We start from the raw sequence: 56,567 nt of genomic DNA, 5'->3' as shown, positions 1-56,567 counted from the left end.
CCGGTCGGTACCGTCTTGAAGCCTGCCGCCTCGGCGCGCCGGATGGTTTCCTCGGGCACCGTGGTGGTGGCGATGTCGATGTCGGCGACCGGCTGGCCGATGAGCGCGTTGCGCACCGCACCGCCGGCGATACGCGCCTCCTCGCCGCCATCAGTCAGAGCGGCGAGCAGGCGCTGCAGGTGGTGTTCGCCGAGCCACCCGGCCTTGCCCGCGATCGATACTGGATCGCTCACGAATAGAGCCTTTCATAAAGCGTACGGATGATGCCCGCGGTGACGCCCCAGATGCGCTGGCCGCCATAGGGCATCTCGTAATAGAACCATTCGAGGTCGTTCCACATGCGACTGTCTCTGGTGTGGTTGGCGGGGTCCATCAGAAAGCCCAGCGGCACCTCGAAGACGGCATCGACTTCGTCGGAATTCAGCGTCAGGCTGAAACCGGGCCGTACAATCCCGAGCACCGGGGCGATGCGATAGCCGCTGCCGGAAACGTAGTCCGGCAGACGGCCGATGATCTCGATGTAATCACTATCGAGACCGATCTCCTCGGATGTCTCGCGCAACGCCGCCGTTTCCGGGCTCGCATCGGTTGGATCGATGGTACCACCGGGGAAAGCCACCTGCCCCGAATGGTTGCGCAGCTTTTCCGCCCGCCTGGTCAAAAGGACCGTGGCTTCATGGCCATGATCGACCACCGGGATGAGCACGGCGGCATCGCGCAGCGCCTTGGCCAGCTTCAGCCTGGGATGGCCCGGATTGAAGCGGTGGTCGCCAAAATCGTCGCCGGCATGCGCCAGCGGCTGTGCCGCGACGCGCTGGCGAAACCCGGCAGCGGAAAACGGCAACGGCATCACCTGATCCATCATAGGCGGTCCATCATGCGCTCAGCCGTTTCAGTTTCTCAGCCGGCATGATTGGATAGACCTCGCCTTTGGAACGGACGGCAAACATCGTCTTGCCACCGATGTCGATCTCTTCGCCGTGCTCGACCAATTCGTACATCACCGGCCGTGCCACCAGCGCCTCCAGCCGCCCGCGCACCAGCACATAAGGCTTCAGGCCACCTGTCTCGTCCTCATCGACGAAGCGCAGCGGGTGTCCCGCCCCAGCCTCTACCACGTCGCCGACATTGGTGCGAAAGGTGACGATTTGTCCGTCGCCGGCGCCCGACACGTCCATCTCGACGGCAATGAAGGGCGCGTCGGCGACGCGGATGCCGACCTTTTCCACCGGCGTCACCAGGTAGGTTCTACCGTCCGCGTCCTTGCGCAGCACTGAGGAAAAAAGCTGCACCAGCGGCATCCGGCCGATCGGCGTTCCCAGATAGAACCAGGTGCCGTCCTGCTTGATTTCCATGTCGAGATCGCCGCAAAATGCCGGATTCCAGCGTTCCACCGGCGCCGGCCCCTTGCCAGCGCGCGTCGCGCGCGAGACCAGCGCCTCCAGCCCGCGCGCCTCGGTCGCGGCCGTCAGCCTCTCTTCACGATGGTCGGCGGCTTCCGTCATGGTCACGAAATAGTCACTGTTGTTCCGCTTGTCAGCCTAAGTCTGTGATTTAAGTTCATTGCAGGCGCCATGCGAGGCCGAATCGCGGCATTCTCTGCGGCACCAAGGTGCCAAGCGGAATTTCCAACCAGAAGGATCGATGCTGCATGAGCGTTATGATCAAGGAAAGCCCGATCAGCGAAAAGGACATGGTGGCGCAGGCCGAGAAAGCGCTGGCCGACATTTCGAGGGTCCGTGACGGCGTCGGCCGGGTCATTTTCGGCCAGGAAAGCGTCGTCGAGCGCACGCTCGTCGCATTGCTGGCCGGCGGCCATGCACTGCTGGTCGGCGTGCCCGGCCTCGCCAAGACCAAGCTGGTCGAAACGCTGGGCATCGTGCTCGGCCTCGATTCGCGCCGCATCCAGTTCACGCCCGACCTGATGCCATCGGACATTCTCGGCTCCGAGGTGATGGAGCAGGATGAATTCGGCAAGCGCTCCTTCCGCTTCATTTCCGGGCCGATCTTTGCGCAACTGCTGATGGCCGACGAGATCAACCGCGCCTCGCCACGCACCCAGTCGGCGCTGCTGCAGTCGATGCAGGAATACCACGTCACCATTGCCGGCGTGCGCCATGATCTGCCGTCACCGTTCCACGTCCTGGCGACGCAGAACCCGCTGGAGCAGGAAGGCACCTATCCGCTGCCGGAAGCGCAGCTCGACCGCTTCCTGATACAGGTCGATATCCTCTACCCCGAGATCGAGGCGGAGCGCCGCATCCTGCTGGAAACCACCGGTATCGAGGATGCCAAGGCTGAAAACGTGCTGCAGCCGGCGCGGCTGAAGGACATCCAGACGCTCATCCGCCGTATGCCGGTGCCGGAAAGCGTCGTCGAGGCGATCCTCAAGCTGGTGCGCTCAGCGCGCCCCGGCCAGGGCAACGCCGATACCGACAAGTACGTCGCCTGGGGCCCAGGCCCGCGCGCCAGCCAGGCGCTGACGCTGTGCACCCGCGCCCGCGCCCTCTATGACGGCCGGCTGGCGCCGTCGGTCGACGACGTCCGCGCGCTCGCCGAGCCGGTGCTGCAGCACCGCATGGCGCTGACCTTCGCCGCCCGCGCCGAGGGCACCACGGTTCGCGATGTTGTGGCGAAGCTCGCGAAAGGGATTTGATGGCGCGCATCGGTGAAGCGCAGGCACCGGCAGCGACGCGCGATGCGCTCGCCAGAGGCCGGTTGCGGGCTTCGTTGGTGCCGGACCTGCTGGTCGAGGCGCGCCGCATCGTCAACACGGTAATTGCCGGCTGGCATGGCCGCCGCAAGCGCGGTATCGGCGAGAATTTCTGGCAGTTCCGGCCCTATGTCGAAGGCGATTCCTCGCGCATTGACTGGCGCCGTTCCGCCCGCGACGATCACACCTATGTCCGCGACCGTGAATGGGAGGCCGCCCACACGGTGTGGCTTTGGGCCGATCCCTCGCCTTCCATGCTCTACAAATCGACCGGAGCCAGCGTTTCCAAGGAATCGCGCGCCCTGGTGCTGGCGCTGGCCATGGCCGAGCTTTTGTCGCGCAGCGGCGAGCGCATTGCCTGGCCGGGCCTGACCGACCCGTTCACCGCCCGCAATGGCGCCGAGCGCATCGCGGCGCAACTGATGCACGCCGCCGACCTGCCGGCAAAGCCCGACCTATCCGGCATTCGCCGGTTCTGCGACATCGTCCTCGTCAGCGATTTCCTCGACCCGGTCGAGGACACCATGGCGTGGCTGGACGTGCTCGCCCGCCACGGCGTGCGCGCCCATCTGGTCGAGGTCGCCGATCCGGCCGAGGAAAGCTTCCCCTATGCCGGGCGCACCGAATTCACCGATCCTGAGACAGGCGACAAGCTGACCGCCGGCCGCGCCGAAATGCTGGGCGAGGAATATCGCCTGCTTTATGCCGCCCGCCGCCAGGAACTGGCCGCCTGGTGCAAACGGCTTGGCTGGAGCTTTACCGTCAATCATACCGATCGCCTTGCCTCCGAGGCGCTGGTGCGCATCCACATGGCGATGACCGCCGAGGGCAGCTTTGCCGGGAGGGCCCGCGCATGAGTTGGCTGCCGCTCTCCTTCGGGGCGCCGATGGTGCTGTGGGGCCTGCTGGCGCTGCCGGTGATCTGGTGGCTTCTGCGGCTGACCCCGCCCAGGCCGCAAGCCGAGGTGTTTCCGCCGCTCAGGATTCTCGCCCGCGTGCTGAGGCGCGAAGAAACGCCGCAGCAGAGCCCTTGGTGGCTGACGCTGCTTAGGCTGCTGATGGCCGCGCTTGTCGTGGCAGCACTTGCCGAACCGGTCTTCAATCCGCGCGAAAAGCTGCCGGCCGAGGGCGCTGCCCTGGCGCTGGTGATCGACAATGACTGGGCAAGTGCCGCCGACTGGGGCAAGCGCGTCGCCACCGCCGAGCGGCTGATCGCCGATGCCAATTCGAACGGCGTGCCGGTGCTCATCGCTTTCACCGCCGAGAAGCCGAATGCCGAGATCGGTCCCTTCGATGCCGCTGCCGCGCTCGACCGGCTGCGCGCGGCAAAGCCGCGGCCGATCCCGACCGACCGCCCCGCCGTCTATGCCCGCGTCGCTTCAGCCTTGGAGTCGCTGCCTGGCGCCAGCGTCGCGGTGCTCGCCGATGGTCTGGCGGCGCAAGGCGACGAAGCCGCGTTCAACACGCTGTTGTCGAAGAACGCAGCACGCGTTGTCTGGGCCGTCTCCGACCGGCTGTCGCTGACCGGCCTGACCGGCGCCGACAACCAGGTCGACGGCTTCGCCCTGACCGCCATCCGCGCACCGGGCGATCCGGCACCTGCACAGGTGACGGCCGGCGCCTTCGACGACAAGGGCCGCCGCATTGCCGACGCGACGCTGACCTTTGCCCCGGGCGGATCCACCGCCACCGGCACGATGGCCGTGCCGTTCGAACTGCGCAACGACTTCGCCCACGTCGCGCTCGATGGCGAGCGCCAGGCCGGTGCCGTCCGCGTGCTCGATGAGAGCTCAAAACGCCGCCGCGTCGGGCTGTTGTCGCAGGCCGAGGCCGACCAGGCGCAACCGCTGCTGTCGCCGCTCTACTACATCCGCCGCGCCCTGCAGCCGTTCGCCGATCTGGTCGAGCCGTCGAGCGTCGATCTCGCCGACGCGATCCCGCAACTGCTCGACCAGAAGCCGGCGATGATCGTCATGGCCGATGTCGGCACCATTCCGGAACAAGCGCGGCAAAGGCTGGTTGACTGGGTCGACAAGGGCGGCACGCTGGTGCGTTTTGCCGGTTCGCGGCTGGCCGCTGCCGGCAATGACGACGACCTGCTGCCAGTTCGGCTGCGCACGGGCGAACGATCGCTTGGCGGCGCGCTGTCATGGACGGCGCCGCAGCCGGTCACCGAATTCCCGAAAACCGGTCCCTTCGCCGACCTCGCGCCGCCCACCGAGGTCACCGTCACCAGGCAGGTCCTAGCCGAACCGACGCCCGACATCGTCGAGCGCACCTGGGCTACGCTTGCCGACGGTACGCCGCTGGTGACCGGGATGAAGAAGGACAAGGGTACCCTCGTGCTGTTCCACGTCACCCCCGAGGCGACGTGGTCCAACCTGCCGATCTCCGGCAGCTTCGTCGAGATGCTGCGGCGCATCGTGCAATTGTCGCGCAACCAGGGCGCGGCTGTCGCCAATGCCGAGGCCGCCGCCACGTCGCTGGCACCCTATCGCATGATCGCCGCCGACGGCACGCTGGTGCCGCCGACGCCGGATGCCAGGCCGCTGGTGCCCGGCGCCGGCCCGCTGCCGGTGACGCTGGAAAACCCGCCCGGCCTCTACGGCTCGGAAACGGGAGTGTTCGCTCACAATCTGCTCGGTGGCGACAGCGCGTTCACGCCGCTGGCCCGGCCTGATATCACGGTGCCGGTCACCACCATCCAGTATGCCTTCGACGAACAGCGCAACCTCAAAGGTCCGCTTGTCACGGCCGCCCTGGTGCTGATGGTGCTCGACACGCTTGCCGTATTCTGGATGGGCGGCCTGTTGTCGCGCCGGCCGCGCCGTGCCGGCGCTGCGGCGACGGCAGCCGTCCTGCTGATTGCGCTCGGCGCCTTGATTGGCCACGCGGACGTCGCGCGTGCCGACGACGCCAAGCCGGGAGATACGGAGGCGATCGGGGACATTTCAAAGACCCGGATCGCCTATGTGCTGACCGGCGAGCCGGGTGTCGATTCGATCAGCCGCGCCGGGCTCGAAGGCCTGACCCGCTTTCTTATCGAAAAAACCGCGCTCGAACCCGGAGCACCGGCCGGCGTCGACATCTCGAAGGACGAACTTTCCTTCTATCCGCTGATCTACTGGCCGATCGATCCCTCGGCCCCGATGCCCAGCGAGGCCGCCATCGCCCGCATCGACGCCTACATGCAGCAGGGCGGAACGGTCTTGTTCGACACCCGCGACCAGTTCGCCAATGGCATTGGTGCGGATTCGACCAGCCCGGCGACGGAGCGGCTGCGCGACATCCTCGGCAACCTCAACGTGCCACCGCTTGAACCGGTGCCGTCGGACCACGTGCTGACCAAATCCTTCTACATCCTTCCGGAGTTTCCTGGCCGTTTTGCCGGCAGCCCGCTTTGGGTCGAGGCATCGCTCGAAGCCAGCAACACCGAGAACCGCCCGGTGCGCACCGGCGACGGCGTTTCGCCGATCATGATCACCGCCAATGATTTCGCCGGCGCCTGGGCGGTCGACGAGAATGGCGACCCGCTATTGCCGACGGTGCCGTCGGATCCGATGCAGCGCATCTATGCGCTGCGCGCCGGCGTCAACATCATGATGTATATGCTGACCGGCAACTACAAATCCGACCAGGTGCACGTCCCGGTGCTGCTCGAACGGCTGGGGCAATAGACCATGAACTGGTCGCTCGCCTTCGAACCGCTCATCACCTGGCCGCTGCTCGCCGTGGTTCTGGTGCCGCTGCTGCTGCTGGCGCTGGCCGGCCTTTGGTTTCGCCAGCGCGGCGCGGTCTTCCGCCTGACAGCCCTGATTGCGCTGGCTGCGGCGTTGCTCAATCCGGTGTTTCTCAACGAAGAGCGCGAGCCGCTGAAAAGCATCGTCGCGGTCGTCGTCGATCGCAGCCAGAGCCAGGATATCGGCGACCGCACCAAACAGACCGATGAGGCGTTGGCCGGGCTTCAGCAGCGTCTCGGCCGCTTCAAGCAGTTCGACGTCCGTGTCGTCGAGGCCGGCAAGTCCGAAGCCGCCGACGAGCGCACCGAGACGCGGTTGTTTTCCTCACTCGAAAATGCTTTCCGCGACGTGCCGCCGTCGCGCATCGGCGGCGCCATCATGATCACCGATGGCGAGGTGCATGACGCGCCGCCCGGCGCACCCGACTTCAATGCCCCGCTGCACGCGCTGATTACCGGCAACGAGCATGAGAAGGACCGCCGCATCCGCTTCGAGAATGCGCCGCGCTTCGGCCTCGTTGGCAAGCCGCTCGACATGACGTATCGTGTCATCGCCACCAACAACGAGACCGGCCCGGTCGATGTCCGCGTATCGGTCAACGGCGAGCAGGTATCGGTCGAGCACGCCAACATCGGCCAGGCGATGCCGCTGCAGGTGACCATTCCCAGCGCCGGGCGCAACATCGTCGAACTCGCCATCAACCACGAGCCGGGCGAACTCACCGACACCAACAACCGCGCCATCGCGCTGATCGACGGCATCCGCGAAAATCTGCGCGTGCTGCTTGTTTCCGGCGAACCGCATGCCGGCGAGCGCACCTGGCGCAATTTGCTGAAATCCGACGCTTCGGTCGACCTCGTGCACTTCACCATCCTGCGCCCGCCGGAAAAGCAGGATGGCACGCCGATCAACGAATTGTCGCTGATCGCCTTCCCGACGCGCGAGCTGTTCGTCGAGAAGATCAAGGATTTCGACCTGATCATCTTCGACCGCTATCAGCACCGCGACGTGCTGCCGATCCTCTATTACGACTACATCTCCGAGTATGTCGAAAAGGGCGGCGCGCTACTGATCGCGGCAGGCCCCGAATATGCCGGCGAAAGCTCGATCGCCCGCACGCCGCTGATGTCGGCACTGCCGGCAATGCCGACCGGCGAGGTCATCGACAAGGCCTTCTACCCACGTCTCACCGATACCGGCCAGCGTCATCCGGTAACGCGTGGGCTCGACGGCTCCGCGACCGAGCCGCCGCACTGGAGCCGCTGGTTCCGCACCATCGGCGTCGAGAACCCCGAGGGCGAGGTGGTGATGAAGGGTGCCGACAACCGGCCGCTGCTACTGCTCGATCGCAAGGGCGAAGGCCGCGTCGGCATGCTTTTGTCCGATCAGGGCTGGCTGTGGGCGCGCGGATTCGAGGGCGGCGGCCCGCACGTCCAGCTCTACCGGCGCATCGCCCACTGGCTGATGAAGGAGCCCGAACTCGAGGAAGAGCGGCTGACCGCCGACGGCCGCGGCATGGTGCTGGAAATCCGCCGCCAGACGATGAGCGACGATCCCGGCCCGGCGCAAGTCATCACGCCGTCCGGCAAGGCACTGATCGTCAGGCTCGAGAAATCCGAGCCAGGCGTCTTCCTCGGCAGCGTCGAGACCAGCGAAATCGGTCTCTATCAGGTCGGCAATGGCGACCTGACGGCATTGGCCCATGTCGGGCCGGTCAACGCCCCGGAATTCACCGACGTCGTCTCCACCGAGAACCGGCTGAAACCACCGGCTGAGGCAACCGGCGGCAGCGTTCGCCGGCTGGCGCCGGCATCGGCCATTGGCAACCTGACCAGCACCGTCACGCTGCCATCCGTAGTCCCGGTCCGTTCCTCGGGCGCGGCTTCCGGCAATGACTGGATCGGCCTGCGCACCACCGACGACAGCGTGCTCAAGGCCGTCTCGCGCGTGCCGCTGTTCGGCGGCTTCCTCGGCCTCGGCCTGCTGCTTCTGGCGATGGGCTCGATGTGGTACCGCGAAGGGCGGTAACGCGGTTTATCCTTCTCCCCTTGTGGGAGAAGGTGGATTGGCGCGCAGCGCCAAGACGGTTGAGGGGTGCTGGACGGAGTGCCGTCCTTGCCAAGCTGGAACACCCCTCATCCGACCGAGCTTCGCTCGGCCACCTTCTCCCACAAGGGGAGAAGGAAGAAAGCGAACCGCCCTACTCCTCCGGCTCCGTCGTGAACATCAGCGGGTAGCCCTTGGCCTTGCCGGCATCGGTTGCCCGCGCCGCCTTAGTCTCGGCGACATCCCTGGTGAAGACGGCGACAACGCAGACGCCGCGCCGGTGCGCGGTGATCATTATCCTATGCGCCTGGTCTTCGCTGAGCTTGAACTCGGCCTTCAGCACCGTCACGACAAACTCGCGCGGAGTGAAATCGTCATTGACCAGGATGACCTTGTAGAGCTTCGGCCGTTCGACCTTCGGCTTCGTGCTGGTACGGGGTTTTGTCGTGATTTCAGGCATTGGACCGGCAATTGCGTACGACAGCTTTGCGGTCATTTTGACATGGGCAAAAGCGGTCGTCCATTCAACCGCGCGCGATCGGCTTCCCGGCAGGCGCAGTTCAAAAGTCCGTGCCTATGTGGGAACTGCCGTCTGGCGTTCAACGGGGGGTGTGGGCCGGGACTGGCCCTACTGTCTGCACGCAACAAAAAAGACGACCGCTCCAGGCAAATCGCAACTGGAGCGGTCTTCTCATAGGGTAGAAAGATGTCGCTTGATCAGGCCTTCGGAGTTGCCTTGACCGCGTGCTTCTTGTGCTTCTTGACGGTCTTCTTGGCAGCGACCTTCTTCACGGCCTTGGCCGGCGCAGCGGTCGTCGTTGTCGTCGCAGCCGGGGTGGTGGTCGCGGCATTGGCGCTGCTGGCGCCGAGAACCGGCATCGAGACGGCCAGCGCGATGGCGAGACCGAGGGCGGAGAGGAGGGACTTTTTCATGGCTTCACTTCCTTTTTGTGCAGATCGGATTGTGTCACTGAACGGGATCGATCGGTGTCACTCCAAGCAGCTTCAAAGCATTCGCGAGCATCCGGATTCCCTGTGCCTGTTTCTTGTTGGCGCAGAACCGGTTTCCCTTTCTTTGAAGTGCTTTCGCAGCGGTGACCTGCGTTGCCGCGGCATGGGTTTCGAGGGCTTCGTCAAACTGGCGGTTCAGATCGATGCAACGCTCGCTGCGGGTGGTCGCCACCTTTGCATCGGCCGCCTTTGCATTGGCCACCTTCGCATCGGCCAGTTTTGCATCGGCATGTTCGACCGCGGCCGTGACGAGCGAAATGGAAAGCAACGCACCCATCAGACTGATCGAGAACCTTTGCATTGGTCTGTCCGTAATCCCGTAACGCGTGTCGCAGCCGATGACCTGACCGCCACGGCACCACTTATGCCTTTGATTTTTTTCGGCAGTTTTTCCGGATTGTAGAATTTTGTTTCTGGATTGTTTCTGGGCAGCCCGGATCGAGCCGCCGATCTTCACTGGCCAACTTATGGCCTGAATTCTATCGTCTGGCTGACGGCCGAAGCAGCGCTTGGGCGATCCACAAATGACAGGTTCCCGGTGAAATCCGACCCCCACATACTGATCGTCGACGACGACAAGGGCATTCGCGACCTGCTTCAGGAATTTTTCCAGAAGCGAGGGCTGCATACATCGATCGCCGCCGACGGCACCGAGATGGAGACCATCCTGCGCCGCGCCCAGGTCGACCTGATCGTCCTGGACGTCATGCTGCCCGGCAAGAGCGGGCTGGAGCTCTGCCGCGAGTTGCGCGCCAATTATTCGACGCCGATCATCATGCTGACCGCGGTTACCGAAACTACCGACCGCGTGGTTGGGCTGGAGATGGGCGCCGACGACTACGTGCCGAAACCCTTCGATCCGCGCGAGCTGCTCGCACGCATTCGTGCCGTCTTGAGACGCAATGGCGCCGCCGAACCGCGACGCGCCGCCTCGCGGCAGATCTACCATTTCGCCGGCTGGACGATGGACTGTTCGCGCCGCCGGCTGATGGCGCCCGGCGACGTCAGGATCGAGCTGACGATGGCCGAATTCAATCTCCTGCAGACCTTCGTCAAGAGCGCGCAGCGCGTACTGAGCCGCGAGCAGCTGATCGAGCTGTCCGGCGGCGACAGCGGCTACAGCTTCGACCGCAGCGTCGACATTCTGGTCAGCCGGCTGCGGCGCAAGATGGAGGACGACCCGAAAACGCCGAAGCTGATCCTGACCGTGCGCAGCGGCGGCTACCAGTTCCTGCCTGAGACGACCTCCGAATGAGACGCATCCTGCCGCAAACGCTGCCGGTCTGGGTGCTGCTCATCGTCATCGCCGGCCTGCTGATCAGCCAGATCGCGACCCTTTACATCGTTTCGCGCGACCGTGCCGCCGCCAATGACGTCGTCGATCTCTACCGGCTGAACGACCGCGCCTTCTCGCTGGTGCAGCTGATGCATGATGCTACGCCGGAACAGCGCAAGGCGACGGCCTCCGGCCTGTTCAACGCCACTTATGCGCTCACCGTCTCCGACACGCCCGCCGTTACTTCGTCGATAGCCGGCGACGACGAACTGGCCGAATTGGAAGACATATTGGTCGGTCGGCTATCGAAGTTCGGCATCACCGACGCGCGGGTCCGCCGCGACCCGGCAACGCACGAAGCCGACGCTCCCGGTGGGACGGTCGCCGGTCCCGATATCGGCCAGGTCGAGCGCGACCTGCTGGTGCTGGCGGCCGATTTCGCCCAGAGCGACAAGCTGACCGCTTCGCTTCGCTTTGCCGACGGCCAATGGCTGAACTTCACCGAGCCGAACACACCGGCCGGACCGATACTGAGCTTCGATAGCCTGCCGCTCTATGCCTTGATCGCCGGGCTGGTGGTGGCTTCCTCGATCTGGTCGCTGCGCCGGCTGACGGCGCCCTACCGGATGATGGAGACCGCGGTGAAGCGGATCGGCGAGGACCTGAAAAGCCCGCCGATCGCCGAGAGCGGCAGCCGCGAGGTGCGTACCGCGGCAAAGGCGGTCAATGCCATGCAGGCGAGGCTGCGCGCCTACGTCGAGGACCGCGAGCATCTTGCGGCCGCACTGGCGCACGACCTGCGCACGCCGCTGACCAGGATGCGGCTGCGCCTCGAACTGCTGAGGAATTCGTCCGTGCGCGCCGCACTGGCGCACGACCTCGCCGACATCGAAGGCATTGCCAGCTCGGTCATCGACTTCGCCACTTTCGAGGTGACCGAGGAGAAGAGCGAGAGGATCGATTTCTGGTCGCTGGTAGAATCGATCGCCGACGGCTTCGACGAGGTCTCCTTCGACAATGAGGACGCGCGCTCGCGCGGCCTGATCTGCGTCGCGCGGCCGGTCGCGCTACGGCGCTGTGTCACCAACCTCGTCCAGAACGCGGTGACCTATGGCAAGAGGGCGCATCTCAGCCTGCGTCAATCAGGCAAGACAATCACGCTGGCGATCCATGACGAGGGTCCGGGCATACCGCAAGCCGAGCTCGACGCCGTGTTCGGCTCGTTCGTGCGCCTGGAACAGTCGCGCAACCGTCAGACCGGCGGCCTCGGCCTCGGCTTGACCATCGCCCGCAACATCGCCCGTAGCGCCGGCGGCGAAGTCAGCCTGTCCAACCATCCCGATGGCGGCCTGATGACGGAGCTGCGCCTGCCGCTTGCGGTTTAGCTTGCGGTATCGGGCTAAGCCGGCGTTCCTTCGCGCCCCCTCTGTTCTGCTGGACACCTCCTCCACAGGTGGGAAGATTGGCCGTCGTCGCCGATTTCGCCAATTACAAACGTTGGAATGTGAGAGCCGTCCGCGAAACCGCCGATCTCCCCCAAGTAGGAGAGATGTCCGACAGAACAGAGGGGGGCGCGACAGAACTCGGCGTTTGGTCTTGGTTCTCTCCCCAAGGAGAAAAACTACCTTCTCAACACCGCGCTCAGCACATCCCTGACGCCGATGGCGCCGACAAAGCGCGACTGGTCGTCGAACAGCGCCACCGGTGCCGTCTGCGAGCGATGCATGGCCAGCATCACGGTCTTCAGCGAGGTGCCGGGATTGGCCCAGAACACCTGCGCCGTCTCCTCCGGCTGGGCTTCGACATCGGCGCAGGACACCCATACCGCGGGCTTGCCGTCGCGCTCGGCCGCCGCCACCAGCCCATGCTCGTCGATCTTGAAACGCGTCGTCCTGCGCCGGTCGAGCCACACCCAGCCGTTCTCGCCGTGTTCGAGGTCGCGGCGGTCGCGCATGACGTTCCACGCGGTCAGCACCGAGAGCGGGTTCACATTGGCGATGAAGTCGCGGACATAGTCGTTGGCGGGCCGCAGCACGATGTCTTCCGGCGCGCCGGTTTGCACGATGCGCCCGCCTTCCATGATGGTGATATGGGTGCCGATCTTCAGCGCCTCCTCGAGGTCGTGGCTGACGAAGATGATGGTCTTCTTCAGCTCGGCCTGGAGCTGCAGCAACTCGTCCTGCAGCTTGGTCCGGATCAGCGGATCGAGCGCCGAGAACGGCTCGTCCATGAGCAGGATCGGCGCCTCGGTGGCAAAGGCGCGCGCCAGGCCGACGCGCTGCTGCATGCCGCCGGAAAGCTCATGCGCATATTTCTTCGACCACTGGTCGAGATGAACCAGCTTCAGTTGCCTGTTCACCCGCTCCTTGCGCTCGGCTTCGGGTACGCCGGCGAGCTCGAGGCCAAGGCCGACATTCTCCTCCACCGTGCGCCACGGCAGCAGCCCGAACTGCTGGAACACCATCGCCACCTGCTTCTGCCGCAGCCGCCGAAGCGTCGCCTCGTCGCAGGTGACGACGTCGACCGTACCGTCGCCGTCCTTGACCAGCACCTGGCCGCGCGAGACGACGTTCAGCCGGTTGACGGCTCTGAGCAGCGTCGATTTGCCGGAGCCGGAAAGCCCCATCAGCACCGAGATCTCGCCCTCGTTCACGGTGAGGCTGGCGCCGGCGCAGCCCAGTACGTTGCCGGTCTGTTCGAGGATCTCGGCTCGGGTGGCACCACTGTCGATCAGCGCCAGCGAGCCTGCCTGGTCGGCGCCGAAGACGATGTCGACATTCCTGAAATCGACGGCGACGGTCATTTCTTGCCTCCCACGCCGATGCGCGTCATCCGGTCGAGCACGATGGCGAGCACGACGATCGCCAGCCCTGCCTCAAGCCCGAGGTCGATCCTGCGCGAACCGAGCGCCCGGTTGATTTCCGTACCGAGGCCGCCGGCGCCGATCAGGGCGGCGAACACCACCATCGACAGCGACAGCATGATCGACTGGGTCAGCCCAGCCATGATGGTCGGCAGCGCCGAAGGCAGCTCGACCTTCCACAGCAGCTGGCGCTTGGTGGCGCCGAACGCCTCGCCCGCCTCGACGATCGATTTCGGCACCGAGGTGACGCCGAGATGGGTGAGCCGAACCGAGGTCGGGATGACGAAGATGATGGTGACGATCAGGCCGGGCGCGTTGCCGAGGCCGAACAGGGTCAGCACCGGGATCAGGTAGACGAAGGTCGGCAATGTCTGCATCAGGTCGAGCACCGGCAGCATGACGCGATACACCTTCGGCTTGTGCGCGGCCCAGATGCCGAGCGGCACGCCGATGGCCATCGACACGGCGGCGGCGGCGACCACCAGCACCAGCGTCTCCACCGTCTGCTTCCACAGGTTCTGGTTGAGGATGAACAGCAATCCGATGAATACCGCCAAAGCCAGGCCTTTCGAGCGCTGCAGGAAATAGGCGAGCAGAGCGATCAGCGCGATCAGCAGAACCGGCGGCAGCAACAGCAGCCCGTCGACGATGCCGTCGAGCAGGAAGTTGAGGCTGTTGGAAAAAGCCCTGAAGATGGTGTCGAAATTGTCGGTGAGAAAGCCGAAAAACGCCTTCCCCCATGCCCCAATGGGAATCTTGTAACTGACCAGGAATTTGGAGATCGGATCCATCTAGCCCCTCTTCTACCGGCGCCGTCCTTCGCCGGACGGTCATCTTGTCACAGGATATGAAAAAGGGCAGCCATTTCTACCGTGGCTGCCCCTTGTCTCGTCATGCCAGATGGTCGGGTCAGCTTCCGAGCGCCGTTTTCACCGCAGCCGCCGCATCGCCGCCGTCGAAGGTGGTGACGCCGGCGATCCAGGGAGCGACCGCGTCCGGGTGCTTCTTCAGCCAGTCGGTCGCGACCGTATTGGCGTCGCCGCCCTTCAGGATCGCGTCCATCATCTCGCCTTCCATGTCCAGGTTGAACTTCAGATTGGCGATGAACTTGCCGGCGTTCGGACATTCGCTCATGTAGCCCTTGCGTACATTGGTATGCACGGTGGCAGCACCAAAGCCGCTATCTCCCATCCCCTCGAGATAGGTGATCTTCATGGCGCCCATCACCGGATGCGGCGTCCAGCCGAGGAAGGCGATCCATTCATTGTTCTTCATCGACTGGTCGGCCTGGGTGAGCATGCCGGCCTCGGAAGATTCGACCAGTTCGAAGCCTTCGAGATTGGTCTTCGGATCCTTGATCATGTCGAGGATGATGCGGTTGCCGTCATTGCCGGCCTCGATGCCGTAGATCTTGCCGTCGAACTTGTCCTTGAATTTGCCGAGATCGGTCAGCGTCTTGACACCGGCATCGGCGACATAGGTCGGAACGACGATGCCGTAGCCGGCACCGCTGAGATTTTCACTGACGGTCTCGACCGAGCCTTCGGCGGCATAGTCCTTGATGTCGTTGGTCATCGACGGCATCCAGTTTCCGAGGAACACGTCGAGATCTTTGTTCTTCAGGGACGCATAGGTCACCGGCACCGAAAGCTGGATCACCTGCGGCTCGTAGCCGAGCGCCGTGAGCAGCACCGAGGCGACGCCGGTGGTCGCCTGGATGTCGGTCCAGCCGACATCGGACAGACGCACCGTCTTGCAGCTTTCCGGATCGCCGGCGAAGGCCCCAGTCGTGGATAGAAAAGCCGCCAGGCCGAGGCCGGCGACGAATGAACTCATACGCGACATGAAAATTCTCCCATTTCAGTTCTCGGTGAAGCGAAGCGACGGTTTTATCTCCGCCTTTGTTCCGTCAGCCAAACATCATTCTGCTGCGGTTTCAAGCACTAAGGCAATCACGAACAACGGCGCAGGCTGGCCGATCAGCGACACGCCCGCCGCTTTCCGGATGGAAGTCGCCTTTTCCCGGTGGAATGTAGGCGCTCCCCCTCCCCGCTTTGTTGCAACTCGGCTTAAAAGGACGGCATGGCCAAGCTGTACTTCCATTATGCGACGATGAATGCCGGCAAGACGACGATGCTGTTGCAGGCCTCGTATAATTACCGCGAGCGCGGCATGACGACGATGCTGTTCATCGCCGGCCACTACCGCAAGGGCGATACCGGGCTGATCTCGTCGCGCATCGGCCTGGAGACGGAAGCCGAGATGTTCCGCGACGGCGACGATCTGTTTGCCCGGGTCGCCGAGCATCACGACCACGCCACGGTCCATTGCGTCTTCGTCGATGAGGCGCAGTTCCTCGAAGAGGAGCAGGTCTGGCAACTCGCCCGCATCGCCGACCGGCTGAACATCCCGGTCATGTGCTACGGCCTGCGCACCGATTTCCAAGGCAAGCTGTTTTCCGGATCGCGCACCCTGCTGGCAATCGCCGACGACCTGCGCGAGGTGCGCACCATCTGCCGCTGCGGCCGCAAGGCGACGATGGTGGTGCGCCTCGGCGCCGACGGCAAGGTGGCGAAACAGGGCGAACAGGTGGCGATCGGCAAGGATGTCTACGTCTCGCTCTGCCGCCGCCATTGGGAAGAGGAAATGGGCCGCGCCGTGCCCGACGATTTCATCGGCTTCACCAGAACCTGACCAGCGCTATTGCTTTCATCCGACCTCCCGGCCGACATTCGTTCGCCAATCGCGCCATCGTGCGGCGCTTGTTTAAGGCCTGCTTCCTATTTCAGAACCTCTCAGCCAGAGCCGTCGGGGAGTTCCCATGCTTCGAGCCATTTCGTCTGCCGCTGCTTTCCTCATCGCCGGCGCTCTTTCCGCGCATGCCGACGGCGATGCCGCTCTCGGCAAGAAAGTCTTCAACAGATGCATGGCCTGTCATGAGGCAACGAGCGACCACGACAAGGTCGGCCCGCATCTGCTGGGTGTCGTCGGCCGCACCGCCGGCACCGCGGACAGTTATCTCAGCCGCTACTCGCAGGGGATGAAGGACGCCGGCGCCGCCGGCCTGGTCTGGGACGAAGCAAACCTCGCCGAATACCTGCGCGCGCCGCGGCAGAAGGTCCCCGGCAACAAAATGGCCTTCTCCGGCCTGACCAGCGACGACGACATCGCCAATGTCATCGCCTACCTCAAGGCCGATCCCAAGCCCTGAGCGTCGCTCCCGACCTAAAGTCCAGCCGCGGTTGAAGCGGTGTCTGACCGGACGGCAGTTACACCGTAATCATTGCCTGACTATCCTGCGGTCGGCCTCCTGAAATTCTTTTGTTTTCCTGTAATCCCATGTCTTCCGTCTTTCATTCGCCAAACCCGGCACATATATTCGCGGCGGTTTGCGAAACGAAACCGATGCCGAAGCGGGAGGCCCCAATGGCGACATTGCAGAATTTCGATGCCGAGATTGCCAAGACCAAGCAGGTCGTAGAGGACATGCGCACCAAGATCGAGCAGTCCGGTACTGTGCTCGACACGCTCGCCACCGCCGACAAGAAGATCGGCGACGCCAATTTCGACATCGAGAATGCCCGCATCGAGGACGTGCTGAAGCAGCAGAAGGTGATGGAAGGCAATATCGCCGACCTGATTATCGGCCTGGAGGACGCCACCAACGTCTTCGGCGCCGAATTCGAGAGCATGAAGAACTACACCGGCTGGGAAAATTTCGTCGGTGTCTTCTCCAGCCAGCGCAAGCAGCGCCTGCGCACCGACCGCGTCCGCAACATGTCGCTGGCCGGCAATCTGCAGGAGCTGCTGGCGAAATCCGACACCATCGTCGGCATCCTCAAGGCGCAGAAGCAGGTTCTCGACACGCGCTACAAGACCTCCGAGGCCAGCCTGTCGCAGGTGATCGAGCGCCGCAAGACCACCATGTCCAATCTCGAGACCGTGCAGAAACGCATCGAAGAACTCAACCCGATGCTGCTCGACATCGAGAACAAGATCGCCGCCTCGACCAGCCAGAAGGAGCGCACGCAGCTTGAAGGCGAACGCTCAAAACTGGCCACGGAATACAACGAGAAGCAGGCCAAGGAGCAGGAATTGCTGGCCGAAAGCCAGACGCTGGAGCGCTACACCTCGATGTTCCAGACCTTCGTTGATTCGCTCAACAACCAGATCGCGGCGCAATCGACGCTGATCAACAAGCTGACCATCGATACCGAACAGCGCATCGTTCTGTACAAGGCCCTGGAAGATTCGCTGAAGACCGCCGCCCAACAGGATGTCGCCCACAAGATCAACACGCTGGGCAGCCAGGTCGATAACACCGCCGAAGAGACCATGGCCGGCATTGGTGCCGCCTCGCAAAAGCACATCGGCGATCTGCTTGAAATGCACGAGAAGAACATGGTCGCCACCGCCGACATCCAGCGCCGCAAGAAGCTCGCCGACGATGCCTTCGCCCGCCGCTTCGACGATGTGATGAAGAAGCACAATTCGGCAAATTACGTGCAGTCGTAATTGCTGCACGTGCACTGCTCCCAAGGGCTGGCAGCATGACCCCCGAAAACGAAGCTGCGGCGCGCTATTTCTCGGCGATCGCGGCGGCACTTGGCGGCCTCGAAGTGTTCATGCGCGACGATCGCTCGCCGCTCTACCGGCACGGCATCGTCGCCAAGGTCGTCGCCGAATATATTGCGCGGCTCGACAAGTCGTTCTCGTGCTGGCGCAACCGGCTGGGCTTCACCGAGACGTTCCGCATCTCGCGCGCCGAAAGCGGTTTCCCGGTCTTCCAGAACCTGCTGGAGCTGGAAAACGACCGACTCCAGGCCGATGCGCGCCTCGCCAATCTCCCGCTGGCCGATGAGCTGCGCGAGGAAATGGCGGACTTCATCCTGCGCCACAAGGAATTTCCCGAAGCGCTGCAGAAGTCGATGGCCGAGCGGCTTTACCTCGAGGACGTCAAGAGCGAGACCACCTTCGGCCCGTTCACGCTGGCCCAGACGGTCAAGGTGTCGGTCAATCCGAAGACGTTGCGCCCCTATTATCTGGTCCACTGGGCCTGCTTCGACGGCAGCGCCAACCTGCCGCTTGTGTATATGGTGACGGTCGAGGATTCCTCGGACGACATGATCCGGCAGCTTGTCGACTCCAGTGGCAAACTTAATGAGAGGGTCGACATTCCGCTGCCGGTCGACGGCTTGCTCAATCCCGAGCTTGCCCACCGTTTCGACGATTTCACCGAGAAGAATTCCGCCTACGCGCTGTCGCCGGCGACCATCGCGGTCAACCTCGACAAGGATTTCGAGCCGCTGCATCCCAAGCAACTGCGTCGCGTCGTGCTCGGCCCGTTCTATTCTGCAGGGATTACCGACAACAATTCGACGGTGAGCGAAGTGCTGGCCAAGGTGCGCAAGCCGGAAAACGCCTGGCTGCTGACCTGGACCATCCAGGAGGTCTTTTCCAAGGCCGAAAAGCCAGGCCGCAAGGGGCTGTTTTCGAGCGAAAAGACGACGCAGGAATTCTTCATCAATACCGACGATCTCGAAGCCGCGCGGCAAGGCGTGTCGAGCTATGAGAACCATGCGCTGATTCCGCACGAGGCCTATCAGGCGCTCTATGCCGCCGGCGAGGCGCAGAAGATCTTTTCGGGCTACAAGGTCCACATCCTGTCCAAAGGGCAGGTCATCAGCGACGTATGACCGTCAAATCGCGGAGCATCCTCCATGGACACCGGCCTGACCACCATCCCGGAAGCGGCAATTGAAAAGCACCGTGCCACTGCGCAAAGTTTCATCACTCGCATCGTCGTGCTGGAGGACCCATCGCGCGAGTCCGGCACCGCGCTTGCCGGCACCAACCGCCGCTTCGTCTCTACCGTCTCGGTCGGCTCGGTGCGCCGCTCGCGCGAGGTCGAGCTCGCCAAAACCGTCGCCGCCGTCCATTCCGACGACCAGTTGCTGACCATCCCGCAGCACACGCTGTTGTTTCGCGCCCGGCGCGGCACAGCGATAGCGCTGGCCATATCGGATGTCTTCGCCGAGGGCTCGGACCTCGAAGGTCTGCAGGCGAAAAACGCCCGCGCGCCGCTCGAAGGCGATGAAGCTGCCACCTTCAAGAAGCTGCTGTCGGCCTCTGCCTACATCTCCGCCTTCAGCCTTGCCTCCTATTTGTTCCAGCTGATCGACAGCGACGGCGAGGCGCCGAACGACACGCCCGAGCCGGACTTTCTGTTCGACACGCCACAGGATGCGGTGAAGTCGATCGTGGCCGGGCTCGACAGGGCGATAGCAGGTTCGAAGGACGATGCCGACCTGATGACCCGCGCCCGCGCCTTTGCCCGCGTCGCCATCGACGGGCTGTTGGCGCGAAAGGGCCGCTTCGACGGCATCGGTCCGTTCGAGAACGCGCATATCCGCATCGACATCGACGATTTTACCCTTGACGGCTTCGACGTCGCGCCGGGTAAGCGGGCAAAGCCGCTGGTGATGACCTTCAAAAAACCGGAAGAGGTCGTCGGCAACCACATCGCCAAATACCAGTCGGTCAAGCTTGCCAAGATGCTGATGGCCTATGACTTCGAGCGCGAGCTGAACCCGTTCGTCGAGCTCGGCGGCTTCCTGTTCACTTTTATCGGCGATGGCGCGCCCGGCACCGGCAAGACAACCTTGATCCAGATGATCGCCGGTCTTCTCAATGGTTATTGCCAGGTCGCCGGCTATCCCTTCGCCTACGAGAATTTCGGCGTCGACCAGATCTCCTCCTACCAGGGCAAGTCGGGCCAGAACTGCCGCCAGTTCATCAACAATGTGCTGAACCCGCGCGTCATCGGCTTCGGCACCATCGACGATATCGACCAGGTGGCGGCACGCCGGTCCGACGACCGCGCCTCGGCCGGCCAGCAGGAAATCACCGGCGTCCTGATGGACGCCTTTGGAGGTGCGGCGACCGTGGTGCGCGGCAACTGCTCGTTCGGCATGTTCTCCAACTATCCCGAAAACGTCGACGACGCGCTACGCCAGCGCACCGGCGCGCGCTGGCTGGTCGACGGCCCGCAGAGCCGCGACGACTACATCGACATCTTCGTTCTGCTCGCCGGCAAGAACCACAAGATCCCGCTCGGCGACCACAAGCTCTATGCGGCGCAAGAGATCCAGCGCGCGGTGATGGAAGCTTACGAGGAGCATGAAAAGCCGCAGGAAGACGGGCTGATGAAGGTCTATGAGCACTACATGAAGGAGAATGGCGCGCCAAAGACGATGGCCGACATCGGCACTTATCTGCATATGATCAAGGATGCCGAGCCGCGCTTTACCGGCCGCGCGATCAAGAACGTCACCGACGCGATCAAGATGCGCGCCATGGACATCGAATTGCCCGACGAGTGGTTCGAAAAGCCGGAAGCCTTCATGCACAAGGGTTACGACGACAAGAAAGCGATGATCGAGGAGCTGCGCGGGCCATTCTCGATGGACATGGTCATGCAGGAGATCAACCGCTACGCGGATTCCGAGTTCCGCTATTCCGACAAGTCCGATGATGCGGCGGTGATCAAGATGATCCGCGACACCCGTCTGCGGGAGCGTGCCGTGCGCGAGATCGAGGAGTTGAAGAAAAAGGGGCTGTGGAATGCGTGAGGTTTCTTCTCGCCGGATACCACTGCCCCTGGTGCGCTGCATAAGCTCCCACAGCAACGCTGAAAGACGTGGCTCAAAAGCTGACGCCCCCCTCTCCCCGTTCTTCACGGGGAGAGGGTAAGGGTGAGGGGCAGCGCATGCGTGGACCAGAAATAGACATAACCAAGCGCGCAAGGCGCCTGCGTCAATCCGACAACGATGCAGAAACCGCGCTCTGGATGGAGTTGCGCGACCGCAGACTGAACGGCCATAAATTCGTACGGCAGTTGCCGATAGGCTCTTACTTCGCCGATTTCGCCTGCAGAGACTGCCAGCTGGTCGTCGAAGTCGATGGCAGTCAGCATGTCGGCAGCCAATATGATCGAATCCGGGATCGCTTCATCGTCTCGAATGGCTGGTCCATGCTGCGCTTTTGGAACGTCGACGTATTGAAGGACCGGGAAGCAGTCCTTGAGACAATATTGGCTGCGATCGAAGGACGCCTCGAACGCCATATCGAAACGCATGATCTTCGATTTGTCGCCGCCAAAGGGTATGGAGAGACATGTCCTTGACCGTTCGCGCCGCCCCTCACCCTTACCCTCTCCCCGTGAAGAACGGGGAGAGGGGGGCGTCACCGCTGGAGCTCGATCCTCCAGCGCAAGATCCATTGGTATCGCGCACATGAGCCCCGCTAAGAAACCCGATCTGTTGCGCGACAACGAGCTGATCTACGGCCGGCTGCTGACGATCGACGAGCCGCACCTGATCCAGCGCTACAACAAGGCGATGGTCGCGTTCGGCTTGAAGCCGACCAAGTTGAAAAGCTTCGAGATCGATCGCACTGGCTTCTCGCCGCAGGTCGCCGAGGAATGCGGCGACTACAGCTACCTCGATCCGAACGAGGTCAACCGTCGCTTCATCATCCTGACGCCGTCGCAGATCGACCTGCCGGTGGTGCACACGGCGTTCTCCAACACTTCGCTGCTGATGTACGAGTTCATGTCCAAGAACCAGCGCGCCATCGATGCGCTGACGATCAAGGACGTCATCTACGGCGAGATCGAGGATTCGGTCCCCAAGGTCGACGACATCGAGGACCTGCTGTCGATCAATCAGGTCGAATTCAAGGTGCTGTCGGCCGAGGATGTGCTCGGCAAGGCCGCTGAACTCGGCAAGCTGGTCGACCGGCTGAAGCAGGAACCGGATGCCTGGCGCGACAACGCCATGCTTGCCCACATGGTCGAGCTGGCGAAGATCTGCGGCGACATCCGCGAGAATGCGCTGGTGCCGGACCAGGTGATCTTCCGCCACAATGCCTATTGGACCAGCCATTTCGGCGGACTTTATGTGTTCGTCGATCCCGACGTGACGACGGTGATCAGCGACCCGGCAGCGCCGGGCTTCCGCCGCTCGCGGCCATGGCAGGTGAGCTACCTTTCGATCCACGACGCCGACAAGGTATTCAAGTTCCTCGCCTCGACCGGCCGCCTCGAGTTGCCGCGCGCCTCATGGATCGAAACCTCCGGTTATCTCGAGCATCGCGCCGAAATGGTGGTGCGCGCGCTGATCCGCGACGCCGATCCCGACCGCAATCTGACCGACGTCGACAAGGTCTGGCTGCAGACCTGGATCCACGGCCATACCGATCTGATCACCAGGGACGGCAATTTTCCCTTCCTCAACGCCGCCAAGCGCGAGATCGCCCAGCTCGGCCATCTCAAGATCGAGGACGTGTTCCCGCAGCAGCGCTTCCTGGTCATCCGCGCCAAGCCGGACCATCCCGACGCCTGGCTGACCAACCAGCTGATCTCGGACTTCGTGCCGCAGGACTTCGTTTCGCGTTACGTCTTCAACAAGCCGGGCTTCTACAGGGACTATGAAGGCTTCAGCGACGCCTGGCGATCGCATGTTGTGGACGTTCTGAAAACCACATATCTGAAGGACAAGGTGGCGTTTCGCACACGCCTCTACGGCTTGACTGACTGAGGGGTGACATCGCCATGCTTGATCCGATCGTGAATTTCTTCACCCGGATTTTCCAGTGGATTGGCCGCGGCATCGGCCTGCTCATCGGCGCGATCCTGTGGCCGTTCCTGTGGGCGGGGCGCTGGTACACGCAACGCGGCTGGATCCTGAAGGCGGTGCTCGGCCTGGCTGTGCTCGTGCTGATCGGTCTCTATGTCAACTTCTTCTACGCCACCCAGTGGTGGAACAATTTCGACCCGAATTACGTCGACAAATACACGTTCGAAAAACGCAACAGCTCCGCCGGTGAACAGGTTTCCGCCGGCGCCGGCACCGACACGGCCAAGACCTGCGGAAATTCAGCCATTGCCCAGGTCGCTGCCGACCTGACCGACTTCAACGTCAACCAGAATGCCTGGGTGTCGTCGATGATCCTCTACAAGCTCGGCCTGTTCGGCATCGACTGGGACCACACGCCGTTCATGGACAACAAGGCGTCGTTCCAGCGCGGCATCAACCAGGCGGTGCGGCGCACGGCGACCGAGCTTGCCGACAATCTCGGCCGCGTCCGCACCACCTCGCAGATCGACGCCGACCTGCAGGACGCCCGCGGCAATCTGCAGTTCGATGAGGAAACCTGGTATTTCGGCTTGAACCCGTTCGGGCCCAAGACGCCGACGCCGAGCTACTATCGCGACGCGGTGCGCAAGCTGCGTTCCTTCAACGCCCGCCTCGCAGCCTGCCAGGCGACATTCGATGCCCGCGCCGACAATCTCAAGCAGTATATCGACCGCATTTCGTCCGATATCGGTTCCACCTCGGCGATCCTCAAGGAGCGTGCCGAAAACCACAATAATGGCTGGTTCGACACACGCGCCGACGACCGCTTCTGGTTCGCCTATGGCCAGCTCTATGCCTATTACGGGCTGATGAAGGGCGCACAGGCCGACTTCGAGGACGTCATCAAGGAAAAGCACCTGCAGAACCTGTGGGATACGATGGACGCGCAATTCGTCTCGGCGCTGCGCATCCAGCCCTTCATCATCGCCAATGGCCGCGAGGACGGCTGGCTGTTGCCGACACATCTGACGACGATGGGGTTTTACATACTCAGGGTGCGCTCGAACATGGTCGAGATCAGCAACGTGCTGACGCAGTAGCGGATCGTCCCGCACAGCCGGCGCTGGTGAATTTGCGCCGTTGCTTCTGTCGCTTTTCGCGTATTACGCGGCTGTTTTGAGACGGCGGAACCGCGCCTGCTCTGGCTTCTATACGGCGCGGCAACCGGCGCGAAAAGAACCTGTAGCAGGGCAGCCGGCCGCAGAGGCATTTTCTTCGTAGGAAACATAGTTGCATGAAAGTTGACGCCGCGGCAGCGACAGGGGTAGAACATGCCCGCGCCTGCAATGCCGGGCTATTCTTGCGACCACACTAGTCAAATCCGTCCAATTCAGAGGGAAGTCGTCCATGGCCGAAGTGAAGTCCGACATCGAGATCGCGCGCGGCGCCAGGAAGAAGCAGATCCAGGAGATCGGCCAGAAGATCGGCATTCCGAGCGAACATCTTCTGCCCTACGGCCACGACAAGGCGAAGATCTCGGCCGAGTTCATCAAGTCGGTGAAGGGCAACAAGGATGGCAAGCTGATCCTCGTCACCGCCATCAACCCGACACCGGCCGGCGAAGGCAAGACGACGACGACGGTGGGCTTGGGCGATGGCCTCAACCGCCTCGGCAAGAAGGCCATCGTCTGCATCCGTGAGGCTTCGCTCGGACCGAATTTCGGCGTCAAGGGCGGTGCCGCCGGCGGTGGCTACGCGCAGGTCGTGCCGATGGAGGACATGAACCTCCACTTCACCGGCGATTTCCACGCCATCACCACCGCGCATAATCTGCTGTCGGCGCTGATCGACAACCACATCTATTGGGGCAACGAGCTCGGCATCGACACCCGCCGTGTCGTCTGGCGCCGCGTTATGGACATGAACGACCGGTCGCTGCGCGAGATCATCTGTTCGCTCGGCGGCGTCGCCAACGGTTTCCCGCGCGAGGCCGGTTTCGACATCACAGTCGCCTCGGAAGTCATGGCCATCCTGTGCCTGTCGACCGACCTGAAGGACCTGGAAAAGCGCCTCGGCGACATCATCGTCGCCTATCGTCGCGACAAGTCGGCCGTCTATGCGCGCGACCTCAAGGCCGACGGCGCCATGGCCGTACTCTTGAAGGATGCCATGCAGCCCAATCTCGTGCAGACGCTGGAGAACAACCCGGCGTTCGTGCATGGCGGCCCCTTCGCCAACATCGCGCATGGCTGCAACTCCGTCGTTGCCACGACGACGGCGCTGAAGCTTGCCGACTACGTCGTCACCGAAGCCGGTTTCGGCGCCGATCTCGGTGCCGAAAAGTTCTTCGACATCAAATGCCGCAAGGCCGGCCTGAGGCCCGCCGCGGCGGTCATCGTCGCCACGGTTCGCGCCATGAAGATGAATGGCGGCGTCAAGAAGGAGGACCTCGGCAAGGAGAACGTCGAGGCGGTCAAGAAGGGCTGCGCCAATCTCGGCCGCCACATCGAGAACATCCGTCAGTTCGGTGTGCCGGCTGTGGTCGCCATCAACCATTTCTACTCCGACACAGAGGCCGAGATCCAGGCGATGAAGGACTACGTTGCCTCGATGGGCGAAGAGGCGATCCTGTGCAAGCACTGGGCTCAGGGATCGGCCGGCATCGAGGAACTGGCCAAAAGAGTCGTGGCGTTGGCCGAATCCGGCGCGTCGCAATTCGCCCCGCTCTATCCCGACGCCATGCCGCTGTTCGAGAAGATCAACACCATCGTCCAGCGCATCTATCGCGGTTCCGAAGCGATCGCCGACAAATCGGTGCGCGACCAACTCCACGCCTGGGAGCACGCCGGCTACGGTCATTTGCCGGTCTGCATGGCCAAGACGCAATATTCCTTCTCCACCGATCCGAATCTGCGCGGCGCGCCGACCGGCCACACCGTACCGGTGCGCGAGGTCAGGCTGTCTGCCGGCGCCGGCTTCGTCGTCATCATCTGCGGCGAGGTGATGACCATGCCCGGCCTGCCCAAAGCGCCATCCTCGGAAAAGATTTTCCTGAACGAAATGGGCCAGATCGAAGGCCTGTTTTAGGGATAATCAACGCTTGAACGGCAAAGGGCGCCGCAACGCTGCGGCGCCCTTTTGGCGACTTCGCGACGAGCTCGTCCCTAAGCCGCGCTTCGCGCCAGCGCGCGCTGGTTGGAGGCATAGGGTGTGTCGTGCTGGGGTACCACGCCGGTCTTCAGACAATCGATCCACTCGGCGGTCTTGAGAACGGCCGCGAAGCGCGACTGCAGGACGATCGTCACCACGCGATGGATTTCCTCCCCCGAAGCGTAGCCGGCGCTGTTGGCGTACGGCAATGACCCCGTTGCGTCCGACAGGAACTCGACCTCAAAACCCATATGCACGGCGTGGATGACCGTCGACAGGTCGCAATTATGCGTCATGTAGCCGATGACCGTGATCGTATCGATAGAGTTGGCGCGCAGCCACTCCTCGAGGTCCGTGCCGGTGAAGGCGCTGGGCAAGTTCTTTTCGATGTAGTGGTCACGGTTTCGCCTGGCGATTTCCGGGTGCAACTCGGCGCCATGGCTGCCCTTGGCGAAGACCGGTGAGGTTTCCGGCGCCAACTGTTTGATGACCACCACCTTGACGCCTGCCTCGGTGGCCGCATCCATCGCTCGCGCCACATTGACGACGCTGTCGCGGAAGGGCGGATGCTGGATGGCGAGATTGCCGCCGTCATAGTCGTTTTGAACATCGATGACGATGAGGGCGCGGCGTGGAGCTTTGCCTTTGGCTGGTTGCGACATGGGGTTTCCTTTCCCGTTGGACATTGATGGGTGGACGATAAGCTCGGCACCGGATTGCAAAAAGTGTCCCGATTGACATTATTCGAAAGAATTGGGACAATCGGCCTCACCCGTTGCTGGAGCTCCCATGACCGATCCTGCCGTTGCCGCCATCGCCTTCGATGGCATCAGCCCGTTTCATCTCTCCGTGCCGTGTCTCGTGTTCGGCGCGGATCGCACGGAGCTCGGCCTGCCGCGCTTCGACTTCCGGGTCTGCGCGATTGAGGACGGGCCGATCCGCACCGATGCCAGGCTGACCATCAGCGTCCCGCACGGGCTTTCCGCGCTCGATGACGCCGACATCGTCATCGTGCCAAGCTGGAAAGATCTCGGGAGCTCGCCTCCAGCGGCATTGATCGACGCGTTGCTTGGCGCGCACGAGCGCGGCGCGCTGATCGTCGGACTGTGCTTGGGAACGTTCGCTGTTGCGGCGACCGGACTGCTTTCGGGGCGGCGAGCGGCGACGCACTGGGCCTACGCGGATCAGCTGCAGGAACTCTATCCCGACATTCTCGTCGAACCGGAAGTGCTCTACATCGACAATGGCGATGTCGTGACATCCGCCGGCGTCGCCGCCGGGCTCGACTGCTGCCTGCACGTCGTACGGGCTCGTTACGGCGCGGAGGCGGCACTTCGCCTTGCCCGGCAGATCGTGCTTTCTCCGCACAGGCAGGGCGGGCAGGCGCAATTCATCGAACGTCCCATCGCCAGGACCGGCAATGCGGACCGCTTCACCCAAGCTCTCGAAGCGGTGCGCAAAACCCTGGGTGAGCCGCACAGTCTGGACAGCGTTGCCGGTCACGCCGGCCTCACCCGCCGGACGTTCACGCGCCGTTTCCAGAAAACGATCGGCACCAGTTTCGGCGACTGGCTGACCGACCAGCGCGTCCAGCTGGCGCAACGGCTGCTGGAAGCAACGGAAAAATCGATGGACACGGTTGCCTTCGAGGCCGGCTTCGGCAGCGCTACCTCGCTGCGCCAGCATTTCGCAGCGCGCCTCAGAACCTCGCCGGCGCAGTACCGGCGCGAATTCTCGAAGAGTGCTCAGGAGGAGCGCGTGGCGCACATGCCGAGGTGAAATTCGGCTCGCGCTCGATTCCAGGGCAATCGCTTCAGTGCCGACGTTGGACTGCCATCTGGCCCGAGTAGGCTATCTTTTCTCTCGAAGCGATTGCCCTGCTCTCGATCCTGTCGTGCTTGAAAGGCTCTGCGTCATCTGTCATATATTAAAGCGACAGATGACGCGAAGAGGGCTCGCCGTGGCGATGGCATTGGAAAAGGCTGCGCCAGCAGCAAAAAACAATGAACTTCAGAAGGTGGCGAAATTGCTAGGCGGCAGCCGCATTCTGGCAAGGCGCCTCAGCAGCGCTTTGGATGCCCACGAGTTGCTTCTGCACGGCCTGCCGGCTTCAGCGCTGGACCATCTTATCGGGCAACTCGTCTTCATCCAGAAGACCGATTCGCTGGAGAAGGCCGTCGGCATGAGCCTGCGCACCTACCAGCGCCGCAAGGATGCTCCGTCCAAGCCTCTCAGTCAGGACCAGAGCGGACGCACCTGGAAGTTCGCGGAGATCCTGTCGAAAGCGACCGACGTGTTCGGTTCGCAGGCGGAGGCAGAGCAATGGCTGGAGCGCCCGGCGATTGGGCTCGACCAGCGTCGTCCAATCGACCTTCTGGCGACGCCGGCGGGGATCGAGCTTGTAGAAGACTATCTGGAACGGCTTGAATATGGCGTTTATGCATGACGCCGCTGCCGGCGGCGCTTGGTGGCTCCGACCTCATCGGATGGCGCCTCGATCAAGCCGCGTTTGCGCCTACATGGGACAGTGGCGAGGGCGCATACAGGGTGGGCGGACGCTGGAACAGCAAGGGCGTGCGCGCCGTCTACTGCTCGATCGATCCGTCGACTGCGATCCTCGAGGTTGCGGTTCATAAGGGCTTCAGGGCGCTCGACACGATAGCGCATGTCATGACGGCAGCGATCGTCAGCGATGTCGCGGATGTGCATATCGTCGACCCCGCCGCCGTGCCCAACCCCAACTGGTTGCGCCCGGGCATTCCGAGCTCCGGGCAACAGGCGTTTGGCGACGATCTTCTGCAACGGCACCGGTTCGTGGTGATTCCGAGCGCGGTATCGCAGCGTAGCTGGAACCTGATCTTCGACGCGAGCCTCGCCAGAGGGGCATACGCCATGAAGACCCAGGAGGCGTTTGCGCTCGACACACGGTTGCATCCACCTCCGGCCAAGTGACATAGCCGCCCCCATGTCCATCAGAACGAGGACGTGACCGGCGACAGAAGCACGGTGCTCAGTTGTTGCTGATTACCCGTGCCGGATTGCCGACCACCGTGGTGTTCGCCGCCACGTCGCGCGTCACCACAGCACCGGCGCCGACGATGGCGCCATCGCCGATCCTGACTCCGCCGAGGATGACGGCACTGCCGCCGATCCAGGCATTGTCGCCGATCTCGACCGGCTTGGCGATCTCCAGCCCTGTCCGTCGCCCGGCAGCCTCCTTGTGGTGCTCGGCGCAATAGATCTGCACATTCGGGCCGAGCAGCGTTCCCTTGCCGATGCGCACTGGCGCCGTGTCGAGAATGATGCAGCCGGCATTGAGAAAAACGCGGTCGCCGAGAAAGATGTTGAAGCCATAGGCGCAGTGGAACTGCGCCTCGATCCGGGCGCCCTCGCCCGCAGCGCCGAGCAGCGTCCGCAATCCAGGCCCGATATCGCCACGCTGCCGGGGTGGCAGGCTGTTGTGCTCGAACACCGCGTCTCGCGCCGTGATGCGCAACGCCTCCAGTTCCGGATCGAGGCAGCAATACCACTCGCCCGCCGCCATTTTCATGCGTTCGCTTCCGGCCATGGCTGCAACTCCAGTTTCAACTTTGCCAAAGCACAAGTGGTGAAAAAACGGAAGCGCCGGCGGCGACACCACCTCTGGTCAAATACCGGACCTATGGTAGCTTGCCCTCTCGGACCTGTCCCAAGCCGGCCATCGAGGGGATCAATCATGCTGTACATTTTTGCACTCCTGATTGGCATCGTTGCCGGGCTTCGCGCCATGACCGCGCCCGCCGCCGTCGCCTGGGGCGCCTGGCTTGGCTGGTTGCCGGTCGCGGACACCTGGGCGAGCTTCATGGGCCACTGGATCGCCGTCGGCATCTTCACCATCCTGGCCATCGCCGAACTGGTCACCGACCAGCTGCCCTCGGCGCCGAGCCGCAAGGTGCCGCAGCAATTCGGCACGCGTATCGTCTTGGGCGCTTTCACCGGCGCGGTGATCGGCGCCACCGGTGGCGCCATCATCGGCGGCCTGATCGCCGGCGCCGTTGGCGCGGTGATCGGCACGCTGGGCGGCGCCGAGGCGCGTAAACGCCTGGCCGCCGCCTTCGGCAAGGACCCGCCGGCCGCCTTCATCGAGGACGCTGTGGCGATCGTCGGCGGGCTTCTGATCGTGGCGGCGGTGGCATGACGGCAAAGACATTCGACGCCATTATCGTCGGTGCCGGGCAGGCCGGCCCACCGCTCGCCGGCAGGCTGAATGCGGCCGGCATGAGCGTGGCGCTGATCGAGCGAAAGCTGGTCGGCGGCACTTGCGTCAACACCGGCTGCACGCCGACCAAAACGATGGTGGCAAGCGCTTATGCCGCGCATCTCGCCCGCTCCGCCGCGGATTACGGGGTGACGCTATCCGGTCCCGTCGGCGTAAACTACAAGGCGATCAAGGCGCGCAAGGACAAGGTCTCCAACGACGCCCGCGGCAATCTCGAAGACTGGATTGCCGGCATGGACAAATGCACGCTCTATCGCGGCCATGCGCGCTTCGTAAGCGCCAACACGGTGCGCGTCGGCGACGATCTGCTGAGCGCCGAAAAGATATTCCTCAACACCGGCGGCCGCGCCTCGGTGCCCGACCTGCCCGGCATCGACGGCATTTCTTACCTGACCAATTCCTCGATGATGGATCTCGACGTGCTGCCGCGCCATCTCATCGTTGTCGGCGGCAGCTATGTCTCGCTCGAATTCGCGCAGATGTTCCGCCGCTTCGGTTCCGAAGTCACGGTCATCGAAAAAAGCCCGCGTCTGATCGGTCGCGAGGACGAGGATGTCTCGGATGCCATTTTGTCGATCCTCGAAAACGAAGCCATTGCCGTCCATCTCGGCGCCGACGACATCCGCTTCGCCAGGCGAGGCAACGAAATCGCCGTGACCTTCTCGCCAGGCAAGGCGGCTGCGGTCGGCTCGCATGTGCTGCTGGCGCTCGGCCGCACGCCAAACACCGACGATCTCGGCCTCGACAAAGCCGGCGTCGAGGTCGACAAACGCGGCTTCATCGTCGTCGACGACCAGTTGCGCACCAGCGTGCCCGGCATCTGGGCGATGGGCGACTGCAACGGCAAGGGCGCCTTCACCCACACCTCGTACAACGACTACGAGATCGTCGCCGCCAACCTGCTCGACAACGATCCGCGCAAGGTCAGCGACCGCATCGAGGCCTATGCGCTCTATATCGACCCACCACTCGGCCGCTGCGGCATGACCGAAGCCGCGGTAAGGAAATCCGGCCGACGCGTCTTGGTCGGCCAGCGGCCAATGACCCGCGTCAGCCGTGCAGTCGAAAAAGGTGAGACGCAAGGCTTCATGAAGATCCTGGTCGATGCCGACACCAGGGAGATCCTCGGCTGTTCGGTGCTCGGCCCGGGCGGCGACGAGGCGGTGCACTGCGTGCTCGACCTGATGTATGCCAAGGCGCCGGTCAGCACGCTGGCGCGCGCCGTGCACATCCACCCGAACGTCTCGGAGCTTCTGCCGACCATCGCCCAGGAACTCAAGCCGCTGGTGTGACGGCCGGGTAGAATCGTGCGCCCATGGCGGCGCCGGCTGGACCAATCGACAGCCCAGCGGCAAAAGGGCATGTGTTCCGCCTCTTCTCCCGGAGCCATCCCATGCAGAAGTCCATCGAACGCGTCGCCGGCGACAGCGAAGGCGTTTCCTACGAATTCCCCGTCTTCCGCTTCGCCGGAACGGACAAGACGGCGCCTTCCGCCTATCTGCAGGCGGCACTTCATGCCGGCGAATTGCCGGGCGTCGTCGCCATCGACACGCTGATGCCGATGCTCAGCAAGGCGGAAGCCGAAGGCCGCATCACCGGCAATATGACCATCGTTCCCTGGGCCAATCCGATCGGCCGCGCGCAATATCTCTACGGCGACCATCAGGGCCGCTTCCATCTGGGCACGCGCACCAATTTCAATCGCGGCTTTCCGCGGCTCGCCGCGCCCGACCTCACGCTGCTGCCGGCGCACGGCACGGTCGACCAGCGGCTGAAAACGCGGCTGCTGCAGCTCTCCATCGGCCACGACATCGTGCTCGACCTGCATTGCGACGATGAAGGCCTCACCTATCTCTACGTCCACACGAGCCTGTGGCCGGCCATGGCGGACTGTGCGGCGGCCATGGGCGTCGATGCGGTGATGCTGTGGCACGAAGATCCCGACGGCACCTTCGAGGGCGCCTCAATCATGCCGTATCAGAACGCTCCAGCCGACGTCGCGTGCCTCGACCGGCGCGTCGCCACCACGGTCGAATATCGCGGCATACTCGATGTCGACGGCGCCCTCGCCGGTGCCGATGCCGAAGGGCTCTACCGGCTGCTGGTGGCGCGCGACGTCATCCAGGATCAGGCGCTGCCCGCGCCTGGCAGCTTCGTTGGGCTCGTCGCGCCGCTCGAAAACATCGAGATGATGCCGGCGCCCCGCTCGGGCGCGATCCTTTACGACGTGAAACCGGGCGACCGGGTAGCCAAGGGTGCGCGCCTTGCCACCATCGTCCACGCGCCCGGCGAGCCCGACGGCCGCACGGAAGTGTTGGCGCCGCAGGCGGGCCTCATCCTGACGCGGCGTTCCCGCCGCATCATCCGCGCCGGCGAAGACCTCCTGAAGCTGGTCGGCGACGGGACGAGCGCCGATGCAAGGTCGGGAACGTTGGAGGACTGACGCACCCCGCCAGGCTACCCCGAAATCGCCTGTCGCGCCTTGGCCTCCAGCCATTCGGCCATCTGCCGGTACGGCACCGGACCATGGCTCACGCGGGCGACGCCGAGTTCGGCAAGCCTCTGGCGCGGCGGCACATGCGCCAGGGCAATGATGTTGACCGGCAATGCCGTTGCCTCGCAGAGCGCCTCGATCAGGCCTTCATCGGCAAGCCCCGGCGCAAAGAAGCCATGCGCTCCGGCCCTTTCGTAGGCGTGCGCCCGCTCGATCGCCTGATCGAGAAGAGCCTTGTCGTGCGCATTCGGTTTAGTCTTCAGGAAAATGTCGGTTCGGGTGTTAATGAAGGCCGGAATACCCGACGTCTTCACCGCCGCTGCAGCCGCTTCGATCCGCCTCACCTGTATGGCGATGTCGTGCAGCCCACTGCCGCCGACGATCTGATCCTCGAAATTAAAGCCGACGGCTCCTGCCTGCACGGCGAGCGTCACGCTGCGGGCGACAACCTCCGGAGCGACCCCGTAACCCCCCTCGAGGTCCATGGTTACCGGCACATCCACCGCCGCAACGATGCGTTTGATGTTTTCGAGCGCCAGTTCCAACGGGATTTTCTCGCCATCCGCGAATCCGAAAGCGGCCGCGACCGGCCAGCTTCCGGTGGCGATGGCCTTGGCCCCTGCTTTCTCGATGATCTTGGCGGAGCCTGGGTCCCAGGCATTGTAGAGGACAATCGGGTTTCCCTTGACATGGAGGGAATGGAACGTCCGTGCGCGGTCGAACTGCTGGGTCATTTGATGTTTTCCCGTCTTCCTGCTGTTTGATGCAGAGTCTAGGCAGGACGGCCGGTCTTGGCCATGTGCCATGGGTTGCGAAAGCGGCAGCCACCCCACAGACTTTCAAACCTGTTGCGCATACCGCTTTTCGCGGCTATGGATTTCGCCATGAATATGCGTTCGATCAAGACCATTTGGTGGTGGGCTCGCTGACAGCGGCCTGTTCGAACGCGTTCGCGTGACAATAGAGGGTGGCCGCAGCGGAATGTCCGGGCGGCCATTTGTTTTTTCAAGCCATTCCCGGGTCCGTTGCCCCAAAGACGCTGATGGAGACGGCAATGACGACGAAAATTCTGGAGAATGGCGCCGAGCGCTTCGTCACAGCAGGTGGCGTGGCGATTACCCGCCAGCGCCATGACCGGCCTTACGAGGGGGCGATCGACGGCTATGTCGATGGCCTGAATTCGCGCCGCGGCGCCGTGTTTTCCTCGAATTACGAATATCCCGGCCGCTATACGCGCTGGGACACCGCCATCATCGATCCGCCGGTGGTGATCTCGGCACGCGGCCGCGCCATGCGCATCGAGGCGCTGAACCGCCGCGGCGACGTGCTTTTGCCGGTGATCGGCACGGTGCTTGCCGGCCTTGACGATGTCACGATCGCCGAGACGTCCAACAAACTCATCCGCCTCGAGGTCGCCAAGCCCGATCGTATCTTTACCGAAGAGGAACGCAGCCGCGTTCCCTCCGTCTTCACCGTGCTGCGCGCCATCACGGCTTTGTTCAAGACCGAGGAAGACGCCAATCTCGGCCTCTATGGCGCCTTCGGCTACGACCTCGCCTTCCAGTTCGATCCGGTCGACTACAAGCTCGAGCGCAAGCCAAGCCAGCGCGATCTCGTGCTGTTCCTGCCCGACGAGATCCTCGTCGTCGACCACTATTCGACCAAGGCCTGGACCGACCGCTACGACTATTCCGGCGATGGCTTCTCGACCGAAGGCCTGCCGCGCGACGAAATCGTCGAGCCGTTCAGGACCGCCGACCGCATCCCGCCGCGCGGCGACCACGAGCCCGGCGAATATGCCAAGCTGGTGCGCAAGGCGATGAAGAGCTTCGAGCGCGGCGACCTGTTCGAAGTGGTGCCGGGGCAGATGTTCTACGAACGCTGCGAAACCCAGCCCTCCGAGATTTCCCGCAAGCTGAAGAGCATCAACCCTTCGCCCTATTCCTTCTTCATCAATCTCGGCGAGGGCGAATATCTGATCGGCGCCTCGCCGGAAATGTTCGTGCGCGTCAACGGCCGCCGCGTCGAGACCTGCCCGATCTCCGGTACCATCAAGCGCGGCGACGACGCCATCTCCGACAGCGAGCAGATCCTGAAGCTGCTCAATTCGAAGAAGGACGAATCCGAACTCACCATGTGCTCGGACGTCGACCGCAACGACAAGTCGAGGGTCTGCGAGCCGGGCTCGGTGCGCGTCATCGGCCGCCGCCAGATCGAAATGTACTCCCGCCTGATCCACACCGTCGACCACATCGAGGGGCGGCTGCGCGAAGGCATGGACGCCTTCGACGCCTTTCTGTCGCATGCCTGGGCGGTCACCGTCACCGGCGCGCCGAAATTATGGGCCATGCGCTTCATCGAGCAGAACGAGAAGAGCCCGCGCGCCTGGTATGGCGGGGCGATCGGCATGGTCAATTTCAACGGTGACATGAACACCGGCCTGACGCTTCGCACCATTCGCATCAAGGACGGCATCGCCGAGGTGCGCGCCGGCGCCACGCTGCTCTTCGACAGCATTCCCGAGGAAGAAGAAGCCGAAACCGAACTGAAGGCATCCGCCATGCTCTCCGCCATCCGCGACGCCAAATCAGGCAATGCCGCCAGCACCGAACGCAGCACCGCGCGTGTCGGCGACGGCGTCAACATCCTGCTGGTCGACCACGAGGACAGTTTCGTCCATACGCTCGCCAACTATTTCCGCCAGACCGGCGCCAATGTCTCGACGGTGCGCACGCCGGTGCCGGACGAGATCTTCGACCGGCTGAAGCCAAACCTGGTCGTGCTCTCGCCCGGCCCCGGCACGCCGAAGGACTTCGACTGCGCCGCCACCATCAAGCGGGCCCGTGCGCGCGACCTGCCGATCTTCGGCGTCTGCCTCGGGCTGCAGGCGCTGGCCGAGGCCTATGGCGGCGAGCTGCGCCAACTACACATCCCGATGCATGGCAAGCCGTCGCGCATCCGCGTGTCGAAGCCGGGCATCATCTTCTCCGGCCTGCCCAAGGAGGTGACGGTCGGCCGCTATCATTCGATCTTTGCAGATCCGGTGCGGCTGCCCGATGGTTTTGTCGTCACCGCCGAGACCGAGGACGGCATCATCATGGCCTTCGAGCACCGCAAGGAGCCGATCGCCGCAGTGCAGTTCCACCCGGAGTCGATCATGACGCTCGGCCACAATGCCGGCATGCGCATCATCGAGAACATTGTCGCGCACCTGCCGCGCAAGGCCAAGGAAAAGGCCGCTTAATTCGAGGGCTCAGTGTTGGGATCTTTTCCCCAGTGACCGCGGCGGAAATCAAAGCCGCCGCCAGGCAGAAGGTCGCCAGCCTCGCCTTCTGGTCGATCGTCGTCGCCTGCGTCGTGCTCGGCCTGAAGCTGGTGGCCTGGTACGTCACCGGTTCGGTCGCGCTTTATTCGGACGCGCTGGAATCGATCGTCAACGTCATTGCCTCTGCCGCCGCCTATTGGGCGATCCAGGTCAGCTACAAGCCGGCCGACCAGGACCATCCGTTCGGCCACCACAAGGCCGAGTATTTCTCGGCCGTCCTCGAAGGCGTGCTGATCGTGCTTGCCGCCTTGCTGATCCTCAATGAGGTCTGGTGGTCCTGGCAGCATCCCGCACTGCTGGAACAGCCATGGACCGGCCTTGCCGTCAATGGCGTCGCAACGGTCATCAACGCCGTCTGGGCCTTGACGCTGATCCGCACCGGCCGACGCGAAAAATCGCCGGCTCTCGTTGCCGACGGCAGGCACATCATGACCGACGTGGCGACCTCGGTCGGTGTGTTCATCGGCCTGGTCGGCGCCGTACTGACCGGCTGGCAGGTTCTCGATCCGGCTCTTGCGGTGATCGTGGCGCTGAACATTCTGTGGCAGGGCTGGCACGTCATCGGCTCGTCGATGAACGGGCTGATGGACCGCGCCGTCGACACCCAGGAACATATCCGCATACGCGACATCATCTCGGCCAATTGCAAGGGCGCGCTCGAGGTCCACGACCTGAAGACGCGCATCGCCGGCCGCGCCACCTTCATCGAGTTCCACCTGGTCGTCGACGCCGACATGTCGGTCGGCGCCAGCCACGTCATCTGCGACCGCATCGAGGACGCGCTGCAGGCAGAGATCCCTTCCGTCCGCGTCATCATCCATGTCGAGCCCGACGACGAGGCGAAACTGCCCAAAGGCACGACGGCCGTGCCGTTCGCGTGAGGTGGCGTCGCGGAGAAAAATCGCTCAGTGGTGATCCTTCGCGCCCCCCTCTGTCCTGCCGGACATCTCCCCCTCAAGGGGGGAGATTGGATGTCGCTTTGGCTTTCGCCAATCTTCAAAGAAGAACGCTGTCGGTGAAGCTGCCGATCTCCCCCCTTGAGGGGGAGATGTCCGGCAGGACAGAGGGGGGTGCTGTCTCGCCGGCATCGCGTCTCTGAACTGCTACAGCCCGCAGGCAGCCTGCGGCATCGGCTCCAGCCGGTAGACCTTGTCGTCGGACATTGTGTCGCCCTCCGCCGAACACAGATCGATGATCGGCAGACCGCTGTTCGGGTTGGCCAGCATCATCGTGCCGTTGGCGCCGCGGCGAAGGAAGACCTCCTGTTGCGCGATATCGCAGGAGGCACCACCCGTCTTCGCGCTCGCCGCGCAGCGCCACTGGTCGCCCTCGCCCTGACAGTTATAGACCTGCGTGACCTTGGCCGATTTCTGCCGCGTGGTAACCGAAACGGCGATATCGGCGCCGCTTGGCCAATTGGCCGGATCGCCCTCCTTGGCGAAAGACGCCAGCTCGACCGGTCCGCGGAAAACCCTGATCGACTGGGTCAGCTGATCGGGATGCGAGCCGAGATGCTCGGCGTCGTAGTCGCGTCCGTAGCAGAAGGGCTGGTCCGGCTTCAGCCGCTCGCGCAATGGCGGGCCAAGGGCCGGGTCGATCGGGTCGATGCGCGCGAACTCCGCCTTGCAGGTGGCGGCCGGCATCGGGTCGAGCCTGAAGCCGTTGTCGTCCTTGCCCAGCGCCTGCCTTTCGTATTCCGCCTTGCCGAGCTCGTCTTCCGATCCGGCGTCGAGATAGAGATCGGGCTGCACGTCCGAGACGATCAGCCGGCCTTTGTCGTCGACCTTCAGCGAAGCCATGGTGCGATCGCAGTCCATGCCGCAGCGGATCGGGCCGGTCTTGCCGTCCTCCGACTCATGACTGCACCAGCCGCCGAGCCATTCCGGCGCCTCGGCGCCGCGTACCGTCGTCGCCATGAAGCCATTGTAGGAGGAATCGATGCCGGTGCTTGGCTCCTCGTTTGCTCGGCTGACCGGATCGCGGCCGTAATAGAAGAAGATGCGCGCCACCTTCTGCTGCGGATGCGACTTGAGATGCGCGGCGTCGTAGACGCGGCCGAAGCAAGCGTCCTTGCCGTCGGGGCTGAGCTCGGTGAGTTTGAGCGTGTCGTCGGCGAAAGCAGCACCGGCGACGGCGGCAAGCAAGGCAACCCCAACTCCGGCGCCCATCACGGTCCTTGATATCATGCTGGCTCCCCCTGCCCCGACAAGACGTGGCTTCAATTTATGCTAGGATTGAGGTCGAGGCCACGCAAATTGCGCGGGCCGGCCAAATGGGAGATGAAGCCATGCGACGCCGCGATATTTTCCGCGTCGGTCTTGCCGGGGCCGCCGGGCTGTTCGGGCTGCGCCCCATCAAGGCCGCAGCTAGTGAAGTCAAGCCGGCGGCTGCCGAAGAGGAAAGGCAAAAGGTCGCCTATCACCTCAGCGACCTCGACAAGGTCAATTTCGTGCTCGGCAACATCAAGAACCACTTCGAAGGCACCGACGGCAAAGTCGACATCGCGCTTGTCGTGCACGGCCCAGCACTTGCCGCCTTCAAGTCGAAGGGCATATCGGCCGCCATTTTCGGGCGGTTCGCCGGCCTTGTCCAGGATGGGCTCAGCCCGCACGCTTGCGCCAACACCATGCACGGCATGGATATCGGCCTGGCCGACCTGCTCGACGGCTTCCATGCAGCCGACAGGGGCGGCGTTGTCAAGCTCGCCGAATTGCAACGCCAGGGCTACGCCTATCTCAGGCCATAGGGCAATTCCAGGAAAAGTGTGAAACGGTTTTCCGTCCGGAATTGCGTCAAGACAAAGAGGGAGCGGTTCGTCGTTTCCGTGAAACGGTGAACCGCTCTAAACTTTTACGGACTTGAACGCGAGGACTGCGAGGGCCTACGAAGAGCAGGCAGAGTCCCCGGAGGAATAGAGGAATAGACGTGCCAGCCACCACCACCCTTGTCAGCCCCTCTCTGGTCATCCCCGACCTTGCCGGAAAGGCGGTCCTGGTCACCGGCGCCTCGACCGGCATCGGCGCGGCGCTCGCACTCGCCTACGCCGCGCAGAAATGCCGCGTCGCGCTGCATTACAATTCGAGCCGCGCGGCTGCCGAAAACCTTGCCGCGACCATTCGCAACGGCGGCGGCGACGTGTTCCTCGTCCGGGGCGATTTCTCGATCCCCGCCGATGTCGAGCGTGTCGTCGAGGACAGTGCGCAACATTTCGGCCGGCTCGACGGCCTCGTCAACAATGCCGGCGGCATGCTCGGCCGCGTGCCCTATGCCGAGCAGACCGAGGCGCATTACGACGCGGTGATGGACCTCAACGCGCGTTCCGTGCTGACAGCTTCGCGCAAAGCGATCCCATGGCTGAAGCGGCAGGGCGGCTTCATCGTCAACACCTCCTCGATCGCCGCGCGCAACGGCGCCGGTGGCGGCGCCGGCCTTTACGGCTCGGCCAAAGCCTTCGTCTCCAACGTCACGCGCGGCATGGCCAAGGAGCTGATCGGTTTCAACATCCGCGTCAACGCGGTGGCGCCCGGCACGATCGCGACACCTTTCCACGAGCGCTACTCGACCGACGACCAGATGAAAGGCATGATCGCCACCATCCCGCAGGGCCGCGCCGGCACCGCCGAGGACTGCGTCGGCGCCTATCTGTTCCTCTCCTCCGATCTGTTGAGCGGCTACATCATCGGCCAGGTGATCGAGGTCAATGGCGGGCAGTTGATGCCGTAGACGGCGAACTGCATACTCCTGGTTGCGTCATCTCAACGGAGCAAAGCGAATGTACGGACTGATCGGCAAGATGCGGGCGATGCGCGGCCAGCGTGACGCAATGATGGATATCCTGCTCGCCAGCACCGGCGCCATGCCCGGCTGCCTGAACTACATCATCGCCACCGACCCGGCCGATGCCGACGCGATCTGGGTGACCGAAGTGTGGACCGACGCCGAAAGCCACAAGGCTTCGCTGCAGCTGCCCGAAGTCCAGGCGGCAATCGCCAAGGCACGGCCGATCATCGCCGGCTTCGAGTTCCAGGTGGAGACGCATCCTGTCGGCGGGTTCGGGTTGGCGGCGGCGAAGGCGGGATAGAGGAGAGGCCGGCAGGACAGCGCCCCCCTCTGGCCTGCCGGCCATCTCCCCCTCAAGTGGGGAGATTGAATGTCACTTCGGCCTTCGCCAATCTTCAAAGAAGAGCGCTGTCGACGAAGCTGCCAATCTCCCCACTCGAGGGGGAGATGTCCGGCAGGACAGAGGGGGGCGCGAAGGATCGCTACGCATGGCGTGGTCCTATTGCCACCCGAGCCCTTTCCCGCGCAAAAAAGGTTCGCATTTTTTCGCGACCGGTCTAAGAGCCCATCTATGGATTCTTCCCCGAACCCGCCGGCCATCGAGCATCTGGCGCGGATCCACAAGGCTTGGCAGTGGCCGGTCCTGGTGGTGGTCTCGGTGCTGTTTGCCGGCGCGCTGGAAGTCGCTGCCCTGCCCGCCGCGCTCTTGATCGGACCGATGCTGGCGGCCATCGTCGCCGGCACCAACGGCGCCACGGTGCGCGTGCCGCGGGTTCTGTTCGGCTCAGCCCAGGCGGTCGTCGGCTGCCTGGTCGCCAGTTCCATCTCGGCCGATATCTTTCCCGTCTTCTACAAGGAATGGCCGCTGTTCCTTGGCGTCGTGATGGCGACGGTCGCGGCATCCAGCCTGCTCGGCTGGCTGATCAGCCGCTGGCGCATCCTGCCCGGCACCACCGCGGTCTGGGGCTCGTCGCCGGGCGCCGCCACCGCCATGGTGCTGATGGCCGGTGCCTTCGGCGCCGACCAGCGCCTCGTCGCCTTCATGCTTTATCTGCGCGTCATCTGCGTCTCGATGACGGCAGCCCTGGTGGCCAAGCTTTGGGTCGACACCTCAGGCATCGAGGTGCCGGCCATCGTCTGGTTCCCGCCGGTCGACCCGCAAGGCTTGGCCGCAACATTCGGCGTGGCGCTGGTCGGCGGCCTCGCCGGAAAGCTTTTCCGGCTGCCGTCGCCGTTTTTCCTCGGCACCTTCATTTTCGGCACCGTGATCCATCTCGGACTCGGCGTGACCATGCAGTTGCCACCCTGGCTGCTTGCCTTGAGCTATACGATGATCGGCTGGAGCATCGGCCTGAATTTCACCAGGGCCATTTTGCGCCACGCGGCCCGCGCGCTGCCGCAGATCGTCGGCTCGATCATTGCCCTGATCGTCTTTTGCGGCGGCCTCGCCTTCCTGATCAGCCGCCTGCTCGGCATCGATCCGCTGACCGCCTATCTGGCAACCAGCCCCGGCGGCATGGACAGCGTCGCCATCATCGCCGCCGCCGCGCAGCATGTCGACATCTCCTTCGTCATGGCGCTGCAATCGGCACGCTTCCTGATCGTGCTTCTGGTCGGCCCAAGCGTGGCGCGGCTGGTGGCGAGAAGCCTCAAACCATAGCAGCTTGCCTCTCCCTGATTCGCAGCCGGTTTTCCTGAAACCGGTCGCACTTTGCTGCCGCCGACCGTATCGGGCCAGCACCTGCACGAGCTCAAAAAATAACTTGACTCAAATACTCATATTTGAGAGCCCCTTCCGTCAATGTACGGAAGAGTGGAGACGAGTTGATGCGGAAACGGACGATGACATGGCTCCTGGGGTTATCATTGCCGGGTAGCATGGCCCTGCTCGACCTGTCCGGGCCGGCTCACGCCCAGGACCAGGGCGGCGTCACCGTTCTCAACAAGATCGAGGTCGATGCCGAGAGCGACGAGATCCTCGTGCAGGACGGCTACGTCGCCAAGAAGGACCGCATCGGCACCAAGACCGACACGCCGATGGTCAAGATTCCGCAAGCCGTTTCGGTTGTGACGCAAAAGCAGATCGAGGACCAGAAGCCACGCACGCTGAACGAATCGCTCGGCTATGTCGCAAGCGCCAATCCGAACAGCTTCGGCTTCGACACCCGCTATGATGCCTTCTTCCTGCGCGGCTTCCAGGCCTTCTACAACGGTATGTTCCGCGACGGGCTGCGCCAGTACAACGGCCCCTCGGCCTGGTTCAAGACCGAGCCCTACGGCATCGAGGGCGTCACCATACTGAAGGGTCCGGCCTCCTCGCTTTACGGCATCAGCGGTCCGGGCGGCATCGTCAATCTGGTCACCAAGCGCCCCAAGGAAGAACAGTTCCGCGAAGTCGAAATGCTGCTCGGCGCACACAATCGCTTCCAGGCCGCACTCGACGCTTCCGGCCCGGTGAACGAAGACGGCAGCATTCTCTATCGCTTCACCAGCCTCGGCCGCACCAGCGACACCGACCTGGTCGGTTATCCCGACGACAAGATCTATCTGGCGCCGGCAGTCACCTTCAAGCCGGATGAGGACACCAAGCTGACCATCCTCGGCGAATATTCGAAATCCGTCACCGGCGGCACCGCTGCCTTCTACAATTCGGGCGGCGCTCTGACGAACCTCTATGAGGGCGATCCCGCCTGGAACGACTTCGACCAGACCCAGGGCCGCATCGGTTACGAGTTCGAGCACCGTTTCAACGACGTGCTGACGGTCCGGCAGAATCTTCGCTACAGCGCCGTCGACAGCGACATCGAGTACAGCGGCCATTACCCGGACGGAGTGGATCTGAAACGCTATTGGGGCCACTACACCGAGACCATGAAGAACTTCGTCGTCGACAACATGGCGCAGTTCGAATTCGATACCGGCCAGGTCAGGCACACGGCGGTAGCCGGCATCGACTACGCCTGGTCTAATTATGACGCCGGCAGCGGTATCTCCTATGTCTCCGTCGACGACATCAAGGCTGCTCCGGTTCCTTACTATGGCGGGCAGGAGATGAACCAGCTCGGCGCCTATCTGCATGACCAGATGGAGTGGAACGATTTCACCCTGTTCGCCAGCGGTCGCTACGACTGGGCCGACACCACCTTGACCGCCGCCGACTTCACCAAGTCCAAGCAGGACGACAGTGCCCTTTCCGGGCGGCTCGGCCTGTCTTACCAGACCGAATGGGGCATCACGCCCTATATCAACTATTCGACGTCGTTCTCGCCCAATATCGGCTTCGTCTATGACGATGTCAGCAGCCCTGTCGGTCGCGTCGCCCGTCCGACCATTGCGACGCAGAAGGAAATCGGCGTCAAATACGAATTTGCCGATTACAACGCCGCCGTCAGCGCCGCTCTGTTCGACATCGACCAGAAGGATGGCGTCGTCTTCGACGCCTCGACCGGCATCAACAAGCAGCGCCAGCTCGACCTGAACTCGCGCGGCGTCGAGCTGGAAGCCAGCGCTTCGCTCGACAACGGTCTCAGCATACTCGCCTCCTACACCTATCTGCGCGTGAAAATCGAACGCGGCGCCACGGGAACCGCAGGCAAGGAACTGTCGGCGACGCCAAATCACATCCTGTCGCTCTGGGGGCAGTACCAGTTCGAGGACGGCACGCTGCAGGGGCTCGGGCTGGGCAGCGGCGTTCGCGTCGCCGGCTCGAGCTATGGCGATGACACCAACACCTTCAAGAACGATGCGCGCGCCTTCGTCGACGCCTCGCTCTCCTATGATTTCGGCTACCGCAACCCCAAGCTCGAGGGCGTGAAGCTGCAGGTCAACGCCAAGAATGTGTTCGAGACTCAAAAATCCATCTGCTCGGCCGGCTATTGCTACCGCGACGAGGGCCGCTCGCTGTTCGCCAGCCTGCGCTACCGCTTCTGATGTCGATCGCCGTTTCCAGCCGGGCATCGACGCCTGTCGCGATCGTCCTGGCGATCGGCGGGCTCTACGTCGCGCAGAGTGTGATCGGCGGCATCACCTGGGCGGGCCTGCCGGCGGTGATGCGCGACCAGGGCCTGCCGCTCGACCGGATCGGCCTGGTTTCGCTGATCACGCTGCCATGGGCGCTCAAGTTTCTATGGGCGCCGGCCGTCGAGCGCTATCGCCTGCCGCCGGTCGGCAAGAACCGCACCGGCACGATCGTCGCCGCCGGTGGGCTTGCGTCCATCGCCGGGCTGTGGGCCGTCGGCGCGCTCGGCCCGGAGGCCTGGTGGCCGGTTCTGGCCTGCCTGACCATCGTCGCCTTCGCCGCCTCGACGGTCGACATTGCCTGCGATGGTTTCGCCGTGCAGAGCCTGGCTAAGGAAAACCACGGTTGGGGCAATGCCGCGCAGGTCGGCGGCGCCTATCTCGGCTCGGCCATCGGCGCCGGCCTGTTTCTGCTTCTGGTCGACGCTTATGGCTGGCGCATCGCCGTTTGGGCGATGGCCTTGCTGCTCCTGCCGCTCGGTCTGCCCTTCCTGCTCGGCGCGGCCAGCCGCGCGCGCGAGGAGACGCGCGAGCATGTTCCCAGCCTCCTCGACGCGTTGAAGCGTCCCGAAATTCGGCGCGGCCTGGCAGCGTCGGCCATCTATGTCCTGGCCCAGAAGGCGGCACTCGCCATGCTCGGACCATTCCTGATCGACGCCGGGCTCGACCTCTCGATGGTCGGACTTGTCAACGGCGTCGGCAGCATGTTCGTCGGCCTGGCTGCCGCACTCGCCGGCGGCGCTCTCGTCAAATGGTTCGGCCCGCGCAACGTGCTCGTCCTGACGCTTTTCCTGCAGGCCGGATCGCTGTTCTTCTTTTCGGTCTTCGATTTTCTTGGTGGCTTCTCGACCACCGCTTTGATGGCCATCGCGGTGCTTAGCTCGTCCGGCTTCATGGCTCTCGGTTTCGTCGCGCTTTACGCGCAGTTCATGCGCTGGTCAGATCCAAGACAGGCGGGCGTCGACTTCACGCTGTTCCAGTGCATGGACGCGCTGATGAGCATGGCCGGCGGGATCGCGGCCGGCTACGCCGCGCAGTATTTCGGCTATGGCGCGTTCTTCGCCGGCGCCGGCCTCGTCGCGCTTCTGGCCGCCCCGGCGATCGCCTTCGTATCCGACCGCCGCTGACCGCGGAGCATCGTCGCGCACTATTCTTCGCCGCCGTCCGCCGCTTGCGTCCCGCGGCGCCAGTAGGCGGTGACCAGATGCCGGTCGCGCGGCACACCCCATTCCTTGCGGACGATCCTGCGGATCTCGCGGAAATCGCCGAACTCGCATCCGGCCCAGACATAGAGATTGTCGATAAGGGCGGTGCGGTTCCGCTGCTGCAGCACCCCCGGTAACAGCCTGGCTGTGCCGGCCTCGCGCCCATGCCGATAGAGCCAGGTGACGGCAACGGCCTCGCCCGCGGCCAGCGGCATCCGGTCGTCGGGACCATCGACCTCGATGAACGCTTCGGCGCGGGTTGACGGCGAAAGCTGCTCCAGGATCCTGCCGATCGCCGGAAGCGCGGTGTCGTCGCCGAGCAGCAGCAGGTTTTGCGCCTCGGGCACGCCACCTCCGCCCGGTCCGATCATGCCGATGATCTCGCCGGCAACTGCCTTTTCGGCGAAAGCGGCCGCCGGCGTATCCATACCGGGGTGGAGGACGAAATCGACATCCAGCCAGCCGCTTGCGGCGTCCAGTGCCCGGATCGTGTAGACCCGCACGACGAGCGCGTCCTCGCCCGACGGCCAGACCATCAGGCCGTCGGCGCCCATCGACGGCCACACCGGCAGCCTGCCGCGCGGCGGCAGCAGCAGCTGCACATGCAGGCCGCCACGGCCAAAGCGGCCGAGATCGTTGCCGGTGAAGCGGACGCGCTGCATATGCGGAGAAATCCGCGTCGAGGACAGCACCGTGATCTCGCGGAAGAACACCGGCGTGCCGGCATCGCTGCCGTCGCCCTGCCAGGCGATGCCCCTGGTCGTGCCGAGATGTTGCGAAAAATGGCCGGCGACCGCGATCTTCATGTAGGACAGGCAGGTTTCATCCTCGGCCGCGACGCGGATCAGCACGTTGTCGTCACCGAGCGTCGCCTTCAACGAGCCGTAATGCGTGCGAAATTCCCAATGATCGGCAAGGCCGGTATCGATCTCGGATTCGCCGTGCTCGGCGCGCAGCCTGTCCATCACCGACCGGATGGCGGCACCGCTGATCCGGGTTTGCGCACTCAATTGCTCCATCGCTCAGCCTTTTCGGTGCCATTTGAACCCGAGCTCGCCAGACGGCGTCCTCGCCACGCCGGAATGCCACAGCCGGCCTGGCGTTTCCACTAAAAGATGATAAACAAAGTCATGTTTTTGCATCAAGCCAATGAGTCCCGCGCGAGCAACGGCGGCCGTGTCGGCGAGGTGGCCTAAAGGGCCTTCAAAATATCCTTCAGCTGATCACCAGGCTGGAGATGCGGTCGCCGTCCAGGGTGAACGCCATGTCGCCCTCGCCGTTGAAGCCGTTGCCTGTGACGGCAATGCGGACGTGATAGGTCTCGCCCGCCGGTTCGATACGAATGATGCTAAGTTTGGACTGCACTCCGATATTGTCCGACTGGTTCCAGCGCGCAATCTGCTCGCGGCCCTTGAACGACCGGCCCCAGTCGCTCAGGAAGGCATCGGGCGTGAACGTCTCGAGGAAAGCTTTGGTGTCGCCGGCATTGGTGGCTTCGACAAAGCGGCGGATGGCATCGGGCGTAGTCATTTCCTTCCTCCAGGTGGCCTAATCCAGCCGGTGCATCAGATCGTCGTCCAGCCAGCGAGCGAAGAAATAGACCAGTTGCTTGTGCCACCACGGCCAGTCATGCGCGACATCGCCGCCCCAATAGTCGACCCAGGCCGGAATCGACTTGTCACGCAGGATCTGTTCCAGCGCCTGCGTATCGGCCAGCATCCGTTCCTCCCAGGCACCCTGCCCGCAGCAGAAGATCAGCCGCAGCGCCTTCAGCCTGACGAGCAGCCGCGGATCGACGATACCCGGCAGGTAGTCGAGCGGCGAGTTGAAGAAAATCTGTCCGTCGAGCGCATTGCCGAAGAAATCGTGGGTCGAGTAAACCCCCGACAGCGCGATGACGCCGCTGGCCAGTTGCGGAAAGCGGAAGACGAAATTCGACGAATGGTAGCCGCCCATCGAGCAGCCGCAAAATAGCGGCTTCAGCGTACGCCCGCCATTGGCCTCGGCTGCGACAGACAGGAGTTCCGGCAGCGCCTCCTCGCGCACATAGCGGAAATACGCTTCATGCCGGGCGATGCGATGGGCTGGCTCGGCATGGCGGTCGAAGAAGGATTCCGCATCGATGCCGTCCAGCGTGAACAACTGGATGCGACCGGTGTCGACGAACTCGGCGAGAGCCGAGACGGCGCCGGAATCCTCGAACTGGTAGAACCGCCCTTGCGAAGTCGGGAACACAACCACGGGTCGGCCCGCATGGCCGTAGCGCTTGTATTCCATGTCGCGGCCGAGGTTGCGGCCAAAACCCTTGTGGTAGGAAACGTCCATCGCCTCACGCCTTTTCCGCATGGATGTAGTCGACCGCCCGGCGCAGTGCCTTCGGGTCGGTGGAGCGCAGCTGATAGGCGTAGTTTCCCATGGCGCGGCTGAAAACCTCCTCGATGGTGTGATGATGGACGATCATGTCGCCATGGGCGGCCAGCACGTCGGCATGGCTGTGCACATAGTTGAGATGCCGCTTGCGGCTGGCATAGGCGGTGAAATACTTGCCCCTGTAAGGGCCGCCGGCGGCGTCCTTGACCACCATGTCGGCCCAGGCGGCATAGACATCGATATCGAAGGTGTAATTGATGGCATCGGTCATCCAGGCGCCAGGCGGCCGCATGTTGACCTCCAGCGCGATGACCCGGTCGTCCCTGGTTTCGAACAGCTCGATGTGGAAGAAGCGCTCGCGCACGTCGAACGCCTTGAGGATTTTCCTGCCGGCCTCCTCGACCGCCCGGCTGATCTCGGGAAAACAGACATAGCTCATATGGCGGTCGCGGTTGACCACCTCCATGACGCTCTGGTCGTAGCGGTGGCTGGCGGCCAGCACCACCTCGCCGTCGCGGTTGACCAGCCCGTCATAGGTCACCACAAGCCCTTCGATGAATTGCTCCATGACGAAGCTGACGCCTTCCGGCTTGTCCCTGAAGAAGCTGTCGAGTTCGCCGGCGTTGGAGATTTTGAAAGTGTTCGAGGCGCCGGAGCCGGAATCCGGCTTCACCACCACGGGATAGCCGACACGGCGGATGAAGGTCATGGCGCCGGCGCGGTCGGAGCACTTGCGTTGCGGGATGGTTTCGACGCCGCTCTTGCGGAAGAACGCCCGCATGCGGCTCTTGCGTTTCAAATTCTTCACGAAGTCGAGCTTGGTGCCGAAGATGTTGAAGTCGGTGCGGATATTGGCTTCCAGCTCCAGCCAATGCTCGTTGAGCGATTCGAACCGGTCGACGCGGCCCCATTTGTGGATGAAATGGCCGATCGCCCGGAACACCGGCTCGTACTCCTCCATGTCGTCGATGCGGTAATATTCCGAAAGGGCTGCCTTCAATTTGCCGTCCAGCGCATCGAACGGCGCGTCGCCAATGCCGAGCACGGTGGCGCCGGCCTTCTTCAGCCGGTCGCAGAAATCGGCGCCATTGGCTGGAAAATGCGGCGAGAAGAACACGAAGTTCATGGACGATCCCTCCCGGCGGCGAGCCATCGCACCCCCGCCGACAATCGACTCTGGCGCATTTGCCGGGCTCGGGGAAGAGCAACTGGATCAGGTGAGCGGCTGGGTCCGCGAAAGGTGACGCCAAAACCGTGAAATAAAAAACCCGCCTCGACGGCGGGTCCTCGGCGCCAATCAGCACCATACCGAAATTAGTAGCATAGCTGCCGGCACAAAGCAAGAACAAAGTTGCTGTCGTCAGGAAAAATCGCTTCATGTCGGCGCCGCGCCTTCATTGCAGCTTGGGTTCCTCGCCCCACGAAAGTAGGGAAAGGTGGCTCGGCGAAGCCGAGACGGAGAGGGGACTGCGCCCTACGAAGGCCCCTCTCCGGCCGCGGAGCCTGTCCTCGGGCTTGCCGAAGGCAAGACCCGTGGGCGGCCACCTCTCCCTCGTTTCGCGACGGCGAGGAACCCAGGTCTTGAGGCTGGATCGGCAGCTTCTGCGACAGCGAGGCTCCCACTTGCCTCGCTTTGCCCGCTCCTGTATGAAATCCGCCATGAGCCCGCGCGCCACCTCTTTTGCGTCCCTTCCGACCGGTATTGCCGGCCAGACCGTTCGCGCGCTTGCCTCCACCCTGCTGCTTCTCGGCCTTATCGGCGATCGCCGGGTTCGCTGAAGGAGCGCCCGGCGGTCGAATTCGCCGCTCACGCGCACGCTCCTTGGCCATTCACAAATTGGCACGTCACATCAAGCGAACGAAATTCTGATAAAGGCGCCGCTCGCCACCAATCCGCCTGAAGCTGGATCCGCGAGCCGCCGGGAGAAAAGACGATGAACGCACGAGAAGATATCCGTCTGAATGTAGAGGAAACCGCCAAGCCCGCGAGGGGCATGCCGGATGCTGCCCGCAAATACCAGCCCTATCCGACCGTCGGTCTTGCCGATCGCACCTGGCCTTCGAAAGTGATCGACAAGGCGCCGATCTGGTGCTCGGTCGACCTGCGCGACGGCAACCAGGCGCTGATCGATCCGATGGGCCAGGAACGCAAGGCGCGCATGTTCGCCCTGCTGCTCGACATGGGCTTCAAGGAGATCGAGATCGGCTTCCCGTCGGCCTCGCAGACCGACTTCGATTTCGCCCGCTGGTGCATCGAACAGGGCAACGTGCCCGCCGACGTCTCGCTGCAGGTGCTGGTGCAGTGCCGGCCGGAACTGATCACCCGCACTTTCGAGGCGCTGAAGGGCTCCACCAACCCGATCGTCCATTTCTACAACTCGACCAGCGAATTGCAGCGCCGCGTCGTCTTTGAGAAGGACGTCGCCGGGATCAAGCGCATCGCCACAGATGCGGCCAAGATGATCACCGACATGGCGGCGAAAGCCGGCGGCGGCTACCGTTTCGAATATTCGCCGGAGAGCTTTACCGGCACCGAGCTCGAAGTGGCGCTGGAGATCTGCAACGCCGTCACCGAGATCGTCAAGCCGACGGCGGAAAACAAGCTGATCATCAACCTGCCCTCTACGGTCGAGATGTCGACGCCCAACATCTATGCCGACCGCATCGAATGGATGTGCCGCAATCTCGACAACCGCGAGAACCTGTTGATCTCGCTGCATCCGCACAATGATCGCGGCACCGGCATCGCCACCACCGAACTCGGCCTGATGGCGGGCGCCGACCGCGTCGAAGGCACGCTGTTCGGCAATGGCGAGCGCACCGGCAATGTCGACATCGTCACGCTGGCGCTCAACATGTACACGCAAGGCGTCGATCCCGGGCTCGACTGCTCCGACATCAACCGCATGAAGGACGTCTACGAATACTCCAACCAGCTGAAGATCCCGGAGCGCCACCCTTATGTCGGCGAGCTCGTCTACACCGCCTTTTCCGGCTCGCACCAGGACGCCATCAACAAGGGCATGAAGGCGCTGCGCAAGGCCAACACGCCGCATTGGGAGGTGCCCTATCTGCCGATCGACCCGGCCGATGTCGGCCGCAGCTACGAAGCCATCATCCGCATCAACTCGCAGTCCGGTAAGGGCGGCATCGCCTATGTGCTGCATGCGGATTACGGCCTCAACCTGCCGCGCAACCTGCAGATCGAGTTCAGCCAGGCTATCCAGGCGATCACCGACGCCGAAGGCAAGGAGGTGCCGGTCAAGCGCATCTACGAGCGCTTTCTCGACACCTATGTCGACCAGCCCGGCGCGCGGCTGAAGTTCCTCGACCACCACACCTATCCCGACACCGAGGTCAAGGGCCGGCGCGTGGTCGAAGCGGTGATCCTCGACAAAGGCAATGAGGTGACCATATCAGGCACCGGCACCGGCCCGATCGACGGCTTCGTCGATGCGCTGTCGCGCCATGTCGGGGTGCCGATGTCGGTGCTGGATTATTCCGAGCATTCCATGCAGCGCGGCTCGAATGCCTCGGCCATTTCCTATGTCGAGATGGAACATCCGGGCGGCAAGCTGTTCGGCGCCGGCATCAACACCAACATCGTCGCCGCCTCGCTAGAAGCCGTGGTTTCGGCCGCCAACCGCATCGTCGGCCGAAAGCGCGGCTAGCCGAAACGGTCAGGCTCCCGCCATCGGCCCACCGGAATTTATCCGGTGGGTACGCTATCGCACCATAAGCACATGCTTGTAAGGCGCCGCCAGCGCGATATGATCGTACCTCAACCTGTGCCGAATTCGAAGGGATCGACACTTGCAGCATACCACGCCTGCCGCCCCCGCAGTGCGCGAAACGTTGGAGCGATTGCTTGCCAGCGAAACGTTCGGACGATCCGAGCGCGCGCGCAAGCTGCTCCGCTACCTGGTCGAGCGCGAGCAGGCAGGCGAAGCCGACAGGCTCAAGGGCTTCTCCATCGCGATGGACGTGTTCGGCAAGGACGGCGATTTCGATCCGTCGACCGATGCGGTGGTGCGGGTGCAGGCCGGCAGGCTGCGCGAGCTTCTGCAGCAGTATTTCGCCAATGAGGGCGTTGCCGAACCGGTCCGCATCGCCATTCCGCGCGGCGGCTATGTTCCGTCCTACGAACTCAACGCCATTCGCTTGCCGGCGGAGGTGGAGCCCAAGGCAGAAAGCAAGCCGGAGCTGGCAACAGAGGAAGCGGCGACGACCGCCCCGCCCGGATCGCTGGAGGACGCCCGCAACCGGGCACATCCGGCTGCATTGCTGAGCATTCCAGCCGTCGCCCCTGCTGCTCCTTCGCTGCAACGCCATTTGCAGTTCTTCTGGCTGGCGATCGCGCTGGTCATCCTCATGCTGGGTGTGCTGATCCTTCGCCAGGGCAGCGTGGTGTTGCTGACCGGCGGCGACACGGCGGTCGAGACTGCGGTGGCGACCGGCAGCATAGCAGCGCCTCCCGTTGAAAACCTCCCCCAGGTCTACATCGCCATCAAGGCCGACAGCGACCTGGCTCGCCGTGTCGCCGCATCGCTGCGCGCCGGCCTCAGCGGCTTCGATACCATCAATTTCATCGGCCGTGATGCCGACAGCCCGCCCGATCCAGTAACCGACGCCGCCAGCTTCGTATTCGATGTCCTGCCCGGGCCGCGTAGCGGCGACATCATGCTCGAGCTGCAAAGCGTGGCGACCGGCCGTGTGCTTCTGTCGCGCAACCTGACCGCCGGCGACAGCGCGAACACCGCCATCGAGGACCAGATCTCCGGCATTTTGAGCTCGGCTCTTCCCGCCTCGGGCACGATCTACAACTACATCGAGCAGAGCGGCATCCAGACCGGGCTGACGGCGTGTCTGGTGCTCAACGGCAAATATTATCTCGACCAGAACGCCCAGACGCACGAAGCCGCTTACCGCTGCCTCGAAGATCTTGCCAACCGGGAGGCGAAGTCGTCGCTCGTCTATTCGGAACTCGCGTCCTTGCATCTCGAAGCGGTCACCGACCACTATCCCTATCCCGCCGACGCGACGATCGACAAAGCGATGACGTTTGCCCATCGCGCCATCCAGATGGGCCCGACCAGCCCCTACGCGCACCGCGCCCTTGGTTATCTCAACTCGCGCATGGGCGATTCCGCGGAATCGATCCGCTGGATGCGCAAGGCCTATGAGCTCAATCCCTACGATCTCGCAATGGCCGCCGCCTATGGCTACGGGCTGGTTTTCGCCGGCAGGTACAGCGAGGGCACCCCGATCATCGCTCACGCGGTGGACATCGCCAGCGCCCATCCGACATGGTGGGATTACGGGCTGTTTGCCGGAGAGTTCATGATGGGCGACATGAACAAGGCCACGCTCGCCAGCGACGGCTTGCGAACGACGGAAATGAAATCGCATTATCTGGCGGCGCGGCTGATCGGCGCCAAGGCTGCCGGCCGCGAGAAGCTGGCGAGCAGGCTGCTGCAGGAACTGACCGCCAAATTCCCGAAATTCGCAGCCGATCCGCGCGCAACTTTCGTCGAACGAAGATATCCCGCCGATCTGACCAACCGGCTGGTGGAAGCCCTGCGCGCCGCCGGCCTTGGCGGCGCCAGCTGACGTCTCCCGGCGCGTGCACGACGTCAGGTGATCGCGAAGATTTTACTGGCCATCCGGACGGCCAAAGCGCAATTCAGACACAATTTGAACCGGCCAATCTGATCCCGCATAGGTCTGATCCCGCATAGACTGATCTCCACATAAGTCTGACCTCCCGCAAAGACTGATCCGCATAAGACCGCCCCCGGCATCCTGACTGATCCCGGCACCAAGCCATAAAGTTTGCATGACCCCATCCCTTTACGCTGCCGAACGGGGCACCGGCCCGACAACGATTGCCTTCCTGCATGGTTTCGGTGGCTGCCACGACGACTGGCGCGATGTGGCCGAGTCTCTGGCGCCCGGCGCGCGGACCCTGGCCTATGATCTGCCGGGACATGGGCTGTCGCTCGATTTTCCGGGCGGCGGTCCGGCCAGGATTGCAGCCAGTGCCGTCCTTGCCGATCTTTCCGCTCGCGGGATAAAGCGGGCTCATCTCGTCGGTCATTCGATGGGCGGCGCCGTGGCCGCCCTGATGGCATTGAGCGAGCCGGAAAAGATGGCCTCGCTGACGCTGCTGTCGCCGGGCGGTTTTGGTCCTGAGATCAATGGTCCGCTGCTGCGTCGCTACGCCGCCGCTGCCGGCACGGATGAAATCCGCGCCTGTCTTGCCGCCATGTCGGGACCGCAAAGCCGGCCCTTGCAGCATAGGGTCGATCTCGTCAACGAGATGCGCCGGCGTCCCGGCCAGTCGCGGACACTTGTCGAGTTCGCAGCCGCCATGACCAGGGATGATCGGCAAGGCGTCATTCAGCGCGAACGGCTGGAAACGCTGAACATGCCGGTCATGGTGGTTTGGGGAACCGACGACGCGGTGCTGCCCGTCAGCCAGGCGGACGGCGTGCCGAAGCATTTTCATCTGCACCACGTGCTGGAAGCCGGCCATATGCTGGTCGAGGAAGCGCCCGGCCTGGTCGTCGAGGCCGTCCGTCGCAATATGCGACGCCGCAGCAGGCGGCTTCGTCCGGGATTCGCCGCTGCGGCGAGCTGATCGGTCTTCGCGCAGGCACGGCGGCGGCGCTGGTGCTGCTCCAGCGAACCCTTGCCCGCTCATCGATCTCGCAAGTGCAATTTGCCGGCGGCTGTGTTAATTCGGTGTTAACCAAACCCCGCGAGGCAACGCCGATGAAGGACGCAGGCGAGAACATCACCCAGATCGATCAGTCGCGAAAACTGTCCGATGCCATTCGCGACGTCAAGAACGCCTTCGCCGACCGCGACGACGTCGTCGTCGAGATGCGCGAAGCGCATCGCATGCGGCTCGATCTGCTTGCCGCCGAACTCGCGCCGGTCTTCGGCGACGTACCCACCGATATGGACAGTTTCGACTTCGCCGTCTCGTCCGGCCTGCAGCCACGGCTGTGGATCGACGCCGTCAGCCATGTCGCCATGGGACGCGACCGCCGCACCTACCGCTTTCTCAAGGACACGCGCATCGGCCGCGTCGTGCTCGCCGAGTCGACAGAGATGAAGGTCGTTGCCGACCAGGTGACGCGCTATGTCGCCGAGCGCGTCGTCGAACGCCAGAGGATGATGGAAGGCGGCATCGAGCAAGCCGTCGCCGGCCTGAAACGCGCCCTGGTGGCGGAGGCTGAGCCGCCGCTGCATGTCCCTGGGCGCAGCAACGGCTGGTCGGCGTTCTTCTCGGGCCTCGGCCTGATCGCCGCAGGCGCCCTGGTCGGCCTGGCGATTTCGCTCGTGTTGTTCTGGGACCGCATCGTTGCAATGAAAATCAGCTTCTAGAGCGGTTCAGCGTTTCACGGAAACGCTGAACCGCACTATCTCTTTGTTTTGACCCAATTCCGGACCGAAAACCGTTTCACACTTTTCCTGGAATTGCTCTAGCCATCGAGGCCTCGGCTTCGACGCCAAGCTCCATTGTCTGCAGGTCGCTGGGCGGCAATGCCGGCCCGGTCAGGCCGCGGCGCGTCAGCCTGATCCGCCACTTGTCCTTTTCACCGTCGATGTCGAGCAGATTGTATTGCGCCGGCGCATGCGAACTGCCGGGCGCCTGCCCGGCGGCGGCGACCCCGACCACCGGGATTTTGGTCTTGCGGGCGCCGATGAAGAAGAGCGACGGCACATGCGAATGGCCGTGCAGCACAAGCTCGGCGCCGTGCCGGTGAAGAACCTTGTGGAAGCGCGAGATGCCGAACAGCCGCTTGTTCTGCGAAACGGCGCCGCGCACCGGCGGGTGGTGGATCATGATCACTCGGAACAGGCCCTGCTTGCCCGTGGCGTCGAGGATGCCGCGCAGCCTTTCCGCCTGGCCTTCCAGAAAGAAGCCGTTGGCCATGAAGGGAGCCGTGGCGCGCGCCGTCGAGACGCCGATCAGCGCAACTTCGCCGCGCACCCGCAGATACGGAAAGGTGTTGCGGTCGACCGGCGTATTGACGCCGTCGCCGGTCATCCACGCCGCCCAGGACCGGCAGGTCTTGTCGAAGGCGCCCGGCACATAGGCGTCATGGTTTCCAGGCACCACCGACACGTCGTTGGGCGAGCCCAGCGTCTCCAGCCAGTGCTTGGCCATCTCGAGCTCACCGTCGAGCGCCAGATTGACCAGGTCACCGGTGATGGTGAGATGGTCCGGCCCGCTGGCCTTCATGTCGGCGACGATCGTGTCGATGACGGCATCGTGCATGTAGCGGCGGCGGTTGCGCTGCCAATTGACGTAACCGACCACGCGCTTGGAGGCGAGATCGCGATAGGTTACATCGGGAAGCGGCCCCAGATGGACATCGGAAATATGCGCGAGCCTGAACATCTTTTCTTCATAGGCGAGGCGCGCGCGGCTTTCCACTCACGGTTTCGCGGACGATGACGACGCCGGATCCGGAGCAAGCCCTGCGTCAGACCGGCTGGCCGGGCTTCAGGGCAAGGCTGTTTCACCTGTACTTCGTACTGCGGCGGCCGATGACGCTCGGCGTGCGCGGCTTGATCCACGACCGCCGCTCCAATTCCGTCTTCCTCATCCGCCACACCTATGTCCCGGGCTGGCACCTTCCGGGCGGTGGCGTCGAGTTGGGCGAGACG

The 56,567-nt window shown here is 63.5% G+C and carries 52 protein-coding genes (2 of these 52 cut by a window edge); 34 read left to right on the top strand and 18 right to left on the bottom strand.

Annotation, left to right across the window (positions count from 1 at the left end):
* The 3 genes in view from NKI52_RS07840 to NKI52_RS07830 are tightly spaced (at most 13 nt apart) and all read right to left on the bottom strand, a layout consistent with a single transcriptional unit that may run on beyond the window.
* Positions 1–233, bottom strand: partial view of a CCA tRNA nucleotidyltransferase gene (locus tag NKI52_RS07840; RefSeq protein ID WP_352568017.1) — the start only. It extends 1,036 nt beyond the left edge of the window; the window shows 233 of its 1,269 coding nt (coding positions 1–233); the start codon lies at positions 231–233; its stop codon lies off the left edge, out of view.
* A complete protein-coding gene (locus NKI52_RS07835; RefSeq protein ID WP_023679492.1) occupies positions 230–862 on the bottom strand; it encodes a CoA pyrophosphatase in 633 nt (210 codons plus the stop codon). The genes NKI52_RS07840 and NKI52_RS07835 overlap by 4 nt, the downstream gene beginning before the upstream one ends.
* Before the next feature lie 13 nt (positions 863–875).
* The gene (locus NKI52_RS07830; protein ID WP_023679493.1) at positions 876–1,505 is read right to left on the bottom strand and encodes a DUF1285 domain-containing protein; all 630 of its coding nucleotides are present in this window, start codon (positions 1,503–1,505) and stop codon (positions 876–878) included.
* 146 nt (positions 1,506–1,651) lie between these two features.
* On the opposite strand from NKI52_RS07830, the gene NKI52_RS07825 reads away from it, so the two are divergent.
* Genes NKI52_RS07825 through NKI52_RS07810 form a run of 4 tightly spaced genes read left to right on the top strand, consistent with a single transcriptional unit; the run spans position 1,652 to position 8,480 of the window.
* On the top strand, positions 1,652–2,656 hold the full coding sequence (locus NKI52_RS07825; protein ID WP_023679494.1) for an AAA family ATPase: 1,005 nt from the start codon (positions 1,652–1,654) through the stop codon (positions 2,654–2,656).
* Positions 2,656–3,570, top strand: coding sequence for a DUF58 domain-containing protein (locus tag NKI52_RS07820; RefSeq protein ID WP_352568018.1), 915 nt, complete (start codon positions 2,656–2,658; stop codon positions 3,568–3,570). Before NKI52_RS07825 ends, NKI52_RS07820 begins: the two co-directional genes overlap by 1 nt.
* Positions 3,567–6,389, top strand: a complete 2,823-nt coding sequence (locus tag NKI52_RS07815) for a DUF4159 domain-containing protein (RefSeq protein WP_352568019.1) — start codon at positions 3,567–3,569, stop codon at positions 6,387–6,389. Before NKI52_RS07820 ends, NKI52_RS07815 begins: the two co-directional genes overlap by 4 nt.
* Positions 6,390–6,392: 3 nt before the next feature.
* Positions 6,393–8,480, top strand: a complete 2,088-nt coding sequence (locus NKI52_RS07810; protein WP_352456452.1) for a hypothetical protein — start codon at positions 6,393–6,395, stop codon at positions 8,478–8,480.
* A 172-nt stretch (positions 8,481–8,652) separates the two neighbouring features.
* On the opposite strand, the gene clpS is transcribed toward NKI52_RS07810, so the two are convergent.
* The 3 genes from clpS to NKI52_RS07795 all read right to left on the bottom strand — a co-directional run bounded on the left by clpS (position 8,653) and on the right by NKI52_RS07795 (position 9,810).
* Positions 8,653–8,958, bottom strand: a complete 306-nt coding sequence (gene clpS, locus NKI52_RS07805; protein WP_023679498.1) for an ATP-dependent Clp protease adapter ClpS — start codon at positions 8,956–8,958, stop codon at positions 8,653–8,655.
* A 257-nt stretch (positions 8,959–9,215) separates the two neighbouring features.
* The gene (locus NKI52_RS07800; protein ID WP_352456451.1) at positions 9,216–9,431 is read right to left on the bottom strand and encodes a hypothetical protein; all 216 of its coding nucleotides are present in this window, start codon (positions 9,429–9,431) and stop codon (positions 9,216–9,218) included.
* 34 nt (positions 9,432–9,465) lie between these two features.
* Positions 9,466–9,810, bottom strand: a complete 345-nt coding sequence (locus tag NKI52_RS07795; protein ID WP_023679500.1) for a hypothetical protein — start codon at positions 9,808–9,810, stop codon at positions 9,466–9,468.
* 237 nt (positions 9,811–10,047) lie between these two features.
* On the opposite strand from NKI52_RS07795, the gene NKI52_RS07790 reads away from it, so the two are divergent.
* Together NKI52_RS07790 and NKI52_RS07785 are read left to right on the top strand one after the other, a co-directional pair.
* Positions 10,048–10,764: a response regulator gene (locus tag NKI52_RS07790; protein WP_352568020.1), complete on the top strand. Its 717-nt coding sequence runs from the start codon at positions 10,048–10,050 to the stop codon at positions 10,762–10,764.
* Positions 10,761–12,170 carry an ATP-binding protein gene (locus tag NKI52_RS07785; RefSeq protein WP_023679502.1) on the top strand — a complete coding sequence of 470 codons (1,410 nt, stop codon included), beginning with the start codon at positions 10,761–10,763 and terminating at the stop codon, positions 12,168–12,170. Before NKI52_RS07790 ends, NKI52_RS07785 begins: the two co-directional genes overlap by 4 nt.
* A 236-nt stretch (positions 12,171–12,406) precedes the next feature.
* Here NKI52_RS07785 and choV read toward each other — a convergent pair whose 3' ends face one another.
* The 3 genes from choV to NKI52_RS07770 form a co-directional block, all read right to left on the bottom strand.
* Positions 12,407–13,588 (bottom strand): choline ABC transporter ATP-binding protein, encoded by a 1,182-nt coding sequence (gene choV / locus NKI52_RS07780; RefSeq protein WP_023679503.1) that lies wholly within the window; start codon positions 13,586–13,588, stop codon positions 12,407–12,409.
* The gene (choW, locus tag NKI52_RS07775; RefSeq protein WP_254819158.1) at positions 13,585–14,439 is read right to left on the bottom strand and encodes a choline ABC transporter permease subunit; all 855 of its coding nucleotides are present in this window, start codon (positions 14,437–14,439) and stop codon (positions 13,585–13,587) included. Before choW ends, choV begins: the two co-directional genes overlap by 4 nt.
* A gap of 118 nt (positions 14,440–14,557) precedes the next feature.
* A complete protein-coding gene (locus tag NKI52_RS07770) occupies positions 14,558–15,493 on the bottom strand; it encodes a choline ABC transporter substrate-binding protein (RefSeq protein ID WP_023679505.1) in 936 nt (311 codons plus the stop codon).
* A 237-nt stretch (positions 15,494–15,730) separates the two neighbouring features.
* Here NKI52_RS07770 and NKI52_RS07765 point away from each other — a divergent pair, with 237 nt between their 5' ends.
* The 9 genes from NKI52_RS07765 (at position 15,731) to NKI52_RS07725 (ending at position 26,373) form a co-directional block, all read left to right on the top strand.
* Positions 15,731–16,342 (top strand): thymidine kinase, encoded by a 612-nt coding sequence (locus NKI52_RS07765; protein ID WP_352680866.1) that lies wholly within the window; start codon positions 15,731–15,733, stop codon positions 16,340–16,342.
* Positions 16,343–16,469: 127 nt separating this feature from the next.
* Positions 16,470–16,859: a c-type cytochrome gene (locus tag NKI52_RS07760; RefSeq protein ID WP_352697531.1), complete on the top strand. Its 390-nt coding sequence runs from the start codon at positions 16,470–16,472 to the stop codon at positions 16,857–16,859.
* Between the two features lie 215 nt (positions 16,860–17,074).
* A complete protein-coding gene (locus NKI52_RS07755) occupies positions 17,075–18,163 on the top strand; it encodes a hypothetical protein (RefSeq protein ID WP_352450536.1) in 1,089 nt (362 codons plus the stop codon).
* Positions 18,164–18,198: 35 nt separating this feature from the next.
* Positions 18,199–19,344, top strand: a complete 1,146-nt coding sequence (locus NKI52_RS07750) for a hypothetical protein (RefSeq protein WP_352565770.1) — start codon at positions 18,199–18,201, stop codon at positions 19,342–19,344.
* Positions 19,345–19,368: 24 nt separating this feature from the next.
* Positions 19,369–21,279 (top strand): AAA family ATPase, encoded by a 1,911-nt coding sequence (locus NKI52_RS07745; protein ID WP_352697530.1) that lies wholly within the window; start codon positions 19,369–19,371, stop codon positions 21,277–21,279.
* Between the two features lie 137 nt (positions 21,280–21,416).
* The gene (locus NKI52_RS07740) at positions 21,417–21,833 is read left to right on the top strand and encodes an endonuclease domain-containing protein (RefSeq protein ID WP_352568022.1); all 417 of its coding nucleotides are present in this window, start codon (positions 21,417–21,419) and stop codon (positions 21,831–21,833) included.
* A gap of 109 nt (positions 21,834–21,942) precedes the next feature.
* On the top strand, positions 21,943–23,247 hold the full coding sequence (locus NKI52_RS07735) for a DUF6638 family protein (RefSeq protein ID WP_352575756.1): 1,305 nt from the start codon (positions 21,943–21,945) through the stop codon (positions 23,245–23,247).
* Between the two features lie 14 nt (positions 23,248–23,261).
* Complete coding sequence (locus NKI52_RS07730) at positions 23,262–24,386, top strand: DUF2333 family protein (RefSeq protein ID WP_023679513.1); 1,125 nt, start codon at positions 23,262–23,264, stop codon at positions 24,384–24,386.
* 307 nt (positions 24,387–24,693) lie between these two features.
* Positions 24,694–26,373, top strand: a complete 1,680-nt coding sequence (locus NKI52_RS07725) for a formate--tetrahydrofolate ligase (RefSeq protein ID WP_023679514.1) — start codon at positions 24,694–24,696, stop codon at positions 26,371–26,373.
* Between the two features lie 77 nt (positions 26,374–26,450).
* Here NKI52_RS07725 and NKI52_RS07720 read toward each other — a convergent pair whose 3' ends face one another.
* Positions 26,451–27,098 (bottom strand): cysteine hydrolase family protein, encoded by a 648-nt coding sequence (locus NKI52_RS07720; RefSeq protein WP_023679515.1) that lies wholly within the window; start codon positions 27,096–27,098, stop codon positions 26,451–26,453.
* A 127-nt stretch (positions 27,099–27,225) separates the two neighbouring features.
* On the opposite strand from NKI52_RS07720, the gene NKI52_RS07715 reads away from it, so the two are divergent.
* The 3 genes from NKI52_RS07715 to NKI52_RS07705 all read left to right on the top strand — a co-directional run bounded on the left by NKI52_RS07715 (position 27,226) and on the right by NKI52_RS07705 (position 29,388).
* A complete protein-coding gene (locus NKI52_RS07715; RefSeq protein ID WP_352690594.1) occupies positions 27,226–28,215 on the top strand; it encodes a helix-turn-helix domain-containing protein in 990 nt (329 codons plus the stop codon).
* 187 nt (positions 28,216–28,402) lie between these two features.
* A complete protein-coding gene (gene parS, locus NKI52_RS07710; RefSeq protein ID WP_352638288.1) occupies positions 28,403–28,882 on the top strand; it encodes a type II RES/Xre toxin-antitoxin system antitoxin in 480 nt (159 codons plus the stop codon).
* Positions 28,879–29,388: an RES family NAD+ phosphorylase gene (locus NKI52_RS07705; protein WP_023679518.1), complete on the top strand. Its 510-nt coding sequence runs from the start codon at positions 28,879–28,881 to the stop codon at positions 29,386–29,388. Before parS ends, NKI52_RS07705 begins: the two co-directional genes overlap by 4 nt.
* 58 nt (positions 29,389–29,446) lie before the next feature.
* Here the strand turns inward: NKI52_RS07705 and NKI52_RS07700 are convergent, their stop codons facing one another.
* A complete protein-coding gene (locus tag NKI52_RS07700; protein WP_023679519.1) occupies positions 29,447–30,004 on the bottom strand; it encodes a sugar O-acetyltransferase in 558 nt (185 codons plus the stop codon).
* A gap of 147 nt (positions 30,005–30,151) precedes the next feature.
* On the opposite strand from NKI52_RS07700, the gene NKI52_RS07695 reads away from it, so the two are divergent.
* From NKI52_RS07695 to NKI52_RS07685, 3 genes are all read left to right on the top strand, one after another.
* On the top strand, positions 30,152–30,613 hold the full coding sequence (locus NKI52_RS07695; RefSeq protein WP_023679520.1) for a membrane protein: 462 nt from the start codon (positions 30,152–30,154) through the stop codon (positions 30,611–30,613).
* The gene (locus NKI52_RS07690; RefSeq protein WP_352697527.1) at positions 30,610–31,986 is read left to right on the top strand and encodes an FAD-containing oxidoreductase; all 1,377 of its coding nucleotides are present in this window, start codon (positions 30,610–30,612) and stop codon (positions 31,984–31,986) included. The genes NKI52_RS07695 and NKI52_RS07690 overlap by 4 nt, the downstream gene beginning before the upstream one ends.
* Before the next feature lie 101 nt (positions 31,987–32,087).
* Positions 32,088–33,137 carry a M14 family metallopeptidase gene (locus NKI52_RS07685; protein WP_352697525.1) on the top strand — a complete coding sequence of 350 codons (1,050 nt, stop codon included), beginning with the start codon at positions 32,088–32,090 and terminating at the stop codon, positions 33,135–33,137.
* Between the two features lie 14 nt (positions 33,138–33,151).
* On the opposite strand, the gene NKI52_RS07680 is transcribed toward NKI52_RS07685, so the two are convergent.
* Positions 33,152–33,922 carry an isocitrate lyase/PEP mutase family protein gene (locus NKI52_RS07680; RefSeq protein WP_352456438.1) on the bottom strand — a complete coding sequence of 257 codons (771 nt, stop codon included), beginning with the start codon at positions 33,920–33,922 and terminating at the stop codon, positions 33,152–33,154.
* A 320-nt stretch (positions 33,923–34,242) separates the two neighbouring features.
* Between NKI52_RS07680 and NKI52_RS07675 the strand changes: the two genes are divergently transcribed.
* Both NKI52_RS07675 and NKI52_RS07670 read left to right on the top strand, forming a co-directional pair.
* Positions 34,243–36,432, top strand: a complete 2,190-nt coding sequence (locus NKI52_RS07675; protein WP_352638277.1) for an anthranilate synthase — start codon at positions 34,243–34,245, stop codon at positions 36,430–36,432.
* A gap of 32 nt (positions 36,433–36,464) precedes the next feature.
* The gene (locus NKI52_RS07670) at positions 36,465–37,394 is read left to right on the top strand and encodes a cation diffusion facilitator family transporter (RefSeq protein WP_023679526.1); all 930 of its coding nucleotides are present in this window, start codon (positions 36,465–36,467) and stop codon (positions 37,392–37,394) included.
* A 222-nt stretch (positions 37,395–37,616) separates the two neighbouring features.
* On the opposite strand, the gene NKI52_RS07665 is transcribed toward NKI52_RS07670, so the two are convergent.
* Positions 37,617–38,699: a hypothetical protein gene (locus NKI52_RS07665; RefSeq protein ID WP_352697523.1), complete on the bottom strand. Its 1,083-nt coding sequence runs from the start codon at positions 38,697–38,699 to the stop codon at positions 37,617–37,619.
* A gap of 101 nt (positions 38,700–38,800) precedes the next feature.
* Between NKI52_RS07665 and NKI52_RS07660 the strand changes: the two genes are divergently transcribed.
* The 6 genes from NKI52_RS07660 to NKI52_RS07635 all read left to right on the top strand — a co-directional run bounded on the left by NKI52_RS07660 (position 38,801) and on the right by NKI52_RS07635 (position 45,437).
* Positions 38,801–39,259, top strand: a complete 459-nt coding sequence (locus NKI52_RS07660; protein ID WP_352697521.1) for a DsrE family protein — start codon at positions 38,801–38,803, stop codon at positions 39,257–39,259.
* Positions 39,260–39,438: 179 nt separating this feature from the next.
* Positions 39,439–40,236 carry an SDR family NAD(P)-dependent oxidoreductase gene (locus tag NKI52_RS07655; RefSeq protein WP_023679529.1) on the top strand — a complete coding sequence of 266 codons (798 nt, stop codon included), beginning with the start codon at positions 39,439–39,441 and terminating at the stop codon, positions 40,234–40,236.
* A gap of 49 nt (positions 40,237–40,285) precedes the next feature.
* Positions 40,286–40,594 carry a putative quinol monooxygenase gene (locus tag NKI52_RS07650; RefSeq protein ID WP_023679530.1) on the top strand — a complete coding sequence of 103 codons (309 nt, stop codon included), beginning with the start codon at positions 40,286–40,288 and terminating at the stop codon, positions 40,592–40,594.
* 270 nt (positions 40,595–40,864) lie between these two features.
* Positions 40,865–41,953, top strand: coding sequence for an AbrB family transcriptional regulator (locus NKI52_RS07645; RefSeq protein ID WP_352620502.1), 1,089 nt, complete (start codon positions 40,865–40,867; stop codon positions 41,951–41,953).
* 182 nt (positions 41,954–42,135) lie between these two features.
* Positions 42,136–44,223, top strand: coding sequence for a TonB-dependent siderophore receptor (locus NKI52_RS07640; protein ID WP_352697519.1), 2,088 nt, complete (start codon positions 42,136–42,138; stop codon positions 44,221–44,223).
* Positions 44,223–45,437 (top strand): MFS transporter, encoded by a 1,215-nt coding sequence (locus tag NKI52_RS07635; protein WP_352620498.1) that lies wholly within the window; start codon positions 44,223–44,225, stop codon positions 45,435–45,437. Before NKI52_RS07640 ends, NKI52_RS07635 begins: the two co-directional genes overlap by 1 nt.
* A 20-nt stretch (positions 45,438–45,457) precedes the next feature.
* On the opposite strand, the gene NKI52_RS07630 is transcribed toward NKI52_RS07635, so the two are convergent.
* From NKI52_RS07630 to NKI52_RS07615, 4 genes are all read right to left on the bottom strand, one after another.
* On the bottom strand, positions 45,458–46,534 hold the full coding sequence (locus NKI52_RS07630) for a siderophore-interacting protein (RefSeq protein WP_352697518.1): 1,077 nt from the start codon (positions 46,532–46,534) through the stop codon (positions 45,458–45,460).
* 196 nt (positions 46,535–46,730) lie between these two features.
* On the bottom strand, positions 46,731–47,045 hold the full coding sequence (locus NKI52_RS07625; protein ID WP_352697516.1) for a nuclear transport factor 2 family protein: 315 nt from the start codon (positions 47,043–47,045) through the stop codon (positions 46,731–46,733).
* 18 nt (positions 47,046–47,063) lie between these two features.
* On the bottom strand, positions 47,064–47,840 hold the full coding sequence (locus tag NKI52_RS07620; protein ID WP_352697514.1) for an esterase family protein: 777 nt from the start codon (positions 47,838–47,840) through the stop codon (positions 47,064–47,066).
* Positions 47,841–47,844: 4 nt separating this feature from the next.
* Positions 47,845–49,011 (bottom strand): ATP-grasp domain-containing protein, encoded by a 1,167-nt coding sequence (locus tag NKI52_RS07615; protein WP_352697512.1) that lies wholly within the window; start codon positions 49,009–49,011, stop codon positions 47,845–47,847.
* A gap of 808 nt (positions 49,012–49,819) precedes the next feature.
* Between NKI52_RS07615 and leuA the strand changes: the two genes are divergently transcribed.
* The 4 genes from leuA to NKI52_RS07595 all read left to right on the top strand — a co-directional run bounded on the left by leuA (position 49,820) and on the right by NKI52_RS07595 (position 55,277).
* Complete coding sequence (gene leuA / locus NKI52_RS07610) at positions 49,820–51,556, top strand: 2-isopropylmalate synthase (protein WP_352697511.1); 1,737 nt, start codon at positions 49,820–49,822, stop codon at positions 51,554–51,556.
* A gap of 142 nt (positions 51,557–51,698) precedes the next feature.
* Positions 51,699–53,495, top strand: a complete 1,797-nt coding sequence (locus NKI52_RS07605) for a tetratricopeptide repeat protein (protein WP_352697509.1) — start codon at positions 51,699–51,701, stop codon at positions 53,493–53,495.
* Positions 53,496–53,721: 226 nt separating this feature from the next.
* Positions 53,722–54,525, top strand: coding sequence for an alpha/beta fold hydrolase (locus NKI52_RS07600; RefSeq protein ID WP_352680920.1), 804 nt, complete (start codon positions 53,722–53,724; stop codon positions 54,523–54,525).
* 134 nt (positions 54,526–54,659) lie between these two features.
* Positions 54,660–55,277: a hypothetical protein gene (locus tag NKI52_RS07595; protein WP_352690557.1), complete on the top strand. Its 618-nt coding sequence runs from the start codon at positions 54,660–54,662 to the stop codon at positions 55,275–55,277.
* A 76-nt stretch (positions 55,278–55,353) separates the two neighbouring features.
* Here the strand turns inward: NKI52_RS07595 and NKI52_RS07590 are convergent, their stop codons facing one another.
* On the bottom strand, positions 55,354–56,298 hold the full coding sequence (locus NKI52_RS07590; protein ID WP_352586933.1) for a metallophosphoesterase family protein: 945 nt from the start codon (positions 56,296–56,298) through the stop codon (positions 55,354–55,356).
* A 53-nt stretch (positions 56,299–56,351) separates the two neighbouring features.
* Between NKI52_RS07590 and NKI52_RS07585 the strand changes: the two genes are divergently transcribed.
* Positions 56,352–56,567, top strand: the start of a protein-coding gene (locus NKI52_RS07585; protein WP_352690555.1) for an NUDIX domain-containing protein. It continues 285 nt past the right edge of the window; the window shows 216 of its 501 coding nt (coding positions 1–216); it begins with the start codon at positions 56,352–56,354; the stop codon falls past the right edge of the window.

The sequence above is a fragment of the Mesorhizobium sp. M0590 genome (assembly GCF_040320905.1).
Classification (GTDB): domain Bacteria; phylum Pseudomonadota; class Alphaproteobacteria; order Rhizobiales; family Rhizobiaceae; genus Mesorhizobium.
This window is presented reverse-complemented; position numbering and strand designations above follow the sequence as displayed.

What these genes read in the sequence shown, in the direction of transcription:
- NKI52_RS07835 (WP_023679492.1), bottom strand. Translation starts at nt 862, where the DNA reads ATGGATCAGGTGATGCCGTTGCCGTTTTCCGCTGCCGGGTTTCGCCAG.
- NKI52_RS07830 (WP_023679493.1), bottom strand. Translation starts at nt 1,505, where the DNA reads ATGACGGAAGCCGCCGACCATCGTGAAGAGAGGCTGACGGCCGCGACC.
- NKI52_RS07825 (WP_023679494.1), top strand. Translation starts at nt 1,652, where the DNA reads ATGAGCGTTATGATCAAGGAAAGCCCGATCAGCGAAAAGGACATGGTG.
- NKI52_RS07820 (WP_352568018.1), top strand. Translation starts at nt 2,656, where the DNA reads ATGGCGCGCATCGGTGAAGCGCAGGCACCGGCAGCGACGCGCGATGCG.
- NKI52_RS07815 (WP_352568019.1), top strand. Translation starts at nt 3,567, where the DNA reads ATGAGTTGGCTGCCGCTCTCCTTCGGGGCGCCGATGGTGCTGTGGGGC.
- NKI52_RS07810 (WP_352456452.1), top strand. Translation starts at nt 6,393, where the DNA reads ATGAACTGGTCGCTCGCCTTCGAACCGCTCATCACCTGGCCGCTGCTC.
- clpS (WP_023679498.1), bottom strand. Translation starts at nt 8,958, where the DNA reads ATGCCTGAAATCACGACAAAACCCCGTACCAGCACGAAGCCGAAGGTC.
- NKI52_RS07800 (WP_352456451.1), bottom strand. Translation starts at nt 9,431, where the DNA reads ATGAAAAAGTCCCTCCTCTCCGCCCTCGGTCTCGCCATCGCGCTGGCC.
- NKI52_RS07795 (WP_023679500.1), bottom strand. Translation starts at nt 9,810, where the DNA reads ATGCAAAGGTTCTCGATCAGTCTGATGGGTGCGTTGCTTTCCATTTCG.
- NKI52_RS07785 (WP_023679502.1), top strand. Translation starts at nt 10,761, where the DNA reads ATGAGACGCATCCTGCCGCAAACGCTGCCGGTCTGGGTGCTGCTCATC.
- choV (WP_023679503.1), bottom strand. Translation starts at nt 13,588, where the DNA reads ATGACCGTCGCCGTCGATTTCAGGAATGTCGACATCGTCTTCGGCGCC.
- choW (WP_254819158.1), bottom strand. Translation starts at nt 14,439, where the DNA reads ATGGATCCGATCTCCAAATTCCTGGTCAGTTACAAGATTCCCATTGGG.
- NKI52_RS07770 (WP_023679505.1), bottom strand. Translation starts at nt 15,493, where the DNA reads ATGTCGCGTATGAGTTCATTCGTCGCCGGCCTCGGCCTGGCGGCTTTT.
- NKI52_RS07765 (WP_352680866.1), top strand. Translation starts at nt 15,731, where the DNA reads ATGGCCAAGCTGTACTTCCATTATGCGACGATGAATGCCGGCAAGACG.
- NKI52_RS07760 (WP_352697531.1), top strand. Translation starts at nt 16,470, where the DNA reads ATGCTTCGAGCCATTTCGTCTGCCGCTGCTTTCCTCATCGCCGGCGCT.
- NKI52_RS07755 (WP_352450536.1), top strand. Translation starts at nt 17,075, where the DNA reads ATGGCGACATTGCAGAATTTCGATGCCGAGATTGCCAAGACCAAGCAG.
- NKI52_RS07750 (WP_352565770.1), top strand. Translation starts at nt 18,199, where the DNA reads ATGACCCCCGAAAACGAAGCTGCGGCGCGCTATTTCTCGGCGATCGCG.
- NKI52_RS07745 (WP_352697530.1), top strand. Translation starts at nt 19,369, where the DNA reads ATGGACACCGGCCTGACCACCATCCCGGAAGCGGCAATTGAAAAGCAC.
- NKI52_RS07740 (WP_352568022.1), top strand. Translation starts at nt 21,417, where the DNA reads ATGCGTGGACCAGAAATAGACATAACCAAGCGCGCAAGGCGCCTGCGT.
- NKI52_RS07735 (WP_352575756.1), top strand. Translation starts at nt 21,943, where the DNA reads ATGAGCCCCGCTAAGAAACCCGATCTGTTGCGCGACAACGAGCTGATC.
- NKI52_RS07730 (WP_023679513.1), top strand. Translation starts at nt 23,262, where the DNA reads ATGCTTGATCCGATCGTGAATTTCTTCACCCGGATTTTCCAGTGGATT.
- NKI52_RS07725 (WP_023679514.1), top strand. Translation starts at nt 24,694, where the DNA reads ATGGCCGAAGTGAAGTCCGACATCGAGATCGCGCGCGGCGCCAGGAAG.
- NKI52_RS07720 (WP_023679515.1), bottom strand. Translation starts at nt 27,098, where the DNA reads ATGTCGCAACCAGCCAAAGGCAAAGCTCCACGCCGCGCCCTCATCGTC.
- NKI52_RS07715 (WP_352690594.1), top strand. Translation starts at nt 27,226, where the DNA reads ATGACCGATCCTGCCGTTGCCGCCATCGCCTTCGATGGCATCAGCCCG.
- parS (WP_352638288.1), top strand. Translation starts at nt 28,403, where the DNA reads ATGGCATTGGAAAAGGCTGCGCCAGCAGCAAAAAACAATGAACTTCAG.
- NKI52_RS07705 (WP_023679518.1), top strand. Translation starts at nt 28,879, where the DNA reads ATGACGCCGCTGCCGGCGGCGCTTGGTGGCTCCGACCTCATCGGATGG.
- NKI52_RS07700 (WP_023679519.1), bottom strand. Translation starts at nt 30,004, where the DNA reads ATGGCCGGAAGCGAACGCATGAAAATGGCGGCGGGCGAGTGGTATTGC.
- NKI52_RS07695 (WP_023679520.1), top strand. Translation starts at nt 30,152, where the DNA reads ATGCTGTACATTTTTGCACTCCTGATTGGCATCGTTGCCGGGCTTCGC.
- NKI52_RS07690 (WP_352697527.1), top strand. Translation starts at nt 30,610, where the DNA reads ATGACGGCAAAGACATTCGACGCCATTATCGTCGGTGCCGGGCAGGCC.
- NKI52_RS07685 (WP_352697525.1), top strand. Translation starts at nt 32,088, where the DNA reads ATGCAGAAGTCCATCGAACGCGTCGCCGGCGACAGCGAAGGCGTTTCC.
- NKI52_RS07680 (WP_352456438.1), bottom strand. Translation starts at nt 33,922, where the DNA reads ATGACCCAGCAGTTCGACCGCGCACGGACGTTCCATTCCCTCCATGTC.
- NKI52_RS07675 (WP_352638277.1), top strand. Translation starts at nt 34,243, where the DNA reads ATGACGACGAAAATTCTGGAGAATGGCGCCGAGCGCTTCGTCACAGCA.
- NKI52_RS07665 (WP_352697523.1), bottom strand. Translation starts at nt 38,699, where the DNA reads ATGATATCAAGGACCGTGATGGGCGCCGGAGTTGGGGTTGCCTTGCTT.
- NKI52_RS07660 (WP_352697521.1), top strand. Translation starts at nt 38,801, where the DNA reads ATGCGACGCCGCGATATTTTCCGCGTCGGTCTTGCCGGGGCCGCCGGG.
- NKI52_RS07650 (WP_023679530.1), top strand. Translation starts at nt 40,286, where the DNA reads ATGTACGGACTGATCGGCAAGATGCGGGCGATGCGCGGCCAGCGTGAC.
- NKI52_RS07645 (WP_352620502.1), top strand. Translation starts at nt 40,865, where the DNA reads ATGGATTCTTCCCCGAACCCGCCGGCCATCGAGCATCTGGCGCGGATC.
- NKI52_RS07640 (WP_352697519.1), top strand. Translation starts at nt 42,136, where the DNA reads ATGACATGGCTCCTGGGGTTATCATTGCCGGGTAGCATGGCCCTGCTC.
- NKI52_RS07635 (WP_352620498.1), top strand. Translation starts at nt 44,223, where the DNA reads ATGTCGATCGCCGTTTCCAGCCGGGCATCGACGCCTGTCGCGATCGTC.
- NKI52_RS07630 (WP_352697518.1), bottom strand. Translation starts at nt 46,534, where the DNA reads ATGGAGCAATTGAGTGCGCAAACCCGGATCAGCGGTGCCGCCATCCGG.
- NKI52_RS07625 (WP_352697516.1), bottom strand. Translation starts at nt 47,045, where the DNA reads ATGACTACGCCCGATGCCATCCGCCGCTTTGTCGAAGCCACCAATGCC.
- NKI52_RS07620 (WP_352697514.1), bottom strand. Translation starts at nt 47,840, where the DNA reads ATGGACGTTTCCTACCACAAGGGTTTTGGCCGCAACCTCGGCCGCGAC.
- NKI52_RS07615 (WP_352697512.1), bottom strand. Translation starts at nt 49,011, where the DNA reads ATGAACTTCGTGTTCTTCTCGCCGCATTTTCCAGCCAATGGCGCCGAT.
- leuA (WP_352697511.1), top strand. Translation starts at nt 49,820, where the DNA reads ATGAACGCACGAGAAGATATCCGTCTGAATGTAGAGGAAACCGCCAAG.
- NKI52_RS07600 (WP_352680920.1), top strand. Translation starts at nt 53,722, where the DNA reads ATGACCCCATCCCTTTACGCTGCCGAACGGGGCACCGGCCCGACAACG.
- NKI52_RS07595 (WP_352690557.1), top strand. Translation starts at nt 54,660, where the DNA reads ATGAAGGACGCAGGCGAGAACATCACCCAGATCGATCAGTCGCGAAAA.
- NKI52_RS07590 (WP_352586933.1), bottom strand. Translation starts at nt 56,298, where the DNA reads ATGTTCAGGCTCGCGCATATTTCCGATGTCCATCTGGGGCCGCTTCCC.